47 protein-coding genes and 3 pseudogenes are annotated in these 41,006 nt (G+C 73.8%); 20 read left to right on the forward strand and 30 right to left on the reverse strand.

The features are described 5' to 3' along the window. A pseudogene (locus tag AC1DQC_RS17360) lies at nucleotides 1-266 on the reverse strand (hypothetical protein); the annotation flags it as partial. Between the two features lie 110 nt (nucleotides 267-376). Here AC1DQC_RS17360 and AC1DQC_RS17365 point away from each other — a divergent pair. Continuing rightward, nucleotides 377-1,507 carry a flavin-containing monooxygenase gene (locus AC1DQC_RS17365; protein WP_477052480.1) on the forward strand — a complete coding sequence of 377 codons (1,131 nt, stop codon included), beginning with the start codon at nucleotides 377-379 and terminating at the stop codon, nucleotides 1,505-1,507. Here the strand turns inward: AC1DQC_RS17365 and AC1DQC_RS17370 are convergent. Further along, entirely contained in the window at nucleotides 1,504-1,935 is a 432-nt protein-coding gene (locus AC1DQC_RS17370; RefSeq protein WP_477052481.1) for a DoxX family protein, read from the reverse strand. The genes AC1DQC_RS17365 and AC1DQC_RS17370 overlap by 4 nt on opposite strands. A gap of 84 nt (nucleotides 1,936-2,019) precedes the next feature. On the opposite strand from AC1DQC_RS17370, the gene AC1DQC_RS17375 reads away from it, so the two are divergent. Both AC1DQC_RS17375 and AC1DQC_RS17380 read left to right on the forward strand, forming a co-directional pair. Then, nucleotides 2,020-2,385, forward strand: coding sequence for an ArsR/SmtB family transcription factor (locus tag AC1DQC_RS17375; RefSeq protein WP_477052482.1), 366 nt, complete (start codon nucleotides 2,020-2,022; stop codon nucleotides 2,383-2,385). Then, nucleotides 2,382-2,834 carry an SRPBCC family protein gene (locus AC1DQC_RS17380; RefSeq protein ID WP_477052483.1) on the forward strand — a complete coding sequence of 151 codons (453 nt, stop codon included), beginning with the start codon at nucleotides 2,382-2,384 and terminating at the stop codon, nucleotides 2,832-2,834. The genes AC1DQC_RS17375 and AC1DQC_RS17380 overlap by 4 nt, the downstream gene beginning before the upstream one ends. Here the strand turns inward: AC1DQC_RS17380 and AC1DQC_RS17385 are convergent. Then, on the reverse strand, nucleotides 2,783-3,403 hold the full coding sequence (locus AC1DQC_RS17385) for a DUF998 domain-containing protein (protein ID WP_477052484.1): 621 nt from the start codon (nucleotides 3,401-3,403) through the stop codon (nucleotides 2,783-2,785). The genes AC1DQC_RS17380 and AC1DQC_RS17385 overlap by 52 nt on opposite strands. 42 nt (nucleotides 3,404-3,445) lie before the next feature. Between AC1DQC_RS17385 and AC1DQC_RS17390 the strand changes: the two genes are divergently transcribed. The 3 genes and pseudogenes from AC1DQC_RS17390 to AC1DQC_RS17400 form a co-directional block, all read left to right on the forward strand. After that, nucleotides 3,446-4,258: a glycoside hydrolase family 16 protein gene (locus AC1DQC_RS17390; RefSeq protein WP_477052485.1), complete on the forward strand. Its 813-nt coding sequence runs from the start codon at nucleotides 3,446-3,448 to the stop codon at nucleotides 4,256-4,258. Continuing rightward, complete coding sequence (locus AC1DQC_RS17395; protein WP_477052486.1) at nucleotides 4,255-5,067, forward strand: alpha/beta fold hydrolase; 813 nt, start codon at nucleotides 4,255-4,257, stop codon at nucleotides 5,065-5,067. Before AC1DQC_RS17390 ends, AC1DQC_RS17395 begins: the two co-directional genes overlap by 4 nt. Before the next feature lie 259 nt (nucleotides 5,068-5,326). Next, nucleotides 5,327-6,097 (forward strand): annotated as a pseudogene (locus AC1DQC_RS17400) (PP2C family protein-serine/threonine phosphatase); the annotation flags it as partial. On the opposite strand, the gene AC1DQC_RS17405 reads toward AC1DQC_RS17400, so the two are convergent. The 5 genes from AC1DQC_RS17405 to AC1DQC_RS17425 form a co-directional block, all read right to left on the reverse strand. Continuing rightward, nucleotides 5,980-7,491, reverse strand: coding sequence for a glycoside hydrolase family 6 protein (locus AC1DQC_RS17405; RefSeq protein WP_477052487.1), 1,512 nt, complete (start codon nucleotides 7,489-7,491; stop codon nucleotides 5,980-5,982). The pseudogene AC1DQC_RS17400 and the gene AC1DQC_RS17405 sit on opposite strands and share 118 nt — an antisense overlap. A gap of 204 nt (nucleotides 7,492-7,695) precedes the next feature. Further along, a complete protein-coding gene (gene dhaK / locus AC1DQC_RS17410) occupies nucleotides 7,696-8,691 on the reverse strand; it encodes a dihydroxyacetone kinase subunit DhaK (RefSeq protein WP_477052488.1) in 996 nt (331 codons plus the stop codon). A gap of 69 nt (nucleotides 8,692-8,760) precedes the next feature. Beyond that, on the reverse strand, nucleotides 8,761-9,381 hold the full coding sequence (gene dhaL / locus AC1DQC_RS17415; RefSeq protein ID WP_477052489.1) for a dihydroxyacetone kinase subunit DhaL: 621 nt from the start codon (nucleotides 9,379-9,381) through the stop codon (nucleotides 8,761-8,763). A 29-nt stretch (nucleotides 9,382-9,410) separates the two neighbouring features. Further along, a complete protein-coding gene (locus AC1DQC_RS17420; protein ID WP_477052490.1) occupies nucleotides 9,411-10,187 on the reverse strand; it encodes an HAD-IA family hydrolase in 777 nt (258 codons plus the stop codon). Then, nucleotides 10,184-11,044, reverse strand: a complete 861-nt coding sequence (locus AC1DQC_RS17425) for a class II fructose-bisphosphate aldolase (RefSeq protein WP_477052491.1) — start codon at nucleotides 11,042-11,044, stop codon at nucleotides 10,184-10,186. The genes AC1DQC_RS17420 and AC1DQC_RS17425 overlap by 4 nt, the downstream gene beginning before the upstream one ends. Before the next feature lie 142 nt (nucleotides 11,045-11,186). On the opposite strand from AC1DQC_RS17425, the gene AC1DQC_RS17430 reads away from it, so the two are divergent. Next, on the forward strand, nucleotides 11,187-11,921 hold the full coding sequence (locus tag AC1DQC_RS17430) for a GntR family transcriptional regulator (RefSeq protein WP_477052492.1): 735 nt from the start codon (nucleotides 11,187-11,189) through the stop codon (nucleotides 11,919-11,921). 8 nt (nucleotides 11,922-11,929) lie between these two features. Here the strand turns inward: AC1DQC_RS17430 and AC1DQC_RS17435 are convergent, their stop codons facing one another. Continuing rightward, on the reverse strand, nucleotides 11,930-13,249 hold the full coding sequence (locus tag AC1DQC_RS17435; protein WP_477052493.1) for an NYN domain-containing protein: 1,320 nt from the start codon (nucleotides 13,247-13,249) through the stop codon (nucleotides 11,930-11,932). 46 nt (nucleotides 13,250-13,295) lie between these two features. Further along, nucleotides 13,296-14,015 (reverse strand): Clp protease N-terminal domain-containing protein, encoded by a 720-nt coding sequence (locus tag AC1DQC_RS17440; RefSeq protein WP_477052494.1) that lies wholly within the window; start codon nucleotides 14,013-14,015, stop codon nucleotides 13,296-13,298. A gap of 72 nt (nucleotides 14,016-14,087) precedes the next feature. Here AC1DQC_RS17440 and AC1DQC_RS17445 point away from each other — a divergent pair, with 72 nt between their 5' ends. After that, complete coding sequence (locus AC1DQC_RS17445) at nucleotides 14,088-14,408, forward strand: cupin domain-containing protein (RefSeq protein WP_477052495.1); 321 nt, start codon at nucleotides 14,088-14,090, stop codon at nucleotides 14,406-14,408. After that, nucleotides 14,405-14,674: an acylphosphatase gene (locus AC1DQC_RS17450; protein WP_477052496.1), complete on the forward strand. Its 270-nt coding sequence runs from the start codon at nucleotides 14,405-14,407 to the stop codon at nucleotides 14,672-14,674. The genes AC1DQC_RS17445 and AC1DQC_RS17450 overlap by 4 nt, the downstream gene beginning before the upstream one ends. Nucleotides 14,675-14,688: 14 nt before the next feature. Here the strand turns inward: AC1DQC_RS17450 and AC1DQC_RS17455 are convergent, their stop codons facing one another. Beyond that, the gene (locus tag AC1DQC_RS17455) at nucleotides 14,689-15,366 is read right to left on the reverse strand and encodes a hypothetical protein (protein WP_477052497.1); all 678 of its coding nucleotides are present in this window, start codon (nucleotides 15,364-15,366) and stop codon (nucleotides 14,689-14,691) included. Between the two features lie 54 nt (nucleotides 15,367-15,420). On the opposite strand from AC1DQC_RS17455, the gene AC1DQC_RS17460 reads away from it, so the two are divergent. Both AC1DQC_RS17460 and AC1DQC_RS17465 read left to right on the forward strand, forming a co-directional pair. Then, entirely contained in the window at nucleotides 15,421-15,939 is a 519-nt protein-coding gene (locus AC1DQC_RS17460) for an RDD family protein (protein WP_477052498.1), read from the forward strand. 25 nt (nucleotides 15,940-15,964) lie between these two features. Continuing rightward, nucleotides 15,965-16,555: a carboxymuconolactone decarboxylase family protein gene (locus tag AC1DQC_RS17465; RefSeq protein ID WP_477052499.1), complete on the forward strand. Its 591-nt coding sequence runs from the start codon at nucleotides 15,965-15,967 to the stop codon at nucleotides 16,553-16,555. Between the two features lie 17 nt (nucleotides 16,556-16,572). Here the strand turns inward: AC1DQC_RS17465 and AC1DQC_RS17470 are convergent, their stop codons facing one another. The 5 genes from AC1DQC_RS17470 to AC1DQC_RS17490 are packed head-to-tail and all read right to left on the reverse strand — an operon-like array spanning nucleotide 16,573 to nucleotide 21,351. Next, complete coding sequence (locus tag AC1DQC_RS17470; RefSeq protein WP_477052500.1) at nucleotides 16,573-17,697, reverse strand: bifunctional 2-methylcitrate synthase/citrate synthase; 1,125 nt, start codon at nucleotides 17,695-17,697, stop codon at nucleotides 16,573-16,575. A gap of 38 nt (nucleotides 17,698-17,735) precedes the next feature. Further along, on the reverse strand, nucleotides 17,736-18,629 hold the full coding sequence (gene prpB / locus AC1DQC_RS17475; protein ID WP_477052501.1) for a methylisocitrate lyase: 894 nt from the start codon (nucleotides 18,627-18,629) through the stop codon (nucleotides 17,736-17,738). After that, nucleotides 18,629-20,155, reverse strand: a complete 1,527-nt coding sequence (locus AC1DQC_RS17480; protein WP_477052502.1) for an MmgE/PrpD family protein — start codon at nucleotides 20,153-20,155, stop codon at nucleotides 18,629-18,631. The genes prpB and AC1DQC_RS17480 overlap by 1 nt, the downstream gene beginning before the upstream one ends. 27 nt (nucleotides 20,156-20,182) lie before the next feature. After that, nucleotides 20,183-20,902, reverse strand: coding sequence for a 5'-methylthioadenosine/S-adenosylhomocysteine nucleosidase (gene mtnN, locus AC1DQC_RS17485; protein WP_477052503.1), 720 nt, complete (start codon nucleotides 20,900-20,902; stop codon nucleotides 20,183-20,185). Then, nucleotides 20,899-21,351, reverse strand: coding sequence for an S-ribosylhomocysteine lyase (locus AC1DQC_RS17490; RefSeq protein ID WP_477052526.1), 453 nt, complete (start codon nucleotides 21,349-21,351; stop codon nucleotides 20,899-20,901). Before AC1DQC_RS17490 ends, mtnN begins: the two co-directional genes overlap by 4 nt. Nucleotides 21,352-21,476: 125 nt before the next feature. Here AC1DQC_RS17490 and AC1DQC_RS17495 point away from each other — a divergent pair, with 125 nt between their 5' ends. Then, nucleotides 21,477-21,947 carry an NUDIX hydrolase gene (locus AC1DQC_RS17495; RefSeq protein WP_477052504.1) on the forward strand — a complete coding sequence of 157 codons (471 nt, stop codon included), beginning with the start codon at nucleotides 21,477-21,479 and terminating at the stop codon, nucleotides 21,945-21,947. A 1-nt stretch (nucleotide 21,948) separates the two neighbouring features. Here AC1DQC_RS17495 and AC1DQC_RS17500 read toward each other — a convergent pair whose 3' ends face one another. Further along, nucleotides 21,949-22,809 (reverse strand): helix-turn-helix transcriptional regulator, encoded by an 861-nt coding sequence (locus tag AC1DQC_RS17500; RefSeq protein ID WP_477052505.1) that lies wholly within the window; start codon nucleotides 22,807-22,809, stop codon nucleotides 21,949-21,951. A gap of 111 nt (nucleotides 22,810-22,920) precedes the next feature. Between AC1DQC_RS17500 and AC1DQC_RS17505 the strand changes: the two genes are divergently transcribed. After that, nucleotides 22,921-23,640: an SDR family NAD(P)-dependent oxidoreductase gene (locus AC1DQC_RS17505; RefSeq protein WP_477052506.1), complete on the forward strand. Its 720-nt coding sequence runs from the start codon at nucleotides 22,921-22,923 to the stop codon at nucleotides 23,638-23,640. Here AC1DQC_RS17505 and AC1DQC_RS17510 read toward each other — a convergent pair whose 3' ends face one another. The 3 genes from AC1DQC_RS17510 to AC1DQC_RS17520 are packed head-to-tail and all read right to left on the reverse strand — an operon-like array spanning nucleotide 23,641 to nucleotide 26,282. Continuing rightward, complete coding sequence (locus AC1DQC_RS17510) at nucleotides 23,641-24,678, reverse strand: NAD(P)/FAD-dependent oxidoreductase (RefSeq protein WP_477052507.1); 1,038 nt, start codon at nucleotides 24,676-24,678, stop codon at nucleotides 23,641-23,643. Continuing rightward, nucleotides 24,675-25,208: an isoprenylcysteine carboxyl methyltransferase family protein gene (locus AC1DQC_RS17515; protein ID WP_477052508.1), complete on the reverse strand. Its 534-nt coding sequence runs from the start codon at nucleotides 25,206-25,208 to the stop codon at nucleotides 24,675-24,677. Before AC1DQC_RS17515 ends, AC1DQC_RS17510 begins: the two co-directional genes overlap by 4 nt. Continuing rightward, entirely contained in the window at nucleotides 25,209-26,282 is a 1,074-nt protein-coding gene (locus AC1DQC_RS17520) for a type III polyketide synthase (RefSeq protein ID WP_477052509.1), read from the reverse strand. 125 nt (nucleotides 26,283-26,407) lie between these two features. Here AC1DQC_RS17520 and AC1DQC_RS17525 point away from each other — a divergent pair, with 125 nt between their 5' ends. Both AC1DQC_RS17525 and AC1DQC_RS17530 read left to right on the forward strand, forming a co-directional pair. Beyond that, nucleotides 26,408-27,253: a UbiA family prenyltransferase gene (locus AC1DQC_RS17525; protein ID WP_477052510.1), complete on the forward strand. Its 846-nt coding sequence runs from the start codon at nucleotides 26,408-26,410 to the stop codon at nucleotides 27,251-27,253. A 62-nt stretch (nucleotides 27,254-27,315) separates the two neighbouring features. Then, nucleotides 27,316-28,191: an LLM class F420-dependent oxidoreductase gene (locus AC1DQC_RS17530; RefSeq protein ID WP_477052511.1), complete on the forward strand. Its 876-nt coding sequence runs from the start codon at nucleotides 27,316-27,318 to the stop codon at nucleotides 28,189-28,191. Between the two features lie 21 nt (nucleotides 28,192-28,212). Here AC1DQC_RS17530 and AC1DQC_RS17535 read toward each other — a convergent pair whose 3' ends face one another. Together AC1DQC_RS17535 and AC1DQC_RS17540 are read right to left on the reverse strand one after the other, a co-directional pair. Beyond that, a complete protein-coding gene (locus AC1DQC_RS17535; RefSeq protein WP_477052512.1) occupies nucleotides 28,213-28,704 on the reverse strand; it encodes a VOC family protein in 492 nt (163 codons plus the stop codon). 87 nt (nucleotides 28,705-28,791) lie between these two features. Beyond that, nucleotides 28,792-29,583 (reverse strand): pentapeptide repeat-containing protein, encoded by a 792-nt coding sequence (locus AC1DQC_RS17540; RefSeq protein ID WP_477052513.1) that lies wholly within the window; start codon nucleotides 29,581-29,583, stop codon nucleotides 28,792-28,794. Between the two features lie 111 nt (nucleotides 29,584-29,694). On the opposite strand from AC1DQC_RS17540, the gene AC1DQC_RS17545 reads away from it, so the two are divergent. After that, nucleotides 29,695-30,303, forward strand: a complete 609-nt coding sequence (locus tag AC1DQC_RS17545) for a ClpP family protease (RefSeq protein ID WP_477052514.1) — start codon at nucleotides 29,695-29,697, stop codon at nucleotides 30,301-30,303. Continuing rightward, a complete protein-coding gene (locus AC1DQC_RS17550; RefSeq protein WP_477052515.1) occupies nucleotides 30,303-30,914 on the forward strand; it encodes a ClpP family protease in 612 nt (203 codons plus the stop codon). Before AC1DQC_RS17545 ends, AC1DQC_RS17550 begins: the two co-directional genes overlap by 1 nt. Here the strand turns inward: AC1DQC_RS17550 and AC1DQC_RS17555 are convergent. From AC1DQC_RS17555 to AC1DQC_RS17575, 5 genes are all read right to left on the reverse strand, one after another. Then, nucleotides 30,911-31,309: a helix-turn-helix domain-containing protein gene (locus AC1DQC_RS17555; protein ID WP_477052516.1), complete on the reverse strand. Its 399-nt coding sequence runs from the start codon at nucleotides 31,307-31,309 to the stop codon at nucleotides 30,911-30,913. The two genes, AC1DQC_RS17550 and AC1DQC_RS17555, sit on opposite strands and share 4 nt — an antisense overlap. Nucleotides 31,310-31,403: 94 nt before the next feature. After that, on the reverse strand, nucleotides 31,404-32,864 hold the full coding sequence (locus AC1DQC_RS17560; RefSeq protein ID WP_477052517.1) for an outer membrane protein assembly factor BamB family protein: 1,461 nt from the start codon (nucleotides 32,862-32,864) through the stop codon (nucleotides 31,404-31,406). Between the two features lie 30 nt (nucleotides 32,865-32,894). After that, a complete protein-coding gene (locus tag AC1DQC_RS17565; protein WP_477052518.1) occupies nucleotides 32,895-33,755 on the reverse strand; it encodes an ABC transporter permease in 861 nt (286 codons plus the stop codon). Continuing rightward, nucleotides 33,742-34,683 carry an ABC transporter ATP-binding protein gene (locus AC1DQC_RS17570; protein ID WP_477052519.1) on the reverse strand — a complete coding sequence of 314 codons (942 nt, stop codon included), beginning with the start codon at nucleotides 34,681-34,683 and terminating at the stop codon, nucleotides 33,742-33,744. Before AC1DQC_RS17570 ends, AC1DQC_RS17565 begins: the two co-directional genes overlap by 14 nt. A gap of 50 nt (nucleotides 34,684-34,733) precedes the next feature. Next, complete coding sequence (locus tag AC1DQC_RS17575; RefSeq protein ID WP_477052520.1) at nucleotides 34,734-35,972, reverse strand: LolA family protein; 1,239 nt, start codon at nucleotides 35,970-35,972, stop codon at nucleotides 34,734-34,736. An 83-nt stretch (nucleotides 35,973-36,055) separates the two neighbouring features. Between AC1DQC_RS17575 and AC1DQC_RS17580 the strand changes: the two genes are divergently transcribed. From AC1DQC_RS17580 to AC1DQC_RS17590, 3 genes are read left to right on the forward strand one after another with little or no spacing between them, the layout of a single operon-like run. Next, nucleotides 36,056-36,709 (forward strand): response regulator transcription factor, encoded by a 654-nt coding sequence (locus AC1DQC_RS17580; RefSeq protein ID WP_477052521.1) that lies wholly within the window; start codon nucleotides 36,056-36,058, stop codon nucleotides 36,707-36,709. Nucleotides 36,710-36,720: 11 nt separating this feature from the next. Beyond that, nucleotides 36,721-38,028, forward strand: a complete 1,308-nt coding sequence (locus AC1DQC_RS17585) for an ATP-binding protein (protein ID WP_477052522.1) — start codon at nucleotides 36,721-36,723, stop codon at nucleotides 38,026-38,028. Nucleotides 38,029-38,086: 58 nt separating this feature from the next. Continuing rightward, a complete protein-coding gene (locus tag AC1DQC_RS17590; RefSeq protein ID WP_477052523.1) occupies nucleotides 38,087-38,653 on the forward strand; it encodes a DnaJ family domain-containing protein in 567 nt (188 codons plus the stop codon). A 3-nt stretch (nucleotides 38,654-38,656) separates the two neighbouring features. Here AC1DQC_RS17590 and AC1DQC_RS17595 read toward each other — a convergent pair whose 3' ends face one another. The 3 genes and pseudogenes from AC1DQC_RS17595 to AC1DQC_RS17605 all read right to left on the reverse strand — a co-directional run. Beyond that, on the reverse strand, nucleotides 38,657-38,881 hold the full coding sequence (locus AC1DQC_RS17595; RefSeq protein WP_477052524.1) for a hypothetical protein: 225 nt from the start codon (nucleotides 38,879-38,881) through the stop codon (nucleotides 38,657-38,659). 50 nt (nucleotides 38,882-38,931) lie between these two features. Then, nucleotides 38,932-40,440, reverse strand: a complete 1,509-nt coding sequence (locus tag AC1DQC_RS17600; protein WP_477052525.1) for an MDR family MFS transporter — start codon at nucleotides 40,438-40,440, stop codon at nucleotides 38,932-38,934. A gap of 169 nt (nucleotides 40,441-40,609) precedes the next feature. Further along, a pseudogene (locus AC1DQC_RS17605) lies at nucleotides 40,610-40,894 on the reverse strand (DNA-3-methyladenine glycosylase 2 family protein); the annotation flags it as partial. Between the last annotated feature and the right edge of the window lie 112 nt (nucleotides 40,895-41,006).

The raw sequence follows: 41,006 nt of genomic DNA on the forward strand, positions 1-41,006 counted from the left end.
GCTTGGCATCCATGTCGGCGGGGGCCGGCGCGGCCGGGGCGGGCGGCCAGGGTGGCGGCGACTGACTGGGGCCGGACGCGCTCGGCGGTCGCGAGCGCGCTCGCCGTGGCGGCGCCGTCCTTGTCCAGGCGGGAGAGGACCGACGCCTGCGAGGGCGTGAGCTCGCTGTCCCCCGAGACCTCGCGGAGCCGGCGTCGGAGGCGGCCGAACACGACGCGCAGCTCCCGGGCGGCGACGGCCGCGGGCTCGGTGATGGTCTGGTCCATGCACTCACCGTAAAGTCGTCAGTCCAGACTGTCCAGTTCCGACTGTCGATCGTGAGCGGCCACCCGGACGGCCCTTGGTTGGACATGCGTCCAGGAGGTAGGAAGGTGCCATGCACAGTGGCAGCCTCCCCGTCATCGTCGTCGGCGGAGGCCCCGCGGGCCTCGCCGTCGCGGCCTCGCTCGGTCGACGCGGGGTACCGGCCCTCGTGCTGGAGCGCTCGGACGCGGTCGGCGCGTCCTGGCGACGGCACTACGAGCGGCTGCACCTGCACACCACGCGCCGCGGGTCGAGCCTGCCGGGCCTGGTGATCCCGCGACGCTACGGACGCTGGGTCGCGCGGGCCGACGTCGTGCGCTACCTCGAGGCCTACGCCGCGCACCACCGGCTGGACGTGCGGACGGGTGTCGAGGTCGCCCGCATCGACCGCGACGTCAGCGGCACCTGGCGGGTGGAGACCGCGACCGGTGAGTCGCTGAGCGCGCGAGCCGTCGTCGTGGCGACCGGCTACAACCACACGCCCGTCCCGCCCGCCTGGCCCGGCCGTGCGACGTTCACCGGCGAGCTCGTGCACGCCTCGGACTACCGCCACGCGGGCCCGTACCGGGGGCGGGACGTGCTCGTCGTCGGGGTCGGCAACACCGGGGCGGAGATCGCGGTCGACCTCACCGAGGGTGGCGCCTCCCGGGTGCGGCTGGCGATCCGGACGCCGCCGCACATCGTCCGACGGTCCAACTTCGGCTGGCCGGCGCAGGGGACCGGCATCCTGGTGCGGCACCTGCCGGTGCCGGTGGTCGACCGGATCGCGCGCGGCGTCGCCCGCGTCGAGGTGCCGGACCTGTCGGAGTTCGGCCTGCCTCGGCCCACGACCGGCCTCTACTCGCGGGTGCTGGTGGGTTCGGTGCCCGTGCAGGACGTCGGGCTCATCGCGGCGGTCCAGGCCCGGGCGGTCGAGCCGGTCGCGGCGGTGGAGTCCTTCGACGGGGCCGACGTGGTGCTCGCCGACGGCGCGCGGATCCAGCCCGAGGTCGTCATCGCCGCCACCGGCTACCGGCGCGGGCTGGACACGCTCGTCGGCCACCTCGGCGTCCTCGACGCGCAGGGCATGCCGGTCGCGCGCGGCGCCCGGACGGCGCCTGCCGCGCCGGGCCTGTACTTCGTGGGCTACAACCAGCCGATCAGCGGTCTCCTGCGGGAGGCGCGGATCGACGCCGTGCGCGTCGCGCGCGCCGTGTCGCGCTAGCCGACCGAGCGACGTCGCCAGGCCCGCCAGGCGCCGGTCGACCAGAGCGCCCAGAGCACCAGCAGCGGCTGGAACACCAGGCGGATCGCGCGTGCCCGGTCGGAGTCGAGGCCGAACGCGTCGGTGCGCGTGACCAGCTGCGAGATGTTGCCGGGGAAGATCGCGACGAAGAACGCCGCGGCGAGCCACCCCACGGTGACGCGGTGCCGGGGGAGCGCGACGAGCGCGCCGCCGAGCGCGAGCTCGACGACCCCGGACGCCAGGACGACGGCGTCAGGGTCCACCGGGATCCACGGCGGCACCTGCGCACGGAACTCGGTGCGGCTCCACGTGAGGTGGCTGGTGCCGGCGAACAGCAGGCCCGCGCCGAGCGCGATCCGGCCGACCGTGCGGGCGGTCGTGGGGCTCTCGAGGTCGGTCGGTGCCATCGGGTCAGGGTGTCACGGTGCCCCTTGCCTGTCGCGGGATGCCGGCGTACGTTGAAGGCGTCGCTTAATTAAGGAGTTGCTCACATGCCGGCACGGGACGCCCTGAGCGTGGTGTTCGCGGCGCTCGCCGATCCCACCCGGCGGGCGATCCTCACGCAGCTCGCCCAGGGCCCGACGACGGCCGGCGAGGTGGCCGCACCGTTCGCGATGAGTCGGTCCGCCGTCTCGCAGCACCTGCGGGTGCTCGAGGAGGCGGGGCTGATCGAGCGCACGGTGACCGCCCAGTGGCGCACCTGCGCCCTGCGCACCGAGCCGCTGGACGAGGTCGCCACCTGGGTCGACGGTCACCGTCGGCACTGGGAGGAGCGCTTCGACCTGCTGGACGAGCGGCTGCGCCAGACGCGACACACCCGAGAGAACCACGAGATCACAGGAGAGGCAGACCGATGATCGAGACAGAGCAGACCCTGGAGAAGGCCTTCACCATCACGCGCATCTTCGACGCACCGCGCGCCGAGATCTGGCGGGCGTGGACCGACCCCGACGAGGCCGCGGCATGGTGGCACCCGCGGGGGCTCGAGACGCCGCGCGACTCGGTCGAGCTCGACGTGCGCCCGGGCGGCCGGTACCGCTACACGATGGTCGCGCCCGACGGCAGCACCTACTCGACCGCGGGCACCTACCGGGAGGTCGTCGAGCCGTCACGTCTCGTCTTCACCTGGGTGGACCCGGGCGACCCGGAGGAGCTGGCCCCCGTGATCACCGTGACGCTCGAGGACCTGGGGGAGCGCACGCGCATGGTCTTCCACCTTGACGGCGTGGGCGGGCAGCCCGGCGACGAGAGCGTCTACGACGGGTGGGACTCCGCGTTCGACGTCCTGGCGGAGCGACTCGTCTGACGTCCGGCGGCCTCGCGTCGCAGCGCGACGACCACCACGAGCGGCCAGAGCGCCTGCGCGCCGGCGACGGCCCGCTCGGAGAGACCGGTCGCCGCACCGCCGCCCTGCAGCTCGACGACGAACACGCCGAGCAGCCCGACGAGGGCGGCGGAGGCGCCGACGGCGACGGCCGGCCGCAGGATGCCGGTCGCGCCGCGGCGCCGGGCGAGCGCGGGCCACAGCGCGAGCGCCCCGAACCCGATACCCGCCGCCACGCCGTGCGCGGCCGGGTACCTGTCGACCGGCAGCGCCGCGACGGCCAGTGTCGCGGCGCCGCCGAGCGCGTGCAGCGCCCGGGCAGTGCTGGGGACCGGCCGCAGGCCCGCGGCCGTGACCATGTGCGCCACGCCGGTGACCGCCAGGCCCGCCGTCATGATCCAGGGGTCGGTCGCGGTCGACGCCGCGAGCGCGCTGATCGTCTCCTCCACCGCGTCGAACGACGGCTGCTGCGCGGCGGCGAGCGTCCAGCCGCCGATCATGGCGACGGGTGCGGCGATCGCGGACGCGAGCGCCCAGCGGGGGACGTCCATGGAGGGGCTGCCTTCTGCTCGGTGCTGTCGGAGACTGGGTTCGTGACCGACCACCCCGACGGACTGGTCTTCGAGGACGACTTCGACGGACCCGACCTCGATCCTGCCGTCTGGCTGCCGCACTACCTGCCGGCGTGGAGCTCCCGGGAGCTGACGCGGGCGTCCTACGAGCTGCGCGACTCCTGCCTGGTGCTGCGGATCCCGCCGTCGCAGGGCGTCTGGTGCGAGGGCGACCACCTGCCGCCGACGAGGGTGTCCGGGATCCAGTCCGGCAACTGGTCCGGGCCGGTGGGCGGGACCCGCGGGCAGCAGCCGTACCGCGACGGGCTCGTGGTGCGCGAGGCGCAGGAGCCGTTCCGGGGCTGGACGCCGACGTCGGGGATCCTCGAGCTGCGGGCGCGCGCCGTGCTGACGCCGAGGTCGATGGCGGCGTTCTGGCTGGTCGGCCTCGAGGACCGGCCGGCGCGGTCTGCGGAGATCTGCGTGATGGAGGTCTTCGGCGACGCCGTCCGACCCGGCTCCGCCGAGGTCGGCGTCGGCCTGCACCCCTTCCGGGACCCGGCGGTCGCCGAGGACTGGGCGGCGGTACGGCTCCCGATCGACGTCTCCGAGTCTCACACCTACGCGGTCGACCGGTCGCGGGACAGCGCGGAGCTGTCGGTCGACGGCGTCGTGGTCCGGTCCTGCCCGAACCCACCCACCTACCCGATGCAGCTGATGCTGGCCGTCTTCGACTTTCCGGACCGATCGGTGGGCGACGACGACGCCGTGCCCGAGCTCGTCGTCGACAGCATCCGCGAGGTGGCCGCCGCGCGTCCGGGCGGGCCGCCCCAGCCGCCTAGGCTCGAGCCATGACTGTGCGCTCCAAGAACAACGTCGTGCTGACCGGGGTCCTCGGCGCGCCGGCGATGGTCTTCGCGCACGGGTTCGGCTGCGACCAGAGCATGTGGCGGTTCGTGGCTCCCGCCTTCGAGGCGACGCACCGGGTGGTCCTGTTCGACCACGTCGGTGCGGGCGGTTCGGACCTCACCGCCTACGACCCGCAGCGTTACGGCTCGCTCGACGGCTACGCGGACGACGTCGTCCAGCTCCTCGAGGAGCTCGACCTGGGGCCCGTGGTGTTCGTCGGGCACTCGGTCAGCGCGATGATCGGCGCCCTGGCCTCGACCCGGCGTCCGGATCTGTTCGACCGGCTGGTGCTCGTCGGCCCGAGCCCGCGGTACGTCGACGACGACGGGTACCGCGGCGGGTTCAGCGCCGTCGAGATCGACGAGCTGCTCGAGACGATGGACGACAACTACCTCGGCTGGTCGGCGTTCATCGCGCCGGTCATCATGGGCAACGCCGACCGCCCGGAGCTCGGCGACGAGCTGACCAACTCCTTCTGCCGGACCGACCCGGCGATCGCCAAGCGGTTCGCGCGCACCACGTTCCTGTCCGACAACCGCGCCGACCTGGCCGCCGTGACCACGCCGGCGCTGGTGCTGCAGTGCCGCGAGGACGTGATCGCGCCGCCGGAGGTCGGGCGGTACGTGCAGGAGCACCTCGTCGGCAGCGAGCTCGTGCTCCTCGACGCCGTCGGGCACTGTCCCAACCTGAGCGCACCCGACCAGGTGGTCGACGCCATCACCGCCTACCTGGCCCATGCCCCTGTCCGGGCGTAGCCAGGCCTGGGATGCGGCGCCGGTCGCGCTGCTGCGGCTGGACGCCGACGGCACGATCGCCGACGCCAACCGGATGTTCCTGGAGTGGGTCGGCCGCGACGCCCGCGACGTCGTGGGCCTGACGCGGCTGAGCGAGCTGCTGTCGGTCGGCGGGCGGATCTACTGGGAGACGCACCTGTCGCCGCTGCTGCACATGCAGGGCCGGATCGACGAGGTCGCGGTCGAGCTGCGCGGCCCCGACGGGCGGCTGCCCGTCCTGATGTCGGCGCGCGCCTGGCACACCGAGACCGGCGAGCGCACGGTGGACGTCGCGCTGTCTCGGGCGGCCGAGCGGTCCCGCTACGAGCGTGAGCTGCTCGCCGCGCGGACCGCCGCCGACACGGACGCGGCCTACAAGGCGGCGGTCGCGCACGAGCTGCAGCTGGCGCTGCTCACCACGCACCTGCCGACCGACCGCCGCTTCACTGTGGACACGGAGTACCGGCCCGGCGTGCAGGCTCTGGAGGTGGGCGGCGACTGGTACGACGCCTTCCTCGTCGACGACGACCGGCTCGCGGTCGTCGTCGGGGACGTCGTGGGTCGCGGGCTGCACGCCGCCACCGCGATGGGCCAGCTGCGCTCCGCGGTCCGCGCCGTCGCCGGGCCGGGCGTGGGCCCGGCCGCGCTGCTCACCCGGCTCGACCGGTTCGTCGAGCAGGCGGCCGTGGGCTTCATGGCCACGCTCGCCTACGCGGAGATCGAGCTGGGCACCGGCCGCGTCCGGTACGCCTGCGCGGGTCACCTGCCCCCGCTGCGGGTCACGGCGGCCGGCGCGCACGAGTTCCTCTGGGAGGGCCGGTCCACGCCGCTCGGGATCGGCACGGGCCGGGCCGAGGCCGTGACCACCCTGCTCCCGCACGACCTGCTCGTGCTCTACACGGACGGCCTCATCGAGCGTCGCAACCGCGCGCTCAGGACGGGCCTGGACGCCCTCGCGGACGCGGGCGCGGGCCTGCTGGAGCCGGGCGGATCGGTGGCGTCACTGGTCACCGACCTGCTGGCGCACGCGGACGACGAGCGCGACGACGTCTGCGTCCTCGTCATGACCTGGGCCGGGGGCTGACGCCGCCGACCGCCGACGGTCGTCGGTGGGCACCTCCGTGGCGGGTTCGCGTTGTGCACGAGCTCCAGGGCCATCTCCGGGAACCAGGCGCCCGCTGCCGGGTCGGCGTACCCGCGCACCGGGTCGATGCCGCCGGCCGGGTCCCATCGCGTGCACTCGCCGTCGGACTCGCCCGGGATCTTCACCCACAGGTACGCGTCGACGTACGGGCTGCCGGTGGTCAGGGTCGGCTTGAGGCCGAGGCCGCGGCCGGGCGGGTTGCACCAGACCTGCGGGTCACCGGCGGGGCTCCCCGCGGGTGYGGTCCACGGACCCTGCCCGTTGCGGCTCGTGTCGATGACGGCGTGCTTCAGGACGTCGGGGCCGCTGGGCGCGCCCGCGGCGTTGGTGACCTCCGTGGTGTACCAGTCGTCGGTCCTCGTCCAGGTGCTGAAGTCGGCCGGGTCGGCCGGGTAGTACTGCGACGCGCAGTAGTCGAAGTGGCCGACGCGCCAGCCGCCCTCGGCCGTGTTCGTCCCGTACCAGAGGCACTGTGAGATCCAGGAGGCGAACTTGACCTGGCGCTCGGACGTCTCGTAGTTGGACACGTTGAGGAAGAAGCCGTCGGCCTTCTCGACGCCGGCCTTGTGCAGGCGGTCGGAGATGTCGCCGACGCCGAGCCAGCCGGAGTGCGTGCCGTCGAGGTAGACGGAGGTGTTCGGCAGGGCGGTCAGCCGGTCGACGGCGCCGTTGACCTGCGTGAACCGGTCGCTCGCGGCGGTCGCGGGGTTCAGCTCGGCGGGCTGGCACCACTCCTGCGCACCCTGGTTCGACGTGTACCAGGGGATGATCCCGAGGCCGTCGGGCTCGAGCAGCACGATCGCCTGGCCGTCGCCGACGCCGGCGGCGAACGCGTCGATCCACGCCAGGTAGGACGCGGTGTCCGCCGCCCCGCCCGCGGAGTACTGGGCGCAGTCGCGGAACGGCAGGTTGTACGCGACCAGCACCGGGATCGAGTGCGTGATCCGGGCCTGGAGCATGGTCTTCTGGACGGCCTTCTTGACCTCCTTGGGCGTCCCCGAGGTGAACCAGACGGCCTGCGGCGTGGCGGCCATCTTGGTCAGCGCCGCGGCGTCGGCCCACTGGCGCGTCTTGACCAGCTGCTTGATCTGCTGGACGGCGCCGTCGTCCGGCGGGGGAGTGAACAGCCGCGTGGCCGGCGGCGGCGCGTGGTGGCCGCGGCCGTCATGAGCCGCGGCAGGAGCCGCGACGGCGAGTGAGAGCGCTACCACACTGGCGGCAGCGAGCAGCATCGAGCGAGTGCGGGGCAGGGGTCTGGACACGGAGTCTCCTACGTCGTTGTCGGATGACCGTTCGCGAAAACCGACGACGCGAGGCCGTCACGGGAAGCATGACAATCCGGACGGCCGAGCACAAGGTGTACCGGTAAGGAAAAGGTGTACCGGTAAGGAAGATCCCCCGTTCGGGCGCGGGAGCTCCGCGACGCGCGGCGGACCCGCGGGCGCCGCCGCGCGTGGCGGTCGAGGTCAGAACACCCGGTTGGCGATCTCGGCGGGCGCCAGCAGCAGCTCCTTGATCTCGTCGTCGAGCTTGACCAGGGTGAGCGAGGCGCCGGCCATGTCGAGCGATGTGCAGTACTCGCCGACGTAGCTGCGTCCCACGGTGATGCCCTGTGCGGCCAGCTTCTCGTGCGCGAGCCCGTACAGCAGGTACAGCTCGCTGATCGGGGTGCCGCCCAGCCCGTTGATCATCAGCGCGACCTCGTCGCCCGAGGAGTAGGGCAGGTCGGGGACGACGGCGCCGAGCAGCTCGTCGACGATCTCGTCGGCGCTCACCAGCTTGGCCCGACGGCGACCGGGCTCGCCGTGGATGCCGACGCCGACCTCCATCTCGTCGTCGGCCAGCTCGAACAGCGGGGAGCCCTTGGCGGGCGGCGTGCACGGGGTCAGCGCGATGCCCATGGTCCGGGTCACCGAGTTGACCTTCTCGCCGATCCGCACGAGCTCCTCGAGCGACGCCCCGGCCTCCGACGCCGCCCCCACGGCCTTCATGACGAAGAAGTTCCCCGCCACGCCGCGCCGACCGACCGTCCAGGTCGAGTCCTTGACGGCGACGTCGTCGTTGATGAACAGCGTCCGCACGTTGAGGCCCTCGGCCTCCGCCAGCTCGGCCGCCATCTCGAACGCCATCTTGTCGCCGGTGTAGTTGTTGACCAGCAGCAGGACGCCCTTGTCCGAGGCCAGCAGCTTCGCCGTCTCCAGCACGTACTCCATGGGCGGCGCCGCGAACACGTCGCCGGGACACGCCCCGTCGAGCATGCCCTTGCCCACCACCATCACGTGCGCCGGCTCGTGGCCGGACCCCGAGCCTTGGATGATCGACACCTTGTCGTGGTTCGGGGCGTCGGCGCGCATGATCAGGTTGTACTCGGGCACGTAGCGCAGGGTGTCGGGGTTGGCCAGGGCGATGCCCTTGAGCATCTCGGGGACGAAGTTCTTCGGGTCGTTGACGAACTTCTTCATCGGTCGTTCCTCCACATCGTCGTGTTCTTCTGACCTGTCGCCGCGTCGCCCCCGGGGCGCGGACGTGCGTCACCAGGTGTCGGCGATCCGTTCCGCCAGCACCGCGACCGCGACCGCGCCCGGATCGACCGACCCGATGCTGCGCTCGCCGGTGTAGGAGGCGCGGCCGCGCCGGGCCTGCATGGGCTTGGTCGCCTCGGCGGCGTCGCGCGCTGTCGTGGCGGCAGCCCGGGCGACGTCCGGTGCCGACGAGCCCGACGCGAGCTCCTTCTCGATCGTGTCCGTCATCGGGGCGAGGGCGTCGAGGAGGGTCTTCTCGCCCAGGTCCGCGCCGCCGCGCGCCTTGATGCCCTCGATCGCGGCTCGCAGCATGGCGACGACGTCGTCGCCCGTGATCTCCTGCTTGCCCTTGACCTGGCCGGCGGCCCGCAGGAACGCCGTGCCCCAGATGGGTCCCGAGGTCCCGCCGATCCGCCCCGTCATGACGAGGGCGACCTTCTGCAGGAACGTCGCGGTGTCGGTGCGGTCGAACGTGTCCCACTGGGTCACCACGTTCTCGAAGCCGCGCGCCAGCGAGAACCCGAAGTCCCCGTCGCCGACGACGGAGTCGAGGTCGCCGAAGTACTTCTCGTTCTCGATGCAGGTCTGGGCGATGGTGCGGACGACGGACTCGACGCGGGCATCGGACACGGCGCTTCGCTCTCTCTTCGGGTCGGCGGCTACGGGGTCTGCAGGAGGTGGGCGACGTGGGACAGCTCGACCTGGCCGTCGATCGACAGGCCGTGCGGGTTGGCCAGGACGTCGGCGGGCGTGTCGGGCAGGTCACCGAGCGAGCTCACGACGAGCGACGCCCCCGTGAAGTCCTCGGCGGCGGTGTAGCTGCTGACCGTGACGACCGTGCGCAGCCCGGCGCCGAGCGCGGCCCGCAGGCCGTTGGCGCTGTCCTCGACGACGACGACCTCCTCCGGCCCCACCCCGAGCTCGCGCAGCGCGAGCAGGTAGATGTCGGGCGCCGGCTTCTTCGCGGGCACGACGTCGCCGGCGAACACCGCGAACCGGGCGGCGAGGTCGTCGCCGACGACGTGCTCGAGGACGGCGCGCACCGAGGCCTCGGCCGACGTGGACGCGACCGCGAGGCCCCAGCCCGCCGCCGAGGCCTCGGCCACCAGGCGGGCGATGCCGGGCCTCCCGGGCAGGACGCCGTCGGCCACCATCGCCGTGTAGTGCGCGGTCTTGGCCTTGTGCCAGCGGGCGATGAGGTCGCGCTGCTCGTCGGGGTCGGTGGGCAGGTGCGCGGCGTCGACGAACACCGGGGTGAACACGGTCGCGAGCCGCTCCTTGCCCCCGCCGATCGCCAGCAGCTGGCCGTACTCCTCCTCGCTCCAGTGGATGGGCAGGCCGGCGTCGGCGAACGTCCGGTTGAACGCGGGCAGGTGGCCGTCGCGCTCGGTGTCGGCGAGGACGCCGTCGCAGTCGAAGACGAGCGTGGGGCTCATGCCGCCCCCCGGCCCGCGGCGCCGAACTCCTCGATGTGCACCGCGATGGCCGCCTGCACGGCGGCCGAGATGTCGCGGAACATCGACGGCGGGTCCCACGTGTCACGGGCGCGCGCCTCGGCCAGGTGCTTCTCGGCCGAGCGCATGTACGCGACCTTGACGCCCGTCGAGATGTTGATCTTCGAGACGCCGGCGGCGATGAACGTCGCGAAGTCGTCCGCGGTCAGGCCGGTCCCGCCGTGCAGCACGATCGGCCGGTCGGTGAGCGCGGCGAGCTCGCGCACGCGCTGCGGCAGCAGCACCGGCTGCGCCTTGTACTCGCCGTGCGCGGTGCCCAGCTGGGGCGCGAGCAGGTCGACGCCGGTGCGCTCGGCCACGGCGGCCAGCGTCGCCACGTCGTACGAGTGCAACGAGACGTCGGACCCGACGCCGTCCTCCACGCCGATGATGTTCTCGATCTCCGACTCGACGTCGACCCCGGCGGCGTGCGCCTCGGCGACCACCTCGGCCGTCTCGCGCTCGGCGGTGGCCAGGTCGCGGTCCGAGGCGTCGAACAGCACCGACGACCAGCCCGCGCGGACCACGTCGGAGATGACGGCCCGGTCGGGGCAGTGGTCGAGGTGCAGGGCCACGGGCACGGGGACGTCGGCGGCGGCGGACCGGAACATCGTCGTGATCAGGTCGGTGCCGATCGAGCGGACGGTCTTGACGGAGATCTGGACGATCATCGGCGCGCTCGCGGCCACGGCGGCGGCGATCACGGCGCGCAGGCTGAGGTCGTCGAGGATGTTGACCGCCGGGACCGCGTAGCCGCGCTCGCGCGCGGTCCGCGTCATCGTCAGCGTCGACGAGATCATGCTCAGCCCTCCCGGGGAGCGGCCGGTGTCCGTCGTGGGACAGACCGGTGGACCAGGACCGCATCGTCCCGATCTGTCCGCAGTCTAGACAGGTCTACTCATGCACGACCACACGAGCGAGATCCGTGGAACCCTTGGGCTCATGACCCAGGTCCTGGAGCGGGAGTCGGCCGTGCCGCTCTACGCGCAGCTCGAGACGATCCTGCACGCGCGGATCACCAGCGGCGAGTGGGCACCCGGGCAGCGGATCCCGTCCGAGAACGAGCTCAACCGGATGTTCGGCCTGAGCCGGATGACGGTGCGCGGCGTCCTCACCAAGCTCGTCGGCGACGGCCTGCTGGTCCGCGTCCCGGGCAAGGGCACCTACGTCGCGACGCCCAAGATCAACGCGACGTCACCCGCCTACCGCGGCGTGCGCGAGCAGCTCGAGGGGCTCGGCTACGAGACGTCGACGCGGCTGGTCTCGCTCGCGCTGGAGGCCCCGTCGCAGGGCGTGCGCGAGCGGCTCGCGCTCGGCGAGGGCGACGAGACCTACGTGGTCGTGCGCGTGCGCTCGGTCCAGGGCGAGCCGATCAGCCTGCACCGCTCGTACGTCCCGGCCCGCCTCGCGCCCGGCCTCGACGGGCACGACGTCGTCGCCAACCAGCTCTGCGTCGTGCTGGAGCAGCACTACGGCCTGCCGATGAAGCACGTGCGCGAGGACCTCGAGGCCGTCGCCGTGAGCACGGCCGACGCCAAGCACCTCGGCATGCGACGCGGCGAGCCGGCCCTGCAGCTGCAGGACGTGATCTTCGACGCCCTGTCGCGGCCGTTCGAGTACTCGTCGATCGTGTTCCGCGGCGACCGGATGCGGCTGCGGTTCGACTACGACCGGTAGGCCGGGGCTCAGTCCTCCAGCAGGCCGCCGCCGACCCACGCGCCGATCGCCGCGACGTCGCCCGGGCTGAGCTGCATCCGCGCGCCGCGGCAGAGGCCGACGACGTTCTCGGTCCAGGCGAGCGCGAGGTCGCCGGCGCCGGTGGTCGGCGTGAGCTCGAGGCCGGCGAAGATGATGCCGCCGATGACGAAGTTGACCGTGGACCGGCCCACCTGCGCGCCGGCCTTCTGGCAGGCGTTGCGCACGCGCTTGGACGTCTCGGCCCGGTTGAACGGGTGCGCGTGCAGGTCGGCCGCCAGTGCCGTCAGCAGCACCCGGTAGTTCTCGGCGCTCAGCCCCGGGGTGTCCGTGACGGTGATGACCTGGCGCTGCAGTGCGCTGGGGTCGGTGTCGGTCACCGCGCCCGGCAGGTCGGCCTCGCCGAACCGCTTGGGGTCCCACACGTAGCCCGGGGGACGGGACGACGCGCCGACCTCCGGCACGGCGCGCGCGAGCCACGGGAGCACGCCCCCCGTCCCCGCCCACCGGCTCTCCTGCAGGCTCGGGTCCGCCTTCTGGGCGACCTGGACGATCGTGCCGAGGGGCACGGGACGGTCCGCGGTGCGGACCCGCTGGAGCACGGCCTTGCGTGCGGCGGCGGAGGCCCCGCCCGTCGCCGGCGTCTTGGCCGCGGGCGGCACCGCCGCCGGTGCATCGGCCGCGGGCCGCTCGGGCTGGGCCGCCGTGCGAGCGCGCGTCGGCTCGACCGGGTCCTCGACGGCAAGCGTGGACGCGGTCTGCGTCACCAGGTCGGCGAGGTCGTCGGCGGTGATGACCGAGTCGGCGACGGCGCGGTAGGCGCTCGCCGCGGGGCTGGCCGTCATGATCGTCACCCGGCGGTCGGCGGCGCGGCACCGGAGGGCCAACGGCGTGAAGTCGGCGTCGGCGGAGACGATGACGAACTCCTCGTACAGCGTCGGCGCCGCGAGGGCGTCGACGGCGTCGAGCACGAGGTTGATGTCGGCGCTGCTCTTGCCCTGCTGGGTCAGCGACGGGCAGTCGACCACCTGGAACCCGGCGCGCGTGAAGTTGGGCCGGAACTGCGAGAACCTCGACGGGTTCAGGTAGCAGGCGCGGATGAGGAAGCGGCGCGTGAAGTCGCCCTCGGAGTCGCTGCCGGACTCGAGCTCGCCCAGCCAGTGCCCGGGATCCGTCGCGAAGGCCTCGGCCGCCACGGGGTCCAGGCGCTGGAGGCCGATGTACACGTTGTCGAAGTCGACGAACAGGGCGGTCCGGAAGCGGCGGCCGCCGTCCGTCCGGTCGGCAGAGGTCACGCTGGGGGAGGTCACCCGAGCATCTTCCCCTGCCGACGCGGTCGGACGCGTATCGGGACCGCTACGCCGTGGCGGCGTCCTCGGGGCGCTCGGCCAGCACGAAGGCCTCCACGGCCGACTTGTCGAGCCCCAGCGCGGCGAGCGGACCCGTGCCGTCCTCGACCTCGAGCAGGGCGAGCAGGACGTGGCCCGTGTCGACCCGGTCGTCGTCGAGCCGCACCGCCTCGCGGAACGTCAGCTCGAGCGCCTTCTTCGCGGCGGCGTCGAAGGGGACCAAAGCGGGGACGGGGGAGACGGCCGGCGGAAGAGATGCGGCGAGGGTCGCGCGGGCGTCGGCGAGCGACGTGACCTGCGCGGCGACGGCTCGCGCGGCGACGTCCTCCGGTGCGCCGAGCACGCCCAGGGCGAGGTGCGCCGTGGTGATCTCGGCGTTGCCCGCGGCGTGCGCCTCGTTCTGCGCGGCGACGACGACGCTGCGGGCGGCGTCGGTGTAGCGAGCGAAGCCCTCGGCGGCGGAGGGCGTACCGGGGTCCTTGGGCACGAACCGCTTCTGCGCGGCCTGCTTGGTCACCCCCATGCTCGCGCCGATCTCGGTCCACGACGCGCCGGACCGGCGGGCCTGGTCGACGAAGTGGCCGATCAGGTGGTCGGCGACGTCACCCAGGGCCTGCGCGGTGAGCACCGCGGTCGAGAGCTGGTCGAGGACGGTCGGCTGGGTCGTGGTGATGGCCTCGATGAGGTCGTCGAGGCGGACGGGGTTCTGCAGGCGGGTCGTCGTCATGCGTCAACCGTAGGTTGACGATCGAAGCCCGGTCAACCCTGAGTTGACGATGGATGGCGGCACACTGGAGGGGTGCATCTCCTCGAGCATGCCGGCGAGCCCGGCGAGACCCGGTACACCGAGCACCTCCGGGTCCCGGCGCTGAGCGTCGGCACCTACGTGCTCGCGGTCGGCGACGACGACCGCCAGCAGCCGCACACGGAGGACGAGATCTACGTCGTCCTGCGCGGTCGGGCGCGGCTGTGGACGCCGGATCTCACGGTCGACGTCGGCCCCGGCGCGGTGGCGTTCGTGCCCGCGCTCGAGCCCCACCGCTTCGTCGACATCGCCGAGGACCTGCACGTGCTCGTGGTCTTCGGCCCCGCCGAGCACAGCAACGCGGGGACGCGATGACGCGCCGCCGGCTCCTGGTGCACGGCATGGTGCAGGGCGTCGGCTACCGCTGGTCGTTGTCCCGCGAGGCCCGCCGGCTCGGCGTCAGCGGCTGGGTGCGCAACCGGTCCGACGGCACGGTGGAGGCGGTGCTCGAGGGCCCGGACGAGGCCGTCGACGCCCTCGAGGCGTGGTGCCGGACCGGACCAGGTGGCGCGGGGGTGTCGGGCGTCGACGTCGCGACGGAGGCTCCGGAGGGGCTCACGGGCTTCACGATCGAGCCGTGACACGCGGCGTGKGATCACCGCAGCCAGACGCGCAGCGGGCCGAGGGGCTCGAAGCCGACGGCGGTCGGCGCGATCACGTCGGGCCCGGACTCGTAGCCCACCAAGGGGTACGGGCCGAGCTCGCGGCGGGCGAGCACGGTCAGCTCCGACCACACCATCTCGGGCTCGACCCGCAGCGCCCGCACGTTCGAGATCCCGACCACGGGAGTCTCGCCCGAGCGGTTCAGCGCGGCGACGGCGATCGGTCCGTCGGCGTCCGACGCGAGCAGCAGCCGGACCACGGGGTCGTCGAGCACCGCGGGCGCGATCGCCGCCGACCCGTGCGCGGCGAGCCACTGCGGGAGCGTCCCGGCGTCGACCGCCCGCCATGGCAGCCCGACCTCGCTCGGGGCACGCGCGGGCCGGGTCAGCCACTGGGCCTCGAACAGCACGGCGTAGCCGTGCGGGGCGAGGTCGAGGTCGGCGAAGGAGTCCTTGACCGACGCGCCGGCGGAGTCGTCGATGGCCGCGAGCACCTCGGCCACCGGCACCCCGGGCCGCAGGGTCACCGCGTCCGGGTAGGCGACGGGCGAACGGCTCGGCGTCGACCAGAGGCGTGGTGCGGTCACGGTGGGGCGGCCGGTCGCGCGGACCACGAGGTCGCACCAGGCGGCGTTGTTCGCGGCGGCAACGGTGACCGCAGGCACTGACACGACACCCACTCTGCCCGCTACGGTGCTGCGCGGGGGTTGGCGCACGGAGGTGGCATGACCGGGTTTCGGCACGCAGGACGCCGCGCGGTCGCGGCAATGATCGACGGGGCAGTGGTCGCCGTCCCCCTGGCGGTCGTCGCGGCCGTCAACGGGCTCGCGGTCCGCCGCGGCACCTCGCCCCCGATCTCGCTCGCCGGACGCCCCCGGCTGCTGGTCCCGGCCCTGGTGACCATCCCGGCGGCCCTCGTCCTGGGGATCGCCGACGCCCGCGGGGGCACGCCGGGCATGCGGGCGCTCGGTCTGGCGATCGAGCCGGTCGGGGGAGGCGACCTCACTGTCGGGGCCGCCGTCCTGCGCCGGGCGCTCACCACCGCCCTGCCGTGGGAGCTCGCGCACCAGGGTGTGTGGTCCGCCCGCGGCGGAAAGAGCGGCGCCGGCGCCCTCCTGCTCGGCTCGTCCTACGCCTGCCTGATCGGGCTGGCCGTGCAGGCGGGACGGGGCGACGGACGCACGGCCGCGGACGTCATCGCCGGCACCGTCGTCCTCGACGTGCACGCCGTGCCGGCGTCATGATCGTCCCGACCGACCGGGAGGACGCATGAGCTGGATTCGCGAGGCGGACGAGGGAGACGACCCCACGGGCGAGGTCGCGGCGGCGTTCGACAAGGACCGCGCGACGCTGGGCTACGTCGCCAACTACACGAGGGTGCTGGCGCAGCGACCCGCGGTGCTGCGCGCGTGGCAGGGTCTCAACGGCGCGATCAAGGGCATGGACCCCCGTCGCTACGAGGTCGCGACGACCGCCGCGGCGCTGCGGCTGCGGTCCAGCTACTGCTCGCTCGCGCACGGCGGCGTGCTCGCACGTGGCCACATGAGCCCGGGTGCGGTGCGTGCGCTCGCTCGCGGGGACGACGCCGAGGAGCTGACCGAGGTCGACCACGCGATCGCCCGGCTGGCCGACAAGGTCGCCGCCGGCGCCGCCGACCTGCGACCGGGGGACCTCGACGAGCTGCGGGAGCTCGGGCTCGCCGACGACGAGGTGCTCGACGTGGTGCTCGCCGCGGCGGCGCGGTGCTTCTTCAGCTCGGTGCTCGAGGCGGTCGGCGCCGAGCCGGATGCGGCGTACGCGCAGCTGGACGGCCCCCTGCGCGAGGCGCTGACGGTCGGGCGCCCGATCGCCCCGGCCTGACGGACCATCCGCGACCGTCAGGTGGTCGGCACGTCCCGTCGCGCCGGGCCCACGTACTGGCTGAGCGGCCGGATCAGCGAGTTGGCGCCCAGCTGCTCCATGATGTGCGCGGTCCAGCCCGTGATCCGGCTCGCGACGAACAGCGGCGTGAACGTCGGGGTGTCGAAGCCCATGAGGTGGTACGCGGGCCCGGTGGGGTAGTCGAGGTTGGGCAGGATGTTCTTTCGCTCGGTCATCGCCGCCTCGAGGGCGTCGTAGAGATCGAGCATGTCCGGGCGGTCGTAGTGCTCGACGAGCGTGACCAGCGACTCGCGCATGGTCGGCACCCGGGAGTCGCCGTGCTTGTAGACGCGGTGGCCGAAGCCCATGATCTTGCGCTTGCTCGCCAGCGCGTCGTCGAGCCACGCGGCGGCGCGGTCGGCGGTGCCGATCTCCGCGAAGGTCTCCATGACGGCCTCGTTGGCGCCGCCGTGCAGCGGGCCCTTGAGCGCGCCGACCGCGCCCGTGACCGCCGAGTGCAGGTCGGAGAGCGTGGACGCGATGACCCGGGCGGTGAACGTCGACGCGTTGAACGAGTGCTCGGCGTACAGCACCATCGAGACCTCGAACGCGCGCACCACCACCGGGTCCGGCAGCTCGCCGAACGTCACCCAGAGGAGGTTCTCGGCGAACCCGAGGTCCTGGCGGGGCTCGATCGGCTCCTCGCCGCGGCGTCGGCGCTGGTCGAGCGCGACGATCCCGGGCAGCTGCGCGAAGAGGCGCACGGACTTGGCCAGGTTCGCCTCGCGCGACGAGTCCTCGGCGCTCGGGTCGTGCGCGCCCAGCACGCTGACGGCCGTGCGGACGACGTCCATCGGGTGGCACGTGAGCGGGAGCGCCTGGACCGCAGCGACGACCTCGTCGTGGAGCCGGCGCTGCAGGCGCTCGGCCCCCTGCAGCGCCTCGAGCTGCTCCGCCGTGGGCAGCTCACCGTGCCAGAGCAGGTACGCGACCTCCTCGAACGAGCGCGAGGCGGCCAGCTGCTGGACCGGGTAGCCGCGGTACAGCAGCGAGTTGCTCGCGGCGTCGACGGAGCTGATCTCGGTGGTGTCGACGACCACCCCTGCCAGGCCCTTGTGGATCTGGACGTCGGACTCGGTCATGCACTGCCTCCATCGTCGTTGACGGACGTTCGTCCTGCTCAGAGCTTGAAGTTGAACACATTCGCGTCGAAGTGGCCGTACGACTCGTAGTCGAGCAGCTCGTAGAGCTCCGCGCGCGTCTGCATCTGGTCCAGCAGGCCGGCCTGGGTGCCCTCGGCGCGGATCTGGTCGAGGCCGCGCATCGCGGCGCCCATGGCCAGGCGCAGCAGCGTGACCGGGTAGATGACGATGTTGATGCCGAGGTCGGTCAGCTGCTGGGTGGTGAGCAGCTCGCCCTTGCCGAACTCGGTCATGTTGGCCAGCAGCGGCACGTCGACGGCGGCGCGGACCGCGGCGAACTCGTCGGCACTCGTGAGGGCCTCGGGGAAGATCGCGTCGGCGCCCGCGTCGACCAGCGCCTTGGCCCGGTCGATCGTGGCCGACAGGCCGTCGACGGCGCGGATGTCGGTGCGCGCCATGACGAGGAAGTTCGGGTCGCGGCGCCCGTCGACGGCCGCGCGGATGCGCTGCAGCGCCGTGTCGTCGTCGACCACGGCCTTCCCGTCGAGGTGGCCGCATCGCTTCGGGTTGACCTGGTCCTCGATGTGGCAGCCCGCCAGGCCGGCGTCCTCGAGGCCCTGGACGGTCCGCGCGACGTTCATGGGCTCGCCGAACCCGGTGTCGGCGTCGACGATCGACGGCAGCCCGGTCATCCGGGCGATCTGCCCCGCGCGCAGCGTGACCTCGGTGGCCGTGGTCAGCCCGATGTCCGGCAGCCCGAGGTCCGCCGACAGCACCGCGCCGGAGATGTACACGCCGTCGAAGCCCTTGGCCTCGATGAGCCGGGCCGACAGCGGGTTGAACGCGCCCGGCAGCTGCAGGAGCCGACCCGAGGCGAGCCGCTCGCGCAGCGCGACGCGCTTGTCGGCTGCGGTGGTCGTGGCGTACAGCATCAGAAGAGTCCTTCCGGGGTGCTCACGGTGTCCAGCAGGCCGGCGGGGGCGACGACCGTGAGGCCGGCCAGCTCGTCCGCGGTGAGGGACGGCAGGCGCTGCGCGACGTCGAGGAACCGCTCGATCTCGGCCGCGTCGAGCACACCCTCGGCGAGCGTGCGGAACTTCGCCACGTACTGCTCGCGGGCGAACGGCCGGGCTCCCAGGGGGTGGGCGTCCGCGACGGCGATCTCGGCCTCGACCACCTCGCCGGCCGTGGTCGTGATGACGACGCGGCCGCCGAACGCCTTCTCGTCCGGGTCGGTCGAGTGGTACCGACGGGTCCACTCCGGGTCCTCGGTGGTGGTGACCTTGAGCCACAGGGCGATCGTGTCGGCGCGCCCCGCGCGGGACGGCGCGTACGAGTCGACGTGGTGCCAGGCGCCGTCCTGCAGCGCAACCGTGAAGATGTACGGGATCGAGTGGTCGAGCGTCTCGCGCGACGCCGTCGGGTCGTACTTCTGGGGGTCGTTGGCGCCCGAGCCGATGACGTAGTGCGTGTGGTGCGAGGTGTGGATGACGATCGACTCGACGTTCGCCGGGTCCGTGAGGTCCGGGCGCTCGCCGTGCAGGCGCCGGGCCAGGTCGATGAGGGCCTGCGACTGGTACTCCGCGGAGTGCTCCTTGGTGTACGTGTCGAGGATTGCCGTCTTGGCCTCGCCGGGTGCGGGCAGCGGGACGTCGTACGCGGCGTCGGGGCCGTCCAGCAGCCACGCGATGACGCCGTCCTCGCCCTCGTAGATCGGCGTCGGCGACGTCTCGCCGCGCATCGCCCGGTCGACCGCCTCGATGGCGACCTTGCCGGCGAACGCCGGCGCGTAGGCCTTCCACGACGAGATCTCGCCCTTGCGCGACTGCCGCGTGGCCGTCGTCGTGTGGAGCGCCTGGCCGACGGCGTGGAAGATCACCTCGGGCGACAGGTCGAGCAGCGTGCCCAGGCCGGCAGCCACCGACGGGCCCAGGTGCGCGACGTGGTCGATCTTGTGCTTGTGCAGGCTGATCGCGCGGACCAGGTCGACCTGGATCTCGTAGCCCGTGGCGATCGCGCGCACGAGCGCCGCTCCGTCGCGTCCCACGTGCTGCGCGACGGCGACGATCGGCGGGATGTTGTCGCCCGGGTGGGAGTAGTCGGCCGCCAGGAACGTGTCGTGGTAGTCGAGCTCACGCACCGCGACGCCGTTCGCCCAGGCGGCCCACTCGGGGCTGACCCGCGTGCTCGGCTCGACGCCCGACACGGTCGCGCCGTGCCTGGCGCCGGCGTACGGGTGCGCGAGCGCCTGGGCACGGGCCGCCGACGGGGGAGTGCGCGTCAGCGAGGCGACCGTGACCGCGGCGTTGTCGATGACGCGGTTGATGATCATGTCGACCACCTCGTCCGGCACCTCGACGGGGTCGGCCGCCACTTCCGCGATGGCCCAGGCCAGCTGGTCGGCACGCGCCAGACGGTCGGCGCTCGGGTGCACGCGGACGGGGTGGTTCTGGGTCATCGGGTCTCTTTCTGTGAGGGCTGACGGTCAGCGGGCGTGGGCCATGTCCCCGACGGCCAGCCGCCGCAGGACCTCGATGACGACGGCGGCCGAACGGTCCGCGGCGTCGTCCACGTGCAGGAGGAAGTCCGAGCCCGCCACCGGGCCGCACAGGTCGGAGATGCCCCGGACCGAGAGGAACGGCACCCCGTACAGGTGCGCGGTGTGGGCGAGGGCCGCCGACTCCATGTCCGTGGCCAGGGCGGAGGGGAACGACGCCCGGATCCGGTCGATGCGGCTGGCGTCGATGAATGCGTCCCCGGACAGGACGGTGCCGGACAGGACGCGCAGGTCGACGCCGGCGGTGACGGCGGCGTCGTGCAGCACCTGCTCGGCCTCGTACACCTCGGGCATGCCCGGCACCTGGCCCAGCTCGTACCCGAAGGCGCGGGCGTCGGCGCCGGAGTACACGTACTCCGAGCCGACCACCACGTCGCCCACGCGCACGTCCAGGCCGACGCCGCCCGCGCTGCCGGCACTGATGACCGCGCGCGGGTGCGTGCCCTGGATAGCCACCGCCGCCGCCGTCGCGGAGTTCACCAGGCCGATGCCGCACTGCACGAGCAGCACCTGGCGACCGCAGACGGTGAGCAGCCGGTGCTCGGCGTGGCCCATCGCGGTCGGGTCGCCGACGACGTCGGCGCGGCTCAGGAACGCCGCGGACTCGTCGGGCATCGCGGTGACGATGACCGCGTCGACGGCGATCATGCGGTCACGTGCTCCCACTCGTCGCGCGCGCCGAGGAACGTGCGGGCGGCGTCCTGCGCGCCCTCGAGCGTGTGGTTCGCGCCCCAGCCGCACTGCACCTCGTTCGCCGCGGGCACCTCGGTGGCCGTCGTGATGTCCGTCAGGGTGTCCTGCACCAGGGTGAGGACGTCGTCGTAGTCCCACTCGCCCTGCAGGATCAGGTAGAAGCCGGTCTGGCAGCCCATGGGCGAGAAGTCGATGACGCGGTCCGAGTGGTTGCGGGAGTGCTCCGCGAAGAGGTGCTCGAGGGAGTGGACGGTCGGCATCTCGAGGTGCGCGACGTTCGGCTGCGTGAAGCGGACGTCGTACTTCTGGATCACGTCCCCGGCGGGCAGGTGCTTGGTGTCGGCCAGGCGCACGTACGGCGCGGCGACGGTCCGGTGGTCGAGGTTGAACGACTCGACGTTCATGCGGGGCTGGTTCACGGCAGAGATCCTTCTCGGTCGGCGACGCACCATTGTCCCCTGCCGGGAGACCGGCGTCGTCCGCACGGTACGGTCGCCGCACCGTCCGCACGACCCGAGGAGAACCCCGCATGGCGATCCCCGACCACGTCCTCGCGCTGCGGGCCGCCGTGGGCCACGACCTGCTCTGGCTGCCCGGCGTGACCGCCGTGGTGCTGCGGGACGACGATCACGTGCTGCTGGTGCGGCGGGCCGACAACGGCGAGTGGACCCCGGTGACCGGCATCGTCGACCCCGGGGAGGAGCCGTCCGACGCCGGTGCCCGCGAGGTGCTCGAGGAGGCGTCCGTCGTCGCCGTGCCGGAGCGGCTCRCCTGGGTGCACGCGCTGCCGCCGATGGTCTACGACAACGGCGACCACGCGCAGTACCTCGACCTCACGTTCCGCTTCCGCTACGTCTCGGGCGAGCCGTTCCCCGACGACGGCGAGAACACCGACGCCGCCTGGTTCGCGCTCGACGCCCTGCCGCCCATGTCCGCCGAGATGCACGCCCGGATCGCCTGGGCGCTCGTCCCCGACGGCCCGGCGGCGTTCGGCCGCTGACTCAGCCCGCGGGCGTCATCGACTGCGTGCCGAGCACCCGCAGGAGCGCGAGGGCGTCGGCGTCCGGCGTCCCCGGCTCGGCCGAGTAGACGATCACCGTCTGGTCGCTGTCGGGCACGTGCAGGGAGTCGCAGTCGAGCACGATCCGGCCCAGGCTCGGGTGGTCGATCGTCTTGCGGTGGAACGGCCAGCTCGTCGACGAGCCGCCCGCCCGCCACAGCTGGTCGAACCGGTCGCTGCGCCTCCTCAGCTCGCTGACCAGGTCCCGTACCGACGGGTCGCCGGGATAGCGGGCCGCCGTGGCGCGCAGGGTGGCGACGGACTGGGCGGCGGTCGCCTCGCGCTCCTCGTCGCCCATGGCCACCGTGCTGCGCCGGGGGTCCGGCTCGCCCAGGAACCGCAGCCAGATGATGTTGCGCTGCCGACGAGGGACCAAGGACCAGTCGCCGAGCAGCGCGGAGGCGAGCGCGTTCCACGCCAGGATGTCGCCGCGCGCGCTCAGCACCATGGTGGGCAGGTCGTCCAGCCGGTCGAGCAGGCGCTGAACGCTCGGGCGCACGTGCTCGTCGACGCGGCCGGGCGTGGGCGGGGCGTTGCCGGCCAGGTGGAACAGCTCCGCGCGGGCGTCGTCGTCCATCCGCAGCGCCCGGGCGAGCGCGGTGAGCACCTGCGGCGACGGGTGCGGCCCGCGCCCCTGCTCCAGCCGCACCACGTAGTCGACGCTGACGCCGGCCAGCTGGGCCACCTCCTCGCGCCGCAKCCCGGCGACGCGTCGGCGGGTGCCGGCGGGCAGACCCACGTCCTGCGGCGAGAGCGCCGTGCGCGCTCGGCGGAGCACCTGCGCGAGCTCGGACCGGTCCATCGCCCCAGGATGCCGCACGGCTGGCGAACGCCGAGAGGCGCAGAGGGGTACCGCCGGTCCTAGGCTCCGCCGGTCCTGGAAGCCGCCGCGGTCCCGGGCGACGGTGGACCCATGACCACCAACACCACCACCACCATCGCCCTCGTCACGGGGGCCACCCAAGGACTCGGCACGCAGACCGTCCGGCGGCTCGCCGCGCTCGGTTGGACCGTCTGGCTCGGCGCACGCGACGTCGCGCAGGGCACGGAGCTCGCCGACCAGATCGAGGGCGACGTCCGCGCCGTCCAGCTCGACGTCACGGACGACGCCTCGGTCGACGCCGCGGTGCGCACGATCGACGAGCAGGGCGGTCGGCTGGACGTGCTCGTGAACAACGCAGGCGTCGCGGGCGGCATGCTCCCGCCGCGGGACACCACGGCCACCGACTTCCTGCGCGTGTACGGCGTCAACGTGCTCGGGCCGGTGCGCACCACGCACGCCTTCCTGCCCCTGCTCGACCGGTCCGCCCAGCCCCGGATCGTCATGGTGTCCAGCGGCATGGGCTCGCTCGGCATCACCACCGACCCGGAGCGGTTCGAGTCCACCCTCCACGGCCTGGTGTACCCGTCGTCGAAGACCGCGCTGAACATGATCACGTCGCAGTACGCCAAGGCGCTATCGAGGTACCAGGTCAACGCCGTCGACCCCGGGTACACCGGCACCGCCCTCAACGGCTTCCGCGGTACGCAGACCGTGCAGGAGGGGACCGACGCGGTGGTCGCCGCGGCGACCTTTCCGCCCGACGGGCCGACCGGTACGTTCACCGACCGGGCGGGTGTCGTGCCGTGGTGATCAGCGCGCGAGCCGCTCCACGACCGTCCCGTACAGGCCGGGGGCGGCGGCGGCGAGGGGCACGATGCCCCGCCGCAGCGGCGAGCGCGCCGCGGCGAGCAGGCCGCGGGTGAGCACCCGGTAGTCGCGCGTGGCGGCGGACCAGGCCTTCTCGTAGGCGGCGTTGGAGCCGGCCACGTCGTCGTCCAGGGTCGCGATCGCCGCGTTCGCCTGCGCGAGCCCGACGCGCACGCCCTCGCCGGTCAGCGCGTCCACGTAGCCGGACGCGTCGCCGACCAGGCGGACGCGGCCGGCGGTCCGGCGCCGGGTGCGCTGGTGCAACGGGCCGGCGCCGCGGGCCGGTCCCAGCGTCTCGGCGTCGCCCAGGCGCCGGCGCAGGGCGCCGAAGGAGTCGAGGGTCCGCTCGTAGTCGTGGTGGGCGGGCCCGAGCAGCGCCACACCGACGACGTCCTCGGCCACCGGCGTCACGTACGCCTCGACGGAGCGCCCCCAGTGCACCTCGACCAGGTCGGTCCACGGCGCCACCCGGAAGTGCCGACGGACGCCGAAGCGGCGACCGGTGCCGCGCCGGTCGGGCGAGAGGTCCACCTGCCGGCGGACGGTCGAGTGCAGGCCGTCGCACGCGAGCAGCCACCGTCCGCTGATGCCGGCGCACCAGACCGCGTCCGCGTCCTGCTCGACGGCTCCGCCGCGCCCGGGCACGACGACCGCACCGAGCTCGGCCGCCCGCTCGGCCAGCGCCGCGTGCAGGACGGTGCGCCGCACGCCGAGCCCGGGCGTCGTCGCGAAGAGGTGGTCCGCCACGCGGGCCCCCCGCAGGTAGCGGATGCCGCTGAGCCGATGCCCCTGCGGGTGCACACCGAGGCGCGCGAGCGCCGCGACCGCGCCCGGCATCAGGCCCTCCCCGCAGGCCTTGTCGACGGGCGTGGCGCGGGGCTCGACGACGATGACCGACAGCCCCGCGAGGCGCCCCTCGACGGCGGCGGCGAGCCCGACAGGCCCGCCGCCGATGATCAGCAGGTCGGCGTCGGGCGTCACGCGGTCGCCGGGGTGGCCGGGCTGACCGAGGCCAGCGCGCGCTCCTCCGTGGGGATCCGGAAGCCCAGCAGCAGCACGGCGTTGAGCACCGTGAACGCGAGGGCGGTGACCCATGCGGTGTGCACCAGGGGGAGCGCGGCGCCCTCGACGGCCACGGCGACGTAGTTGGGGTGGCTCAGCCAGCGGTAGGGGCCGCGCCGGACCAGCGCGATGCCGGGGACCACGATCACGCGGGTGCTCCACTGGTTGCCCAGCGTCGAGATGCACCACCAGCGCAAAGCGTTCGCGGCGACGACGAGCACCAGCGCCGTCCACCCCAGCGCGGGCAGGAACGGCCGGTCGGCCACGTGCACCTCGACCACGCAGGCGACCAGCAGCCCGGTGTGCAGGGCGACCATCGGCGGGTAGTGCCGCTTGCCGGTCTCGACGCCGCCGTGCGCGAGCGCCCAGGTCACGTGCCGCTGCGACACGATCAGCTCGGCCAGGCGCTCGAACGCGACGACGACGATCAGCCAGTCGTATGCGATCACCTACGGCTCCTCGGGCCAGCGCAGCAGGACGGTCTCGGTGCACACGCCCGGGCCGATGGCGAACAGCACGCCGGGCGAGCCGGGGATCTGACYGCCCGCCGCCAGTTCGTCGGCCAGCACGTGCAGCACGCCGGACGAGCTCAGGTTGCCCACCCGGGCCAGGGACCGCCAGCTGGCGGCGAACGCCTCGTCGGGCAGGTCCAGGGCCCGGGCCGCGGCCTGCAGGATCTTTGGGCCGCCGGTGTGCGCCACCCACGTGCCGACGTCGGCGACCTTGAGGTCGTGCGCGGCGAGCAGGTCGACGACGCCCTGACCCAGGTGCTCCTCGACGATGTCCGCGAGGCTCGCCGCCAGCACGATGCGGAACCCGCTCCCGCCGATGTCCCAGCCCAGAGCGCCGGCGGTGTCGGGGTACAGCGCGCTGCGCGCCGCCACGACGTCGACCCCGCCCTGGAGGTCGGCCGCCCGGTCGGTGCCCACCAGCACGGCCGCGGCCGCTCCGTCGCCGAACAGCCCGCTCGAGACCACGTTGGCCATCGAGTCGTCGCCGTGCTGCAGCGTGAGCGAGCACAGCTCGACGGACACCAGCAGGGCGACGTCCTGCGGGTGGCCCTGCAGGTAGTCCCGCACGCGCGCGATGCCCGCGGCGCCGGCCACGCACCCGAGCCCGAACACGGGCAGCCGCTTGACGTCGGGGCGCAGGCCGAGGCGCTCGACCAGGAGTGCGTCGACGGAGGGTGTCGCGATGCCGGTGATCGACGTGAACAGCAGGAAGTCGACGTCGGCGGCCCGGAGCCCCGCGGCGGCCAGCGCGCGGCGGCACGCCTCGGCCGCGAGCGCGGTGCCCTCGCGCACGAACGCGTCGTTCGCGGCCGCGAAGGAGGTGAGGCCCGCGTAGTCCTCGAGCGGCAGCGCGAGGTGGCGCGTCTCGATGCCCGTCGCGGCGTGGATCCGGTCGATCGTGCGGCGACGGCGCGGGTCCGAGGTGAGCAGGGGCGCGATGGCGTCCGTGATCTCGGCCTGCCCGTGCGCGTGGGCGGGCAGGACCGGGGCGATCGAGGCGATGCGCACCATTCCGGCATGGTGTCATGCGTCGGTCGGTCCGTCACGGTGACGCGGGCAACCGGGGCATCCCCGGGGACGCGTCACTCCGCGGTCGTCCGACCTGCGACGATGACCCGTCCGAGGAGGTGGGCCGGTTGACCGAGAACCCGCGGCGCACCCGCGCCGCCGACCTGGCCCTCGCCTGCCACCCCGGGCCGACCGTCGCGGTGACTGTGTTCGCGGTCGCGATGGCCGCCGGCGCGGGCGCCCCGGCGCTGACCACCGCGCTCGTCGGCGCCGCGATCCTGGCCGGGCAGCTCTCGGTGGGGTGGTCGAACGACTGGATCGACGCCGGTCGGGACGCGACGGTCGGCCGGACCGACAAGCCCGTCGGCACCGGTCGGTTGGCGGTGTCCACCGTGCGCACCGCGGCGCTGGTCGCGGCGGCGGCCTGCGTCGTCCTGTCGTTCGCCCTCGGCTGGCGCGCCGGGCTGGTGCACCTGGCCACCGTCGCGTCGGCCTGGGCCTACAACGTGCGCCTGAAGAGCACGGTGTGGTCGTGGGCGCCGTACGCGTTCTCGTTCGGCTTCCTGCCGCTGGCCATCGCGCTCGCGCTGCCCGGGACGCCCGTCGCGGCGTGGTGGGCCATGACGGCGGGCGCCCTGCTCGGCATCGGCGCCCACGGCGCGAACGTGGTGCCGGACCTGCAGGACGATCGTGCGACCGGCGTGCGCGGGCTGCCGCACCGGGTCGGGGGCGTCGCGACCAGCATCGGGACGGGCGTCTCGCTGGTCGCCGCGACCGTCGTGCTGGTGCTCGCGCCGGCCGGCCCGCCGCGCGCMGCCGCCGCGGGCGTGCTCGTCGTCGCGCTGGGCCTGACGATCGTGGGCACCGTGCTGGCGCTGGGCGGGGGCCGCAACCGGCTGCCGTTCGCGTTCGCGATCGCGGTCGCCGCGGTGGACGTCGTCCTGCTGGTGCTCTCCGACTGGGTGGTCCACTGACGCTTGACTTCGAGCGCGCTCGAAGGGGCAGGGTGCAAGGACACCCACCCGAAGGAGTCCCCGTGCGCGTCGGCGTCCACCTCATGCGATTCGACTCGGTCGAGCCCTCCGCGCTGCGTCAGGAGCTCGCCGACACGGCGTCGGCCGCCGACGAGGCGGGGGTCGCCTGGGTCTCGGTCATGGACCACTACTTCCAGATGGTCCGCGCCGGCTTCCCGGCCGAGGACCCGATGCTCGAGGCCTACACCACGCTCGGGTACCTGGCCGGCGTGACGTCGAACGTCCAGCTAGGTGTGCTCGTCACGGGCGTGACGTACCGCTACCCGGGGCTGCTGGCCAAGATCGTCGCCACGCTGGACGTGCTCAGCGGCGGGCGAGCGACCCTGGGCCTCGGCGCCGCCTGGTACGAGGAGGAGCACCTCGCGATGGGCGTGCCGTACCCGCCCCTGGCGGAGCGTTTCGAGCGCGTCGAGGAGACGCTGCAGATCTGCCGCCAGATGTGGGACCCGACGAACGACGGCCCGTACGAGGGCAAGCACTACCGGCTGGCGCAGACGCTGTGCTCGCCGCAGCCGCTGAAGCGCCCCGAGATCCTCATCGGCGGGTCGGGAGAGCGCAAGACCCTCCGGCTGGTCGCGCAGTACGGCGACGCGTGCAACCTCTTCGCGACGACGCCCGACGAGGTCGCGCACAAGCTCGACGTGCTCAAGGGCCACTGCGAGGACGTCGGTCGGGACCCGGCGGAGATCCGGGTGACCCTGCTGCACGGCGGCGACGCCCTCCTGTCGGGCGACGTCGACCAGTTCGTCCGCGACGTCACGCCGTACGCCGACCTGGGCGTCGAGACCGTGATCCTGCGCCCGCCGGCCACGAGCCTGGCGGCGTGGGTGCGGGACCGCGTCGCCCCGGCAGTGCCGCGCCTGGCGGACCTGGGCTGACGGCGGTCCCGCACCCGGGGGTCACGCGACGGGGACGTCCGCCTCGTCGGCCGCCGCCTGCAGCGCCGCCACGTCGATCTTGGACATGGTGAACATCGCGTTCATCGCGCGGTTCGCACGGGCGGGGTCGGGATCGCTCAGCAGCGCGGGCAACGCGGTCGGGATCACCTGCCACGACAGGCCCCAGCGGTCCTTGAGCCAGCCGCACCGACCCGGCTCGCCGCCGTCGGCCACGAGCGCGTCCCAGACGCGGTCGCACTCCGCCTGGTCCGGGACGGAGACCATCATCGAGAACGCGTCGGTGAGCTGGTACTGGGGGCCGCCGTTGAGGGCCGTCACCTCGAGGCCGTCGAGGACGAAGCTCACGGTCATGGCGGTGCCGGCCGGCTGGGGAGCGCCCTCGCCGTAGCGGGCGACCTCGGTGATGCGCGAGTTCGGGAAGATCGTCACGTAGCGCTCGGCGGCCTGCTCGGCCTGGTCGTCGAACCACAGGAACGGGCTGATGCTCGACATCTCGGTACCTCCGGTGCTCTGACGCCCGGCCCGGTGCCGGGCGTCCCTTCGTGAGGTGGTCGGAACCGCGCCGCGGATCTCGACATCTCACCAGTGCGCAGGTGGTTCGAGGCCGTCGGGCAGCCGGGTCGTCGCGTCGCCCCGGGCGGACGCGACCTGCGGCGGCGTGACGAACAGCGCGCCGGTGAGGTCCGCGCCGTCCAGCCGGGCGCCGCGCAGGTCCGCACCGAGCAGGTCCGCCGACCGCAGGTCCGCCGCGCGCAGGTCGGCACCGAGCAGGTACGCGCCGCGCAGGTCCGCTCCCCGCAGGTCGGCGCGACGCAGGTCCGTGCCGACGAGGTCGGCGTCCCGGTGCCGGCGCCCCCGCAGGCCGGCCCGGGCCAGCGCGCTCGCCTGTTCCAGCACCGGGCCGACGGCCCGGCGCTGCGCGCCCACGTCCACCCCGAGGATCGTCGCCGGGTCCGCGTCGGCCAGCCGCGCGACCTCGCCGTAGGCGCGTCGGGCGTCCTCGTGCACCGGGCGCGCCGCCGGCATCGCCAGCACCTCGGCCAGGTACGTGAGCAGCTCGTGCAGGTGCCTGACCACGGGGAAGACGGCGAACATCTCGGACCGGGTGCCGGGGTCGTCGCGCCAGCTGCGTCCCCCGTAGGTGCCCTGCGTGACGTGCTGCCCGGCGCCGAAGCACTCGTAGACCGTGCACCCCGTCATGCCGCGGTCGCGCAGGCTCGCGTGGATCGTGCACCGGAAGTCCGTCGCCAGCTTCCGGCACGGCTCGCCCGCGGCCTTGTCGAAGGCGAAGTCCGAGGACCGCGCGAACGGCAGCGCGACGCAGCACAGGCCGACGCAGCGGGCGCAGTCCGACCGCAGCTCGAGGGGCACCCGTCGAGGCTAACCGTCTGCCGTGGGCAGATCCGCCGACGGCAGACCGGGGGCCTTCCGACGCCGGCGGCGTGCCACGGTCGCAGGACAGCGAACCCCCAGGAGGAACTCATGAGCACCGCCCCACCGACCGTCCGGCCGTTCGACGACGACCTGTCCACCCGGCTGCTGCACCAGCGCATCGTCGTGCTGGGCCAGGAGGTCGACGACGCCATCGCGAACCGCGTCTGCGCCCAGCTGCTGCTGCTCTCGGCCGAGGACCCGCGACGCGACATCGCGCTGTACATCAACTCGCCCGGTGGCTCGGTGAGCGCGGCCCTCGCCATGTACGACACCATGCGGCTCATCCCGAACGACGTGTCCACGCTGGCGATGGGCCTGGCGGCGAGCGCCGCACAGTTCCTGCTCAGCGCCGGCACCCCGGGCAAGCGGTTCGCGCTGCGCCACTCGCGCGTGCTCATGCACCAGCCCTCGGGCGGCATCGGCGGCACCGCCATCGACATCGCGATCCAGGCGCAGAACATGGCGCACGTGAAGCGCACCATGCAGTCGTTGACGGCCGAGCACACCGGGCAGTCCGTCGAGACCATCGAGCGCGACGCCGACCGCGACCGCTGGTTCACGGCCGAGGAGGCGCTGGCCTACGGGTTCATCGACCTCGTGGTCGAGCACCTCGACGACGTCCGACCCGACGCCCCGCTGCGACGGGCGGGCCTGTGATGGCCGGCCAGTACACGATCCCGGTCGTCATCGAGCAGCGGCCGACGGGGGAGCGGGCCTCCGACGTCTACTCGCGGCTGCTCACCGACCGGATCATCTTCCTGGGCACCGAGATCGACGACGGCGTGGCCAACGTGGTGATCGCGCAGCTGCTCCACCTGCAGTCGGAGAGCCAGGACTCGCCCATCCACCTGTACATCAACTCGCCCGGCGGCTCGATCACCGCGCTGCTGGCCGTCTACGACACCATCCAGTACATCAAGCCGACCGTGGCCACGTTCTGCCTGGGCCAGGCGGCGTCCGCGGCGGCCGTGCTCCTGGCCGCCGGCACGCCCGGGAACCGGCACGTCCTCGAGCACGCGCGCGTCCTGCTGCACCAGCCGTCCGGCGGCGGCGAGGGAACCGCGGCCGACCTCGAGATCCAGGCGCGCGAGATCGCCCGGCTGCGCGAGGAGGTCGACCAGATCCTGCACCGGCACACCGGGCAGCCCCTGGCCAAGCTGCGCACCGACACCGAGCGCGACCTCATCCTCACGGCGCAGCAGGCGGTCGACTACGGGCTGGCGGACCGGGTGGTGGCGACGCTCAAGGATCTCCCCGCCCTGGCTTAGGCGGCGAGCAGCAGGCCGGTCGGGACGGTGTCGGCGCGCGCGGTGAGCGTGGTGACGGTGGCGAGCTCCCGGCCGGCCGACGCCGCGGCCGGCTCGCCGGCGGTGGGTGCGGTGAGGTCCACGACCACGCGACCCTCGGCCAGCGCGAGCTGCGCGTGGGCGGTCCCGATCAGGTCGACCAGCCGGAGCCCGAGCGCCCGGCAGACCGCGGCGAGCACCTCCGACGAGGCCTCCTTGCGGCCCCGCTCCACCTCGCTCAGGTACGCGATCGACACGCGCGCGTCCACCGCGACGTCCCGGAGCGTGCGGCCCTGGCGCTCGCGGTGCTCCCGCAGGATCGCGCCGACGAGGCGCCGCAGCAAAGGCTCGGGGCGGTGGGTCTGGTGCGGGTCCATCGCGTCCTCCGAGGGGTCAGGCAGGTCCTGCCGCCACGCTAGCCCGCGATCCTCGCCGATCGGGTGTAGCGAGCTTCTGCCCTGAGCGGACGGCTCAGCCGAGCTGGACGCGCTCGTCGCTCGCCGCGTCGCGCCCGACCAGGGTCCGGCCGAGAGCGCCCAACTCGACGACCCCGGCGGGGTAGGGCGCGCGGAACGCCTCGGCACCGTCGGCCGGGTCGTAGGCGAGGAGGGCGGGCGCGGCGCCGACGCCCGTCCGCTCCGTCGCCACGAGCACGTGCGCGCCGTCCGTCAGCAGGGCCGACGGTGTGAGCCCGACGAGCTCGTCGCTGCGCCACAGCACGCGCCCCGACCGTCCGTCGATCGCGACGACCCCGCGGTCGGTGGTGAGGATCACCCGGCCCCGCAGGACGAGCGCGGAGGTGGTCGACCGCACGTCGGCGGACCACCGGAGGGCGCCGGTCTGCGCGTCCCACGCATGGACGGCGTTGTCACCGGTCAGGAGCATTCGCGGGACGCTGCCGTCGTCGACACCGACCGGCACCGGCTGGCCCGTCACCGTGACGTCGAGGTCGGGGTCGCCGTCGGCCGCGAGGAACGTCGACCGGGCGAGACCGTCGGAACCCTGGCCCGTGACGACGAGGGTCCCGTCGCGAGGATCGAGCTGCCAACCGAGCCGCAGGCCCAGCCCCGGGTCGCCGAGGTAGTCCAGCTCGATGCCGCTCCGGACGACGGCACCGTCCGACGACAGCAGCGTGAGACGGTGGTCTGGCGCGGAGAACGCCACGAGGTCGTTGGCGCGGAACACGTCGAGGTCGCCCCCGCCGGGCCTCCACGGCTGCTCGTGCGTCCACCGTTCGCGACCGGTGCGGGTGTCGTAGGCGGTGATCTCGACGAGCTCGTCGGTGAGGGCGCCCACCACCGCGACGTCCCCCGGCAGCACGGCGAGTGCCGTCCCGCGCTCGATCGGCGTCCGGGAGACGACGGACCCGTCAGCGGTGTCGAGCACCACCAGCTCTCTCGTGGTGGCGGGCAGCTCGTCGATCCGCCCGGTGCCGTCCATCACCCGCGCGCCGTCCGTGACGACGCAGACCACGCGTCGCTGGTCGTCGTCCGGCTCGCAGGTGCTGACGCCGGCCACCTGCGACGGGTCCGCGGGCAGCGCGGTCGGGCCGAGCAGCTGCGTGGTCCAGCCGGTCCTCTCGCTGGCGGGCTCGAACCACCGGTAGGTCTGCGATCCGTCGTCCGCGCGGAGCAGCGTCCCGCTCGCCCGCCCGGTCAGCGTGACGGCGTCGCCGGGCGTGAGCCGACGGACGACCTCGAGCGTGTCGTCGACGGGCGAGACGACGCCCGGCAGCCGCGCGAGCCGGGCCACGGCCGCGTCCTCGCGGGCCGTGACCACCCACTGGGTCACGCCGAGCGCGAGCACGACGCCGGCCGCACCCATCGCGAGCCAGAGCCGCCGCCGGGTGGGTGGTCGGCTCGACGGTTCCGGTGCAGGCTCGACCGCGGGCTCGACCAGCTCGACGTCCCCCAGCCCGCGCCGTCGCCGCATGGCGGGACACTACCCGCGGCTCTCGCCGGGTCAGCTCGAGACGTCCGCCGTCGTGAAGCGGCTCCACGCCAGAGCGCCGAAGATCACCACCCAGGCGGCCTGCAGGGCGAGCCCCTGCCCCAGCACGCCCCAGTCGGGCTCGAGCCGCAGGAACTCCGCGAAGTCGAGCCAGTGGTGGGTGAGCAGCGCGGGCGCGATGGCGTGCAGCTGCGGCAGCTGGTCGAGGACGCCGCACACGATCGCCGTGACCACGGTCGCGGCCATGGCGCCGACGGGCACCTCGGTGAGCGTCGAGTAGAACAGCCCGACCGCGACGAGCCCGGTCATCGAGAGCCCGACGTAGGCGACGATCGCCCCCACGCGCAGCACGCCGTCGCCGAGCGGGACCGTGGTGCCCGAGAGCAGCGTGACGCCGCGCAGCCCGAAGTACACCGCGCCGGTCACCAGCCCGACGACCGCGATGGCCAGCACGGCCGACGCGGCGAAGGCGAGCGCGCCGACGGCCTTGACCGCGAGCAGCCTGCCCCGCGCGACCGGCACGGTCAGCAGGTAGCGCAGCGTGCCCGCCGACGCCTCGCCGGCGACGGCGTCGCCCGACGCGATGCCGATGGTCAGCGGCAGCAGGAACGGCAGGCACAGGAACAGCGACGCGACGACGAGGAACAGCCCGTTGCCGGTCACCTGGCCGATGAACCCGGGACCCTGGCCGTCGAGCGCGGAGTCCTGGGTGACGAACAGGACCGTGCCGAGCAGCAAGGGCACGAGCGCGAGCCCCGACAGCAGCACGAGGTTGCGGCGTCGGCCCAGCACGAGCCGCAGCTCGCTGCGGGTGAGCCGCAGCAGGGAGCCCCTCCGAGGGGTGTAGGTGGGGGCCACGTCAACGAGCGACATCGAAGCCCTCCCCGGTCAGGCCGACGAAGATCTGCTCGAGGTTCGGCCGGCGCACCTCGAGGCCCAGCAGGTCGACCCCGGCGTGCACCAGGGCCGCCGAGACCTTCTCAGGCGGCACGCCGCCGAGCAGCCCGCCGACCGTGACGCCGGTCGCGCCGACCTCCGTCAGTCCGAGGCCGGTGAGCACCTCCGCCGCCGCGCCGACGTGGTCGACGGACGTCTGGACGAACACCCGGGCGGCGCCGCGGTCGGTCAGCGCGGCGCGGTCGCCCTGCAGCAGCAGGTGACCGCGGCCCATGATCCCGATGTGCGAGCAGACCTGCTCGATCTCCGCCAGCAGGTGCGACGAGACCAGCACGGTCGTGCCGTGGTCGGCCAGCTCGCGCACGAGGGTCCGCACCTCGCGCGTGCCCTGCGGGTCGAGCCCGTTGGTCGGCTCGTCGAGCACCAGCAGGTCACGCGGCCGCAGCAGCGCCGCCGCGAGGCCCAGCCGCTGCTTCATGCCGAGCGAGTACTGCCGGTACGGCTTGGCGGCCGCGGCGGCGAGACCGACGCGCTCGAGCGCCTCGTCGGCGCGCTGGGTGGCCGTGCGCGGGTCGGCGGTCGCGTCGCTCGCGTCGAGCCGGCCCAGGTTCGCGCGCCCGGTCAGGTACGGGTGGAACGCGGGGCCCTCGACCAGCGCGCCCACCCGGGGGAGCACCACAGCGCCGGCCTCGGGCATCGGCTCCCCGAGCAGGAACGCGCGCCCGCTCGTCGGCCGCACCAGCCCGAGCAGCATCCGGATGGTCGTCGTCTTGCCCGAGCCGTTGGGGCCGATGAACCCGTAGACCGCGCCCCTCGGCACGCGCAGGTCGATCCCGTCGACGGCCACCTGCCCCGACCGGAACCGCTTGGTGAGCCCGTCCGTGCGGATGGCGAGGTCGACCAAGGCCGCACCCTCGGGAACCCCCGCGGGTGCGGCCTCGGCAGCGCGTTCGGTCACCGTGCCGCCAGTGCCTGGAGCGTGGCTCCGGGCACCGCACCGACCAGCACGCGGCCGTCGTCGGTGACCAGTACGGACAGCAGCGCGGACTGGAGCAGCCGGCCCTCGGGCACCGCGGTCGTGAGGGTGTCGTACAGCGCTGAGGTGTCCAGGGAGCCCATCGGCGATCCCGAGCCCTCCTCGGGCACGAACTCCTGGTAGAGCTGCTCGGCACCCTGCGAGCCGAACGTCTTGTCGATGCCGGGCAGCGCGGCCGCGGCGCTCGGGTCGCCGGCCAGCAGGGCCGCCACGTCCAGCCCGGAGGCCTGCACGACCGTGTCCCAGCCGGTGCCGGTCACGGTCACGCCCTCCGGCAGCGCCTTGTCCGGGGTGGCGCTCGCCGCGGCGGGCTGGTCGGGCAGCGGCACGACGACGTCGCGGGTGGACGCGCCGGCCGGGGCGGAGAAGGCGAGGACGGAGTCGGCGGGCGTCGCGAACGACACGTCCGTGAAGCCGATCTCCAGAGCGGGGGTCTTGGTGTCGGCCTTGCTCCACACCTGCACGCGCAGCGGGGTCGAGGTCGTCGCGTCCACGGCCACCACGATCCTCCCGACGAGGGTCGAGTCGCTGGTCGGCGTCACCACGAGCTGGTAGGCGGCGTGCCCGGCGACCTCGGTCTGCGAGTCGAGCGTGACCGTCGACGACTGCTTGGCCAGCCCGACGGCCTCGCGGCCGGCCTCGGCGGGCGTCGGCAGGTCGTCCTGCACGGGCAGCTCGCCGGCCTGCGCCTGCGCGGCCAGCTCGTCGTAGCGGGCCGTGTCCGCCGGATCCAGGCTGTAGTGCACGACCGCGTCGTCGGTGCTCGAGTACGTCCACGCCTGCGCACCGTCCTGCACGACCGAGTACTCGCTGGTCGGGCCGAGCAGGGCGACGCGCGAGCGCTGCCCGCCGTCCGACCAGACGCGCATGGTCGAGCTCCCGCTCAGCAGGGCGACCGGGTTCGCGCCGCCGACGTCGCCGAACGGGAGCTCCGGCAGGCCGAGCCGCGCCGTGTAGACGACGGTGCCGGACAGCGGCGACGGCTCGGCGCTCGCGACCTTCGCCGCCAGGTCCTCGGGACTGATCGTCGGCAGGCCGGAGTCGCCGGCGGAGGCGAACAGCGGCGGGGCGACGAACGCCAGACCGACCGCGACGGCGGCAACGGCTGGGACTGCCCAGCGGGCTCGGGGAGACAGGGTGCGACGGGACTCGTTCATGCGACCACTGTGCATCGTGCCTGCTGAGGGCATCCTGAGAGCTCGGGACCACTCCCGTGGCCGGCGGGTGCGATGCTCGACGCATGCGGGTGCTGGTGGTCGACGACGAGCGCGGGCTCGTGCGCGCGCTGCACCGGGGCCTGACCGCCGAGGGGTTCGCCGTCGACGTGGCCTACGACGGCGAGCGCGGGCTCGAGCTGGCCTCCGAGGACGCGTACGACGCGATCGTGCTCGACGTCATGCTCCCGCGTCGCAACGGGTACGACGTGGTGACCGAGCTGCGGGCGCGGGACGTGTGGACCCCGGTGCTCATGCTCAGCGCCAAGGATGGCGAGTACGACGTCGCCGACGGGCTCGACGTCGGGGCCGACGACTACCTGACCAAGCCGTTCGCGTTCGTCGTGCTGGTCTCGCGGCTGCGCGCGCTCCTGCGCCGGCAGGGTCAGGTGCGCCCGCCCGTGCTCACCGTCGGCGACCTCGTGCTCGACCCGGCCACGCGCCGCGTGAGCCGCGGCGGCGAGCCGGTGTCGCTCACCACTCGCGAGCTCGCGCTGCTGGAGTACCTCATGCACCACGCCGACCGCGTCGTCGGAAAGGTCGAGCTGCGCGACCACGTCTGGGACGGGACCGGCGAGGACGTCAACGTCGTCGAGGTCTACGTGGGCTACCTGCGTCGCAAGCTCGGCCGCGAGGTCGTCGAGACGGTCCGCGGGGCCGGGTACCGGGTGGCGGGCTAGCGGTGGCGCGGGTGCGACGGGGCGCCTCGCTGCGCCTGCGGCTGACCCTGTTCGCGTCCGGCGCGGTGTGCGTCGCGCTCGTGGTCGGGGCGATCGCGCTGACCGTCGTCCTGCGCAGCACGCGGGTCGACGCCCTGTCCGACGTGGTGCGGGACCGCGCCGCGACCGTCGCGGCGCTCGCGTCCGACGACCGGCTGCCCGACACGCTGCCGGTCGCGGAGCCGGGCGAGATCGTGCAGCTGATCGACGCCGACGGCGCCGTGCTGGCGACGTCGCCCAACGCGAGCCGGACGCTGCCCGTGCTGACCGCGGACGTGCTCGCGGGTCTCGACGGGATCTCGACCACCGACAAGAGCGCCTACGACGAGCTCGCGCGGGTCGCGGTCCAGCCGACCACCTACCGAGGCGAGCCCGCCACGGTCGTCGCCAGCGTGCCGCTCACCGAGGTGCAGGGCGTGCTGGACGCGCTGCGGCTCGCGCTCGCGGTCGTCGTGCCCCTGCTCACGCTCGCGCTGGGCCTCGGCGTCTGGCTCATTCTCGGGCGCGCGCTGCGGCCGGTCGAGGAGCTGCGGCGCGGCGCCGCCCGGGTGGCGTCGTCCGGGGGACCGGGCTCCCTGCCGGTGCCGGCGCGCGACGACGAGCTGGGGGCGTTGGCGCGCACGCTCAACTCCATGCTCGACCGGCTCGAGGCCGGCGCGGCCCGGCAGCGCGCCTTCGTCGCCGACGCGGCGCACGAGCTGCGCTCGCCGCTGGCCGCCCTGCGCACCAGCATCGAGGTGGCGCGGGCCCACCCGGCGTCCTACGGCACCGACGAGCTCGCCGCGGACCTCGAGGGGGAGGTGCTCCGGATGCAGGCGCTGGTGGACGACCTGCTGCTGCTCGCGCGCGTCGGGTCGACACCGCTGGTGCACGAGGACCTCGACCTGGGCGCGGTCGCGCGGGACGTCGTCCGGCCGGGCGGCGCCGTGGCCGTCACGGTGACGGGGACGGGGCGGGCGCGCGGCGACGCGGMGGCGGTCGGCCGGGTGCTGCGCAACCTCGTCGACAACGCCTCCCGGCACGCCGTCGACCGCGTGGAGGTCACGGTCGCCGACGGGTCCGTGCGCGTGGAGGACGACGGTGCCGGGCTGCCCGAGGCCGACCGGGAGCGGGTGTTCGAGCGGTTCGTGCGGCTGGACGAGGCGCGGGAGCGCGACGCGGGCGGCAGCGGGCTCGGGCTGGCGATCGCCCGGGAGATCGCGCGCGAGCAGGGCGGCGACGTGGTGCTCGGCACGGCCACGCTCGGGGGTCTTCGGGCCGAGCTGCGCCTCCCGCAGTGACGTGCGCCCCGCCCTGAGGCCGTCGTAGGTTGGGTGGCGACGAGCCCCGGAGGTGACGATGCCCGAGCACGACCCGGTGCGAGACGCCGCCCGGTATCGCGTGGACCGCGACGCGGCGCGCGACGGCGAGCCGGCGCCGGCGCCCTCGGACGGCCCGCCGCAGGCTGCGGGCCGGATGGCCAACCGGCACCTGTGGGTCGACGTGGTGATCGACCAGGCGATCGCGCGCGGGGAGTTCGACGACCTCCCGCTGGCCGGCAAGCCCATCCCGGGCATCGGCACCCAGCACGACCCCGACTGGTGGCTGAAGGCGCTCATCGCCCGCGAGCAGATCACGGGCGTCCTGCCCGAGGCGATCCAGCTGCGCAAGGACGACGCGGTGCTGCTCGAGCGGCTCGACGCCCTGCGCACCGAGAAGGACGTGCGCGAGGCCCTGGCCGAGTTCAACGCGCGCATCGTATCCGCGCGCCGTCAGCTGATGGGCGGACCGCCCGTGGTCACGCCCCTGCGCGACGTGGAGGTCGAGGTCCGCCAGTGGCGCGCGCGCCGCACGCCGCCGCCACCGCCGGTCGCGCCGACGACCGAGGCTCCGGTCAGGCGCGGCTGGTGGCGGCGGGGGCGCTGACGGTCAGCGGTCCTCGAGGGCCGGCAGGATCGTCGTCGGGATGGCGAAGGCCAGCGTGATCGACAGGATGCCGCCGGCGAAGACCCACGGGCCCGCGTCGCCGAGGTTGAACGCCACCGTGAACAGCGCCAGGCCGAGCACGAACAGGATGGCGGGGAAGACGACGGCCAGGGCGCGACCGGGGTTGTTCGACTCGGTCTCGCGAGGCTCGATCACCGGGTAGCTCATGGACGTCCTCCGGGGGTTCGGTGCGGGAAGGCGGGTGCCCACCAGCGTAGTCAGTAGGCGAGCGCCTCCGCCGCCTCGTCCGCCGGGTCTCCGTGCGGCGACGGCGCGGCGCGCACGAAGAACGCGGCGGGGATGGCCACGAGCGAGATGACCGCGCCCACCAGGAAGGCCGCGTGGATGCCGCCCGCGGTCGCGTCGAGCACGTCCGAGCCGCCGGCCGCCAGCGTCGCGCTCTGCGCCGTGAGCACCGTGATGAACAGGGCCGTGCCGGCCGCGCCGGCGACCTGCTGGACGGTGCCGACGACCGCGCTGCCGTGCGAGTACAGGTGCATCGGCAGCGAGCCCAGGGCGGACGTGAACAGCGGCGTGAACATGAGGGCGAGTCCCGCGCTGAGCAGCACGTGCGAGGCCAGCAGCAGCCACGGCGAGCTCGTCGTGCCCAGGAGCGTGAAGCCCCACGCGCCCGCGCTGACCACCACGGCGCCCGGCACGAGCAGCGGCCGCGGGCCGTACTTGTCGTAGGCGCGGCCGACGCTCGGGGCGAGCAGGCCCATGAGCAGGCCGCCGGGGAGCAGGAGCAGCCCGGTCTGCAGCGCCTCGAGCCCGAGGACCGTCTGCGCGTACAGCGGCACCAGGATCAGCGTGCCGAACAGCGACATCATGCTGATCGCCATCACGCCGACCGAGATGCGGAACGTCGACGACGAGAACGTGCGCAGGTCGAGCAGCGCGTCGTCGACCTTCTGCAGCTGGACCTGCCGCCAGATGAACACGACGAGCGAGACCGCGCCGACGCCGAGCGACACCCAGGTGGCCGTCGAGACGCCGGTGGTCGCCGCCGCGCCGAGGCCGCTGAGGCCGTAGACCAGGCCGCCGAACGCGAACGCCGACAGGACCACCGAACCGACGTCCACGCGGGCCGTCTTCGGCTCGGTCAGGTTCGGCAGCCGGACCGCGCCGAGCGCGAGCGCGCCGATCGCGATCGGGAGCACGAGGGCGAACAGCCACCGCCAGTCGAGCACGCTGAGGACCAGGCCCGAGATCGTCGGGCCGATGGCGGGCGCCACGGAGATGACGATCGAGATGTTGCCCATGGTGCGGCCGCGGCTGGCCGGCGGCGTGACCGTCATGACGGTCGTCATGAGCAGCGGCAGCATGATCGCCGTGCCGCCGGCCTGCACCACGCGGCCCGCGATGAGCGTGCCGAACCCGGGCGCGAGCGCGCAGATGGTCGTGCCGAGGCTGAACAGCGTCATCGCGGTGATGAACGTGGTCCGGGTGGTGAACCGTTGGATCACGAAGCCCGTCACCGGGATGACGACGGCCATCGTCAGCATGAACGCCGTGGTCACCCACTGCGCCGTGCTGGCGGGGATGTCCAGGTCGGTCATCAGGTGGGGGAGCGCGACGCCCATGATCGTCTCGTTGAGGATCACGACGAACGTCGAGGTCAGCAGCAGGCGCACCGCGAGGCGGTCGCGCGGGCCGTGGTCCGGAGCGCCGCCCTCGGGCGGGCCGGTGGTGGTCTGGGTCTCGTCGGTCAGGGTCTCGTCGGTCACAGCGGTGCACCTCGGGAGTGGGAGGGAGGGTGTGGCGCGGCCGACGTGGTCGGCGCGGACGGTAGGGACAGTCTGTGCGGTGCGACCCCGTGGGGTCGACGTGTTTCGGGCCTTCATCTGTAGGACGAACCCGAGCGGCGTGGATCGACACGATCCGGCGACGAGATTCTCAGCGCAGCGGTCGCGCCCGCGGTGCGCGCGGCCCGAAGCGCGGCGCGTTCGCGGCCTGCGTGATCTCGAGGAGCCGGATGACGCGTTGCCGGTGGCCGGCCCACGGCTCGAGCAGGGTCAGCATCCCGGCGTCGTCGGTGCGTCGTCCCGTGAGCGCCCAGCCGACGAGGTGGGCCAGGTGGAAGTCGCCGACGGAGACCGCGTCGGCGTCGCCGAGCGCGCGGGACGTGATCTCCGCGACGGTCCACGGGCCGATGCCGCGCACGGTGAGCAGGCGGCGGCGGTCCACTCGACCCGGTTGGGGTCCGACTTCGCGGGCGCGAACGGGATCGTCATGAACGTGATGTTGCCACTGTTGATGTTGCGAAGGTTGTAGGCGAGGCCGGTCATGTTGC

The sequence above is a fragment of the Cellulomonas sp. P4_H12 genome (genome assembly GCF_056400905.1).

Coding starts and splice junctions, on each gene's coding strand:
- AC1DQC_RS17365 (WP_477052480.1), top strand. CDS start 377: ATGCACAGTGGCAGCCTCCCCGTCATCGTCGTCGGCGGAGGCCCCGCG.
- AC1DQC_RS17370 (WP_477052481.1), bottom strand. CDS start 1,935: ATGGCACCGACCGACCTCGAGAGCCCCACGACCGCCCGCACGGTCGGC.
- AC1DQC_RS17375 (WP_477052482.1), top strand. CDS start 2,020: ATGCCGGCACGGGACGCCCTGAGCGTGGTGTTCGCGGCGCTCGCCGAT.
- AC1DQC_RS17380 (WP_477052483.1), top strand. CDS start 2,382: ATGATCGAGACAGAGCAGACCCTGGAGAAGGCCTTCACCATCACGCGC.
- AC1DQC_RS17385 (WP_477052484.1), bottom strand. CDS start 3,403: ATGGACGTCCCCCGCTGGGCGCTCGCGTCCGCGATCGCCGCACCCGTC.
- AC1DQC_RS17395 (WP_477052486.1), top strand. CDS start 4,255: ATGACTGTGCGCTCCAAGAACAACGTCGTGCTGACCGGGGTCCTCGGC.
- dhaK (WP_477052488.1), bottom strand. CDS start 8,691: ATGAAGAAGTTCGTCAACGACCCGAAGAACTTCGTCCCCGAGATGCTC.
- AC1DQC_RS17420 (WP_477052490.1), bottom strand. CDS start 10,187: ATGAGCCCCACGCTCGTCTTCGACTGCGACGGCGTCCTCGCCGACACC.
- AC1DQC_RS17425 (WP_477052491.1), bottom strand. CDS start 11,044: ATGATCTCGTCGACGCTGACGATGACGCGGACCGCGCGCGAGCGCGGC.
- AC1DQC_RS17430 (WP_477052492.1), top strand. CDS start 11,187: ATGACCCAGGTCCTGGAGCGGGAGTCGGCCGTGCCGCTCTACGCGCAG.
- AC1DQC_RS17440 (WP_477052494.1), bottom strand. CDS start 14,015: ATGACGACGACCCGCCTGCAGAACCCCGTCCGCCTCGACGACCTCATC.
- AC1DQC_RS17450 (WP_477052496.1), top strand. CDS start 14,405: ATGACGCGCCGCCGGCTCCTGGTGCACGGCATGGTGCAGGGCGTCGGC.
- AC1DQC_RS17460 (WP_477052498.1), top strand. CDS start 15,421: ATGACCGGGTTTCGGCACGCAGGACGCCGCGCGGTCGCGGCAATGATC.
- AC1DQC_RS17465 (WP_477052499.1), top strand. CDS start 15,965: ATGAGCTGGATTCGCGAGGCGGACGAGGGAGACGACCCCACGGGCGAG.
- AC1DQC_RS17470 (WP_477052500.1), bottom strand. CDS start 17,697: ATGACCGAGTCCGACGTCCAGATCCACAAGGGCCTGGCAGGGGTGGTC.
- prpB (WP_477052501.1), bottom strand. CDS start 18,629: ATGCTGTACGCCACGACCACCGCAGCCGACAAGCGCGTCGCGCTGCGC.
- AC1DQC_RS17480 (WP_477052502.1), bottom strand. CDS start 20,155: ATGACCCAGAACCACCCCGTCCGCGTGCACCCGAGCGCCGACCGTCTG.
- mtnN (WP_477052503.1), bottom strand. CDS start 20,902: ATGATCGCCGTCGACGCGGTCATCGTCACCGCGATGCCCGACGAGTCC.
- AC1DQC_RS17490 (WP_477052526.1), bottom strand. CDS start 21,351: ATGAACGTCGAGTCGTTCAACCTCGACCACCGGACCGTCGCCGCGCCG.
- AC1DQC_RS17505 (WP_477052506.1), top strand. CDS start 22,921: ATGACCACCAACACCACCACCACCATCGCCCTCGTCACGGGGGCCACC.
- AC1DQC_RS17535 (WP_477052512.1), bottom strand. CDS start 28,704: ATGTCGAGCATCAGCCCGTTCCTGTGGTTCGACGACCAGGCCGAGCAG.
- AC1DQC_RS17545 (WP_477052514.1), top strand. CDS start 29,695: ATGAGCACCGCCCCACCGACCGTCCGGCCGTTCGACGACGACCTGTCC.
- AC1DQC_RS17550 (WP_477052515.1), top strand. CDS start 30,303: ATGGCCGGCCAGTACACGATCCCGGTCGTCATCGAGCAGCGGCCGACG.
- AC1DQC_RS17555 (WP_477052516.1), bottom strand. CDS start 31,309: ATGGACCCGCACCAGACCCACCGCCCCGAGCCTTTGCTGCGGCGCCTC.
- AC1DQC_RS17560 (WP_477052517.1), bottom strand. CDS start 32,864: ATGCGGCGACGGCGCGGGCTGGGGGACGTCGAGCTGGTCGAGCCCGCG.
- AC1DQC_RS17565 (WP_477052518.1), bottom strand. CDS start 33,755: ATGTCGCTCGTTGACGTGGCCCCCACCTACACCCCTCGGAGGGGCTCC.
- AC1DQC_RS17575 (WP_477052520.1), bottom strand. CDS start 35,972: ATGAACGAGTCCCGTCGCACCCTGTCTCCCCGAGCCCGCTGGGCAGTC.
- AC1DQC_RS17580 (WP_477052521.1), top strand. CDS start 36,056: ATGCGGGTGCTGGTGGTCGACGACGAGCGCGGGCTCGTGCGCGCGCTG.
- AC1DQC_RS17590 (WP_477052523.1), top strand. CDS start 38,087: ATGCCCGAGCACGACCCGGTGCGAGACGCCGCCCGGTATCGCGTGGAC.
- AC1DQC_RS17595 (WP_477052524.1), bottom strand. CDS start 38,881: ATGAGCTACCCGGTGATCGAGCCTCGCGAGACCGAGTCGAACAACCCC.